This is a genomic window from Ruoffia halotolerans (genome assembly GCF_014049385.1).
In the GTDB taxonomy this organism is placed as follows: Bacteria; Bacillota; Bacilli; order Lactobacillales; family Aerococcaceae; genus Ruoffia; species Ruoffia halotolerans.
In genome coordinates, this window is record NZ_JACAOA010000017.1 from 1 (window position 1) to 51,696 (window position 51,696).

Annotated in this window: 50 protein-coding genes and 1 pseudogene; 5 read left to right on the plus strand and 46 right to left on the minus strand. The window is 36.7% G+C overall.

The window, feature by feature from the left end; translation table 11 throughout:
• Nucleotides 1-157 precede the first annotated feature (157 nt).
• From uvrA to HW423_RS07130, 26 genes are all read right to left on the minus strand, one after another.
• Nucleotides 158-2,986 carry an excinuclease ABC subunit UvrA gene (uvrA, locus tag HW423_RS07015; protein WP_218931226.1) on the minus strand — a complete coding sequence of 943 codons (2,829 nt, stop codon included), beginning with the start codon at nucleotides 2,984-2,986 and terminating at the stop codon, nucleotides 158-160.
• A gap of 148 nt (nucleotides 2,987-3,134) precedes the next feature.
• A complete protein-coding gene (locus tag HW423_RS07020) occupies nucleotides 3,135-4,226 on the minus strand; it encodes a substrate-binding domain-containing protein (protein ID WP_218931227.1) in 1,092 nt (363 codons plus the stop codon).
• A 225-nt stretch (nucleotides 4,227-4,451) separates the two neighbouring features.
• Entirely contained in the window at nucleotides 4,452-5,108 is a 657-nt protein-coding gene (phoU, locus tag HW423_RS07025) for a phosphate signaling complex protein PhoU (RefSeq protein ID WP_218931228.1), read from the minus strand.
• Nucleotides 5,109-5,150: 42 nt separating this feature from the next.
• Nucleotides 5,151-5,909 carry a phosphate ABC transporter ATP-binding protein PstB gene (gene pstB / locus HW423_RS07030; protein ID WP_218931229.1) on the minus strand — a complete coding sequence of 253 codons (759 nt, stop codon included), beginning with the start codon at nucleotides 5,907-5,909 and terminating at the stop codon, nucleotides 5,151-5,153.
• Between the two features lie 5 nt (nucleotides 5,910-5,914).
• Nucleotides 5,915-6,736 (minus strand): phosphate ABC transporter permease PstA, encoded by an 822-nt coding sequence (gene pstA, locus HW423_RS07035; RefSeq protein WP_218931230.1) that lies wholly within the window; start codon nucleotides 6,734-6,736, stop codon nucleotides 5,915-5,917.
• On the minus strand, nucleotides 6,736-7,599 hold the full coding sequence (gene pstC, locus HW423_RS07040) for a phosphate ABC transporter permease subunit PstC (protein ID WP_218931231.1): 864 nt from the start codon (nucleotides 7,597-7,599) through the stop codon (nucleotides 6,736-6,738). Before pstC ends, pstA begins: the two co-directional genes overlap by 1 nt.
• Nucleotides 7,600-7,960: 361 nt before the next feature.
• Entirely contained in the window at nucleotides 7,961-9,691 is a 1,731-nt protein-coding gene (pnpS, locus tag HW423_RS07045) for a two-component system histidine kinase PnpS (RefSeq protein WP_218931232.1), read from the minus strand.
• On the minus strand, nucleotides 9,688-10,488 hold the full coding sequence (locus HW423_RS07050; RefSeq protein ID WP_235956377.1) for a response regulator transcription factor: 801 nt from the start codon (nucleotides 10,486-10,488) through the stop codon (nucleotides 9,688-9,690). The genes pnpS and HW423_RS07050 overlap by 4 nt, the downstream gene beginning before the upstream one ends.
• Nucleotides 10,489-10,706: 218 nt before the next feature.
• Nucleotides 10,707-11,597, minus strand: coding sequence for a permease-like cell division protein FtsX (gene ftsX / locus HW423_RS07055; RefSeq protein WP_218931233.1), 891 nt, complete (start codon nucleotides 11,595-11,597; stop codon nucleotides 10,707-10,709).
• A complete protein-coding gene (gene ftsE / locus HW423_RS07060) occupies nucleotides 11,584-12,270 on the minus strand; it encodes a cell division ATP-binding protein FtsE (protein WP_218931234.1) in 687 nt (228 codons plus the stop codon). Before ftsE ends, ftsX begins: the two co-directional genes overlap by 14 nt.
• Nucleotides 12,271-12,353: 83 nt before the next feature.
• Nucleotides 12,354-13,455, minus strand: a protein-coding gene (gene prfB, locus HW423_RS07065; RefSeq protein WP_235956379.1) for a peptide chain release factor 2 whose coding sequence is annotated in 2 segments (ribosomal slippage) — nucleotides 12,354-13,382 and nucleotides 13,384-13,455 — 1,101 coding nt in all. Because the reading frame shifts where the segments join, the coding sequence is not laid out codon by codon here.
• 112 nt (nucleotides 13,456-13,567) lie between these two features.
• Complete coding sequence (secA, locus tag HW423_RS07070; protein ID WP_218931235.1) at nucleotides 13,568-15,967, minus strand: preprotein translocase subunit SecA; 2,400 nt, start codon at nucleotides 15,965-15,967, stop codon at nucleotides 13,568-13,570.
• A 272-nt stretch (nucleotides 15,968-16,239) separates the two neighbouring features.
• Nucleotides 16,240-16,794, minus strand: coding sequence for a ribosome hibernation-promoting factor, HPF/YfiA family (hpf, locus tag HW423_RS07075; RefSeq protein ID WP_218931236.1), 555 nt, complete (start codon nucleotides 16,792-16,794; stop codon nucleotides 16,240-16,242).
• A 225-nt stretch (nucleotides 16,795-17,019) separates the two neighbouring features.
• Nucleotides 17,020-17,679 carry a potassium channel family protein gene (locus tag HW423_RS07080; RefSeq protein WP_218931237.1) on the minus strand — a complete coding sequence of 220 codons (660 nt, stop codon included), beginning with the start codon at nucleotides 17,677-17,679 and terminating at the stop codon, nucleotides 17,020-17,022.
• An 11-nt stretch (nucleotides 17,680-17,690) separates the two neighbouring features.
• A complete protein-coding gene (locus tag HW423_RS07085) occupies nucleotides 17,691-19,028 on the minus strand; it encodes a TrkH family potassium uptake protein (RefSeq protein WP_218931238.1) in 1,338 nt (445 codons plus the stop codon).
• A gap of 13 nt (nucleotides 19,029-19,041) precedes the next feature.
• Nucleotides 19,042-19,257: a hypothetical protein gene (locus tag HW423_RS07090; protein ID WP_218931239.1), complete on the minus strand. Its 216-nt coding sequence runs from the start codon at nucleotides 19,255-19,257 to the stop codon at nucleotides 19,042-19,044.
• 201 nt (nucleotides 19,258-19,458) lie between these two features.
• Nucleotides 19,459-20,238: a hypothetical protein gene (locus HW423_RS07095; RefSeq protein WP_218931240.1), complete on the minus strand. Its 780-nt coding sequence runs from the start codon at nucleotides 20,236-20,238 to the stop codon at nucleotides 19,459-19,461.
• Nucleotides 20,219-21,598, minus strand: a complete 1,380-nt coding sequence (locus HW423_RS07100) for a DEAD/DEAH box helicase (RefSeq protein WP_218931241.1) — start codon at nucleotides 21,596-21,598, stop codon at nucleotides 20,219-20,221. The genes HW423_RS07095 and HW423_RS07100 overlap by 20 nt, the downstream gene beginning before the upstream one ends.
• A gap of 380 nt (nucleotides 21,599-21,978) precedes the next feature.
• On the minus strand, nucleotides 21,979-22,125 hold the full coding sequence (locus HW423_RS07105) for a hypothetical protein (RefSeq protein WP_218931242.1): 147 nt from the start codon (nucleotides 22,123-22,125) through the stop codon (nucleotides 21,979-21,981).
• 196 nt (nucleotides 22,126-22,321) lie between these two features.
• Nucleotides 22,322-22,627 carry a hypothetical protein gene (locus HW423_RS07110; protein ID WP_218931243.1) on the minus strand — a complete coding sequence of 102 codons (306 nt, stop codon included), beginning with the start codon at nucleotides 22,625-22,627 and terminating at the stop codon, nucleotides 22,322-22,324.
• Entirely contained in the window at nucleotides 22,617-23,186 is a 570-nt protein-coding gene (locus tag HW423_RS07115) for an NADPH-dependent FMN reductase (protein ID WP_218931244.1), read from the minus strand. The genes HW423_RS07110 and HW423_RS07115 overlap by 11 nt, the downstream gene beginning before the upstream one ends.
• Nucleotides 23,187-23,200: 14 nt before the next feature.
• Nucleotides 23,201-24,277, minus strand: a complete 1,077-nt coding sequence (locus HW423_RS07120; RefSeq protein WP_218931245.1) for an LLM class flavin-dependent oxidoreductase — start codon at nucleotides 24,275-24,277, stop codon at nucleotides 23,201-23,203.
• A 13-nt stretch (nucleotides 24,278-24,290) separates the two neighbouring features.
• Nucleotides 24,291-24,434 carry a hypothetical protein gene (locus HW423_RS11410; RefSeq protein WP_328803142.1) on the minus strand — a complete coding sequence of 48 codons (144 nt, stop codon included), beginning with the start codon at nucleotides 24,432-24,434 and terminating at the stop codon, nucleotides 24,291-24,293.
• Between the two features lie 98 nt (nucleotides 24,435-24,532).
• Nucleotides 24,533-24,763, minus strand: coding sequence for a hypothetical protein (locus HW423_RS11415; protein ID WP_328803143.1), 231 nt, complete (start codon nucleotides 24,761-24,763; stop codon nucleotides 24,533-24,535).
• A 9-nt stretch (nucleotides 24,764-24,772) separates the two neighbouring features.
• Nucleotides 24,773-25,366: an LLM class flavin-dependent oxidoreductase gene (locus HW423_RS11420; protein WP_328803144.1), complete on the minus strand. Its 594-nt coding sequence runs from the start codon at nucleotides 25,364-25,366 to the stop codon at nucleotides 24,773-24,775.
• Nucleotides 25,367-25,512: 146 nt separating this feature from the next.
• Entirely contained in the window at nucleotides 25,513-26,379 is an 867-nt protein-coding gene (locus HW423_RS07130) for a DegV family protein (protein WP_218931246.1), read from the minus strand.
• Between the two features lie 231 nt (nucleotides 26,380-26,610).
• Here HW423_RS07130 and HW423_RS07135 point away from each other — a divergent pair, with 231 nt between their 5' ends.
• Entirely contained in the window at nucleotides 26,611-27,264 is a 654-nt protein-coding gene (locus HW423_RS07135; protein WP_218931247.1) for a YigZ family protein, read from the plus strand.
• A gap of 43 nt (nucleotides 27,265-27,307) precedes the next feature.
• Here HW423_RS07135 and HW423_RS07140 read toward each other — a convergent pair whose 3' ends face one another.
• The 6 genes and pseudogenes from HW423_RS07140 to HW423_RS11315 all read right to left on the minus strand — a co-directional run bounded on the left by HW423_RS07140 (nucleotide 27,308) and on the right by HW423_RS11315 (nucleotide 32,818).
• Nucleotides 27,308-28,174 carry a DegV family protein gene (locus tag HW423_RS07140; protein WP_218931248.1) on the minus strand — a complete coding sequence of 289 codons (867 nt, stop codon included), beginning with the start codon at nucleotides 28,172-28,174 and terminating at the stop codon, nucleotides 27,308-27,310.
• A 127-nt stretch (nucleotides 28,175-28,301) separates the two neighbouring features.
• The gene (locus tag HW423_RS07145; protein ID WP_218931249.1) at nucleotides 28,302-29,300 is read right to left on the minus strand and encodes an MraY family glycosyltransferase; all 999 of its coding nucleotides are present in this window, start codon (nucleotides 29,298-29,300) and stop codon (nucleotides 28,302-28,304) included.
• Nucleotides 29,301-29,334: 34 nt separating this feature from the next.
• Nucleotides 29,335-30,162 carry an ammonia-dependent NAD(+) synthetase gene (gene nadE / locus HW423_RS07150; RefSeq protein WP_218931250.1) on the minus strand — a complete coding sequence of 276 codons (828 nt, stop codon included), beginning with the start codon at nucleotides 30,160-30,162 and terminating at the stop codon, nucleotides 29,335-29,337.
• A 3-nt stretch (nucleotides 30,163-30,165) separates the two neighbouring features.
• Nucleotides 30,166-31,665 (minus strand): nicotinate phosphoribosyltransferase, encoded by a 1,500-nt coding sequence (locus tag HW423_RS07155; protein ID WP_218931251.1) that lies wholly within the window; start codon nucleotides 31,663-31,665, stop codon nucleotides 30,166-30,168.
• Nucleotides 31,666-31,881: 216 nt separating this feature from the next.
• A pseudogene (locus tag HW423_RS11550) lies at nucleotides 31,882-32,639 on the minus strand (2-keto-3-deoxygluconate permease).
• A gap of 47 nt (nucleotides 32,640-32,686) precedes the next feature.
• Nucleotides 32,687-32,818 carry a 2-keto-3-deoxygluconate permease gene (locus HW423_RS11315; RefSeq protein WP_218931252.1) on the minus strand — a complete coding sequence of 44 codons (132 nt, stop codon included), beginning with the start codon at nucleotides 32,816-32,818 and terminating at the stop codon, nucleotides 32,687-32,689.
• 149 nt (nucleotides 32,819-32,967) lie between these two features.
• Between HW423_RS11315 and HW423_RS07175 the strand changes: the two genes are divergently transcribed.
• A complete protein-coding gene (locus HW423_RS07175; protein WP_218931253.1) occupies nucleotides 32,968-33,837 on the plus strand; it encodes a YdhK family protein in 870 nt (289 codons plus the stop codon).
• Nucleotides 33,838-33,959: 122 nt separating this feature from the next.
• Here HW423_RS07175 and HW423_RS07180 read toward each other — a convergent pair whose 3' ends face one another.
• The 5 genes from HW423_RS07180 to purR all read right to left on the minus strand — a co-directional run bounded on the left by HW423_RS07180 (nucleotide 33,960) and on the right by purR (nucleotide 40,308).
• Nucleotides 33,960-35,099: a hypothetical protein gene (locus tag HW423_RS07180; RefSeq protein ID WP_218931254.1), complete on the minus strand. Its 1,140-nt coding sequence runs from the start codon at nucleotides 35,097-35,099 to the stop codon at nucleotides 33,960-33,962.
• A gap of 255 nt (nucleotides 35,100-35,354) precedes the next feature.
• Nucleotides 35,355-36,755 carry a sugar transferase gene (locus HW423_RS07185; protein ID WP_218931255.1) on the minus strand — a complete coding sequence of 467 codons (1,401 nt, stop codon included), beginning with the start codon at nucleotides 36,753-36,755 and terminating at the stop codon, nucleotides 35,355-35,357.
• A gap of 218 nt (nucleotides 36,756-36,973) precedes the next feature.
• On the minus strand, nucleotides 36,974-37,957 hold the full coding sequence (locus HW423_RS07190; protein WP_218931256.1) for a ribose-phosphate diphosphokinase: 984 nt from the start codon (nucleotides 37,955-37,957) through the stop codon (nucleotides 36,974-36,976).
• 2 nt (nucleotides 37,958-37,959) lie between these two features.
• Nucleotides 37,960-39,345 carry a bifunctional UDP-N-acetylglucosamine diphosphorylase/glucosamine-1-phosphate N-acetyltransferase GlmU gene (gene glmU / locus HW423_RS07195; RefSeq protein ID WP_218931257.1) on the minus strand — a complete coding sequence of 462 codons (1,386 nt, stop codon included), beginning with the start codon at nucleotides 39,343-39,345 and terminating at the stop codon, nucleotides 37,960-37,962.
• 108 nt (nucleotides 39,346-39,453) lie between these two features.
• A complete protein-coding gene (gene purR, locus HW423_RS07200) occupies nucleotides 39,454-40,308 on the minus strand; it encodes a pur operon repressor (protein WP_218931258.1) in 855 nt (284 codons plus the stop codon).
• A gap of 188 nt (nucleotides 40,309-40,496) precedes the next feature.
• On the opposite strand from purR, the gene HW423_RS07205 reads away from it, so the two are divergent.
• The gene (locus HW423_RS07205) at nucleotides 40,497-40,664 is read left to right on the plus strand and encodes a hypothetical protein (RefSeq protein WP_218931259.1); all 168 of its coding nucleotides are present in this window, start codon (nucleotides 40,497-40,499) and stop codon (nucleotides 40,662-40,664) included.
• 394 nt (nucleotides 40,665-41,058) lie between these two features.
• On the opposite strand, the gene HW423_RS07210 is transcribed toward HW423_RS07205, so the two are convergent.
• Genes HW423_RS07210 through HW423_RS07220 form a run of 3 tightly spaced genes read right to left on the minus strand, consistent with a single transcriptional unit; the run spans nucleotide 41,059 to nucleotide 43,544 of the window.
• Nucleotides 41,059-41,892: a metal ABC transporter permease gene (locus HW423_RS07210; RefSeq protein WP_218931260.1), complete on the minus strand. Its 834-nt coding sequence runs from the start codon at nucleotides 41,890-41,892 to the stop codon at nucleotides 41,059-41,061.
• Nucleotides 41,853-42,545, minus strand: a complete 693-nt coding sequence (locus HW423_RS07215) for a metal ABC transporter ATP-binding protein (protein WP_218931261.1) — start codon at nucleotides 42,543-42,545, stop codon at nucleotides 41,853-41,855. Before HW423_RS07215 ends, HW423_RS07210 begins: the two co-directional genes overlap by 40 nt.
• A gap of 27 nt (nucleotides 42,546-42,572) precedes the next feature.
• Nucleotides 42,573-43,544, minus strand: coding sequence for a metal ABC transporter solute-binding protein, Zn/Mn family (locus HW423_RS07220; protein ID WP_218931262.1), 972 nt, complete (start codon nucleotides 43,542-43,544; stop codon nucleotides 42,573-42,575).
• A 304-nt stretch (nucleotides 43,545-43,848) separates the two neighbouring features.
• On the opposite strand from HW423_RS07220, the gene HW423_RS07225 reads away from it, so the two are divergent.
• Both HW423_RS07225 and HW423_RS07230 read left to right on the plus strand, forming a co-directional pair.
• On the plus strand, nucleotides 43,849-44,787 hold the full coding sequence (locus HW423_RS07225; RefSeq protein WP_218931263.1) for an ABC transporter ATP-binding protein: 939 nt from the start codon (nucleotides 43,849-43,851) through the stop codon (nucleotides 44,785-44,787).
• Nucleotides 44,771-45,532, plus strand: coding sequence for a hypothetical protein (locus tag HW423_RS07230; RefSeq protein ID WP_218931264.1), 762 nt, complete (start codon nucleotides 44,771-44,773; stop codon nucleotides 45,530-45,532). The genes HW423_RS07225 and HW423_RS07230 overlap by 17 nt, the downstream gene beginning before the upstream one ends.
• Before the next feature lie 20 nt (nucleotides 45,533-45,552).
• Here the strand turns inward: HW423_RS07230 and HW423_RS07235 are convergent, their stop codons facing one another.
• The 6 genes from HW423_RS07235 to HW423_RS07260 form a co-directional block, all read right to left on the minus strand.
• Nucleotides 45,553-45,960, minus strand: a complete 408-nt coding sequence (locus tag HW423_RS07235; RefSeq protein WP_218931273.1) for a YbaN family protein — start codon at nucleotides 45,958-45,960, stop codon at nucleotides 45,553-45,555.
• 142 nt (nucleotides 45,961-46,102) lie between these two features.
• The gene (locus tag HW423_RS07240) at nucleotides 46,103-47,305 is read right to left on the minus strand and encodes a YcjF family protein (protein ID WP_218931265.1); all 1,203 of its coding nucleotides are present in this window, start codon (nucleotides 47,303-47,305) and stop codon (nucleotides 46,103-46,105) included.
• A 26-nt stretch (nucleotides 47,306-47,331) separates the two neighbouring features.
• Entirely contained in the window at nucleotides 47,332-48,012 is a 681-nt protein-coding gene (locus HW423_RS07245; protein ID WP_218931266.1) for a zinc metallopeptidase, read from the minus strand.
• A gap of 208 nt (nucleotides 48,013-48,220) precedes the next feature.
• Entirely contained in the window at nucleotides 48,221-49,501 is a 1,281-nt protein-coding gene (locus HW423_RS07250) for a uracil-xanthine permease family protein (protein WP_218931267.1), read from the minus strand.
• Nucleotides 49,502-49,951: 450 nt separating this feature from the next.
• Nucleotides 49,952-50,767 (minus strand): ABC transporter ATP-binding protein, encoded by an 816-nt coding sequence (locus HW423_RS07255; RefSeq protein ID WP_218931268.1) that lies wholly within the window; start codon nucleotides 50,765-50,767, stop codon nucleotides 49,952-49,954.
• Nucleotides 50,767-51,684 (minus strand): ABC transporter permease, encoded by a 918-nt coding sequence (locus HW423_RS07260; protein ID WP_218931269.1) that lies wholly within the window; start codon nucleotides 51,682-51,684, stop codon nucleotides 50,767-50,769. Before HW423_RS07260 ends, HW423_RS07255 begins: the two co-directional genes overlap by 1 nt.
• Between the last annotated feature and the right edge of the window lie 12 nt (nucleotides 51,685-51,696).

A 51,696-nucleotide genomic window follows, 5' to 3' on the forward strand; every position in this document is an offset into this window, starting at 1 on the left:
ATTGTTCAAAGAAGATTAAGTGAATTCAGCTAGTCATAAAAATGGAAGCCTTCTAAAAGTTCGAATCTCCGCATAAAAAAGCCCAACCAAGTGGTAGTGCCATCACTTGGTTGGGTTCTTGATATGAGGACATTGTTGAACGCCTCAATCATTTCGATTATTTATCTTTATCCATGACGTATTTTAAATATTGTCCTGTAAAGCTGCCTTCAACTTCAGCCACTTCTTCAGGAGTTCCGGTAGCGATGACTTCTCCACCACGGACCCCCCCTTCAGGACCCATATCGATAATGTAGTCAGCTGTCTTAATAACATCTAAGTTATGCTCAATCACAACGACGGTATTACCTGCATCTACTAAGCGATTCAATACTGTAAGTAATTTCTTAATATCATGTGCGTGTAAACCAGTCGTTGGCTCATCTAAGATGTAGAATGTATCTCCTGTTGAAACACGTTGTAGTTCAGAAGCAAGCTTCATTCTTTGTGCTTCACCACCAGATAAAGTTGTCGCTGATTGTCCTAATCGCACGTAACCTAAACCAACATCGACTAAGGTTTGGATTTTGCGTTTGATTTTCGGAATCGCATCAAAGTATACTAAAGCTTCATCAATCGTCATATCTAACACATCTGAAATTGATTTCCCTTTATATTTGATTTCAAGTGTTTCTGAATTATAGCGCGTTCCATGACATACTTCACATGGAACATACACATCTGGAAGGAAATGCATTTCGATTTGCTTAATTCCGCCACCTTTACACGCTTCACATCGTCCACCCTTAACGTTAAAACTAAAGCGGCCTTTGTCATAACCACGTATCTTCGCTTCATTTGTTTGAGCAAATAACCCGCGAATATCATCGAATACACTAGTATATGTTGCGGGGTTACTTCTTGGTGTACGTCCAATTGGACTTTGATCAATATCAATAACTTTTTCAAGCCCTTCAAAGCCCTCTATGGATTCGAATTTACCTGGTCGTTCTTTTGTGCTTGTTAAGCGTTTTGTTAAAGCAATTTTTAAAATGCTGTTCACTAAACTACTTTTACCTGAACCAGACACTCCAGTAACACAAGTGAATCGCCCGATGGGGAAAGACGCTTCAACATTTTGCAGATTATTTTCTTCTGCTCCTTTGACAGTTACCCATCCTTTATCATCATTGCGTCGAGTTTTAGGCACTTCAATTTTTTCTTTTCCAGATAGGTATTTACCTGTCAAAGAGTTCTCATCAGCTTGAACTTCTTCAGGCGTTCCAATAGAAACAATTTCTCCGCCTAATTCACCGGCACCTGGGCCAATATCAATTAAGTAATCTGCAGCCATCATTGTTTCTTCATCATGTTCAACAACAACGAGCGTATTACCTAAATCACGCATTCTTTGTAATGATTTAATTAAACGAGCATTATCTCTCTGATGTAAACCAATCGAAGGTTCATCCAGGATATATAATACCCCACTTAAGTTCGAACCAATTTGTGTCGCTAGACGGATCCGTTGCGACTCTCCACCTGAGAGTGAACCTGCTACTCGACTCATTGTTAAATAATCCAGTCCCACTTCATTTAAGAAAGTCAATCGATCATCGATTTCCTTAATGATTGGATCGGCAATCATCGTATCAGTCACTGAGAAGTCAATAGTTTCAAAGTGTTTTTTAGCATCACCAATAGACATTGCTGTTACTTCGGCGATGTTTTTGTCTGATACACGAACGGATAAGGCTTCTTCATTTAAGCGAGTACCTTTACATGTTGGACACGTTAATTCATGCATATATTCTCGCATAACATCACGCGTGTAGTCAGAATTTGTGTCATTATAACGTCTTTGAACATTATTAAAGACACCTTCAAACGTATTCTCCGTCGTCTTCGTTTCGCCTCGCATTGTTTTGAATGTGAACGAAAATGTTGCGTCCGGATCTCCGTATTTTAACACTTCTTGTTGTTCACTGGTTAAATCTTTATATGGAACATCCGTTGGAATATTATTTTGTTTTGAAAATTGATCGATCATTGATGGATAATAATTTGAACTAATTGGATTCCAAGGTGCAAAAACACCTTCTTCGATGCTTAAGCTATCATCCGGAATAATCAATTCTTCATCGACTGTTAAACGTGAGCCTAAACCATCACAACTTGGACAAGCACCAAATGGTGCGTTGAAAGAAAAAAGTCTAGGTTCTAATTCATCGATGGAGAAATCACAAAACGGACAAGCAAAATGTTCATTAAAGTACATTTCTTCTTCCCCGATAACATCAATAACCACGTAACCTTCAGAGAATAAAAGTGCTTGTTCAACTGAATCAAATAAACGTGATCTCACGCCATCTTTAATAGCTATACGGTCAACAACCACTTCAATCGTATGTTTTTTATTCTTTTCTAATTCGGGAACTTCTGATACATCATAGATTTCCCCATCAACACGCACACGGATATAGCCATCCTTGCTTATTCTTTCTAATAATTTCTTGTGTTGTCCACGTTTGTCACGCACAGCAGGTGATAATATTTGGATACGTGTTCTGTCTGGTAATTCTAAGATTCGATCTACCATTTGCTCTGGACTTTGTCGTTCGATTGGAATATCGTGATTTGGACAATAAGGTGTCCCCACTCGAGCATATAGAAGTCTTAAGTAGTCGTTAATTTCTGTTGCTGTTCCGACAGTAGAACGTGGATTTTGACTGGTTGTTTTTTGGTCAATTGAGATTGCTGGGCTCAAACCTTCAATAGAATCTACATCTGGTTTATCCATTTGTCCTAAAAACTGTCTAGCATATGCAGATAAACTTTCTACATATCGTCTCTGTCCTTCGGCATATAAGGTATCAAAAGCTAACGAGCTTTTTCCTGAACCAGATAAACCAGTCATAACCACTAATTTATCTCTAGGAATTTCTACATCGAGATTTTTTAAGTTATGTGTTCTTGCGCCTTTTACGATTATATTTTTTTGAGCCATATATAACTTTCTCTCCTCAATAATGTTGTATTTACCTTTTGTAAGTATAACACAAAACTCAAACATTTGTTCGCAAAAAGATTGCAAATAGAAATGAAAAACACACCTCCGAAGAGGTGTGTTACAAATCTCTATGATGGTTTAAAAATTATTGAGCTGCTTCTTCCCACTCAGTAACTTCACCTAAGAAGATTGAACGAATTGTTTCTAATGATAAATCTTCTACTGTACTTTCTGGGTGAACTACAACAGCAATTCCATCAAGAGCGATGTTTGCTTGGTTTAATGCTGCAGCTTCATCTTCTGTTAATTCACGAGAAGACATACCTAAGTCAGCAGCTCCACCAGTTGCAGCTTCGATACCAGCAGAAGAACCGTTTGAAGTAATGTTAATAGTTACGTCTGGGTTTAATGCCATGTATTCTTCAGCTAAAACCTCCATAACTGGAGTTACTGATGTAGATCCAACAACTTCAATAGTTCCTTCTAAGCCAGCAGCTTCGTATGAAGGTAATGAAGCAACAACTGATCCTGATTCTTCTTCAGTTGACTCTTCTTCTGTTGCTGATTCTTCTTCAGTTGTTTCTTCTGATGAAGCTTCTTCTTCTGTAGTTTCTTCTTCAGATGCAGCTTCTTCAGCTCCAGCAGACTCTTCGCCTTCAGCTGGCTCTTCAGTTGTTTCTTCTGATGAAGCTTCTTCAGTTGTTTCTTCTGATGAAGCTTCTTCAGATGACTCTTCATCTTCAGCAGATGCAGAAGCATCTACAGCGATGTATCCTTCTTCTTCAACGATTGTTTGCCCTTCTTGAGAGTGGATGAATGTTAAGAAGTCAGCTGATACGTCAGATTGATCTTCTCCCCATGCCACTACGAATGGACGAGCGATTGGGTATTCTCCAGCGTTAATTGCTTCTGGAGTAGCTTCTGCTCCATCAACAGTAACAGCTTTAACTGTATCATCTAATGAACCTAATGAGATATATCCGATTGCATTTGGATCTCCAGCAACAGTTTGCATAACTCCGTTAGTACCGTTTTGGATTGCAGCTGATGTAGTAGTCATGTCATCATCATTTTCGTCAACAACGCCAACGATTTCTACGAATGCTCCACGAGTTCCTGATCCATCTTCACGAGAAACAACGTTAATTGTTCCCTCTTGTGCGAATGCTGGAACAACAGATGATAATACTAATCCTGCTGTTGCTAATAATGGTAAAGCTTTTAATGTTTTTTTCATTAATGTACATCTCCTTTTGATTTTTAATGTTTCAACGACATCTAATCATTCGTCTGATAGTCAAACCATCAGCACACCACTATTATAACAAGCGATTGTAAATTTAATGTAAATCTATTGTAAATTTTATGTTAAGACTCTCTGTTTTCCTTAACGATTTCTTTAATAAAATAAAATCCCCTCTTCATTAAGCCTTAACTTAATGAAGAGGGGATGGGTATGCCATTAGTTTAATTCTACGATGTCTCCTGAGTGTAAGTACACAATTCTTTCGCAAATATTAGTCACATAATCTCCGATACGTTCTAAGTTATTTGCAACACCAATATAGTTAATACCTCCGACAATTACTTCAGTATCAAATTCCATTGTTTTTGCAGCAATTCCATAAATTTGTTGTTGTAGAACATCTAACTCATTGTCACGGTCAGCAATCTTACGTGCTGCTCTAACATCACCATTAACAAATGCTTGAATGACATCAGTAATCATCCCTTGAGCAAGCTCACCCATTTGTTTAACAATATCATCTAGGCGCTCGATTTTTTCTTCGTCAGGATTACGACGAATGACAGTCTTAGCAACAGATGTTGCGTGATCAGCGATACGTTCTACATCTGAATTTGCAGAAAATACTGTAAAGATTTTTCTTAAATCTCCAGTCACTGGTTGTTGTAATGCTATTAGACGGTATGCATCTCTTTCGATTTCAACACTTAAAGCATTAATTCTTAGGTCATCAGCAATTACTTCGTGCGCTAATTCATTATCATTTTCGTCAAACGCTTTAATCGCTTTATGTAATGACTCATTAGCGAAGTTACTTAACATAATTAATTTATCCAAAAATTTTTCTAATTCTTCTTGAAATGCTTCTCTCACTGTTTTTCCTCCTAGAAAATATACGTATTAGATTAAATAAAATTAACCGAAGCGACCTGAAATATAATCATCTGTACGTTGGTCTGTGGGGTTACTGAAGATTTTCTCAGTGTCATCAAATTCAATGACTTCCCCAGTTAAGAAGAATGCTGTTTTATCAGAAATACGTGCGGCTTGTTGCATATTATGAGTAACAATAACAACCGTATATTTCTCTTTTAATTCAGAAATAAGTTCTTCAATTTTCCCAGTAGAAATTGGGTCAAGTGCAGAAGTTGGCTCATCCATAAGTAATACTTCTGGATCGTTAGCAATCGCACGTGCAATACAAATTCTTTGTTGTTGTCCACCAGAAATTGCTGTTGCATTTTTATCTAATTTATCTTTTACTTCATCCCAAATTGCTGCTGCTTGTAAACTTTCTTCAACAATTTGGTCAAGTTGAGTTTTATCTTTAATCCCGTGAGTTCTAGGTCCATAAGCAATGTTGTCATAAATACTTTTTGGGAATGGGTTTGGATGTTGGAACACCATACCAACTTTTTTGCGTAATAAATTTGCGTCATAGCCTTTTTCGTAGATATTTTGACCATCTAAAGAAATTAATCCGTCCACACGAGCATATGATACTAAATCTTGCATACGATTTAATGTTTTGATAAATGTTGATTTACCACAACCTGAAGGTCCGATAAATGCTGTAACTACTTTCTCTTCAATATCCATATTAATATTTTTTAACGCTTGAAAATCACCGTAATAAAAGTCTAAGTCTTTAATTTTAAATTTTGTGTTAGCCATATTTTTTATTTCCCTCCAGAGCCTAGTCGATTACCAATTAAATTTGATAAGCCGTTAATGAATAGAACAATTAATATTAGAATCGATGCAACAGCATATGACTCATCTACGTGAAGTCCTTCTTGAGATAACATATACATGTGAACCGCAAGAGTACGACCTGAATCTCCTAGTGATGATATCATACTTGATGATGATCCTAAAGTATAGATAAATGCTGCTGACTCACCAACAATACGTCCAATTGCTAAGATAACTCCGGAAAGAATACCTGGCATCGCAACTGGCAGAACGACAGTAAAGATTGTTCTTAATCTTCCTGCTCCTAAACCATAACTACCCATACGTAAAGAATCATTGACCGAACGCAATGCTTCTTCAGTAGATGAGATGATGATTGGTAAAATCATAATTGTTACCGTTAAAATACCCGCAAAGTGAGAATATCCCCACTCAAACTGATATACGAATAAAAGCATACCAAACAGTCCGTAAACAATTGATGGAACTGCCGCTAATGTATCAGTTGCTAAACGAATAATTGGTAAGAATTTACTTTTTTGATCAGCGTATTCAACTAAGTAGAACCCAGTAAAGATTCCTACTGGACCTGCAATGAGTAATGATGCACCAATAATAATTAATGTTGAAATAATTGACGGCATCATAGACACATTACCAGTCGAATAATCCCATTCAAACATTGATGCAGATAAATGAGGTATTCCATTATAGAAGATATAACCTACAATGAAAAGTAACATACCTAATGTAAATAAACCTGCTGCCCATACTAATATTTTAATAAAGCTGAATTTTTTAGTCATTAGTCGTTACCTCCTCTGTTTTTAACGAACAGGAAAGTAGTATTTAGGATGATAATAAAGATAAATAATACAACTGCTGTAGCAATTAACGCTTCTCTATGGCGACCACTTGCATAACCCATCTCCAGAACAATATTCGTCGTTAACGTACGAACTCCTTGGTTTAAATCATTAGGGATTGCTGGTTGGTTACCAGTTACAAGAATAACAGCCATTGTCTCACCAATCGCACGACCAATACCTAAGATAATCGCAGATAAGATACCTGATTTTGCAGCAGGTAACATAACGCGCATAACTGAACGGTCATGATCAGCACCTAAACCAACACTCGCTGAGTAGTATTCTTTAGGAACAGCACGTAAAGATGCCTCAGACAAACCAATAATAGTAGGTAAAATCATAATACCTAACAATGTAGAAGCCGTTACAATATTCATCCCTGTTCCACCCATTAAATCACGGAAGAATGGCACAAATAATCTTAATGCAAAATAACCGTATACAATAGATGGAATTGATGCCATTAAGTTAATTGCAGGCTTTGCAAATTTGTATAACCAGTCAGGACAGTAGAATGCCATAAAGATAGACGAAAGAACACCGATTGGAACCCCAATAATAATTGCTCCAGCTGTAACAACAAGTGACCCAACAACCATTGGTAAGATACCAAATGAAGGGTTAGAAGCAGTTGGACGCCATACCTCGTTAAAAATAAAGTTTCCTATTCCTTCTTCAAGTATAAAAGGTACTCCACCTTCAAAAATGAAGTAGAATATTAAAATAATCGAAAGAATCGATAATGACGCACACACTATGAAAACATATTTCATGAATGTTTCAGTAAAATTAGACTGCATACAGAATCTCCTTTAAAAAAATAAGTTACATTACAATTAAGTACCGTAATAGAATACTTGCGTCTTCATTTTACAACTCAATTGTAAATTTTGTGTAAATTTTATGTAAATATTTATAAAGCGGTTTATTATAGTCATTGTAAAGACGGGAACTCGGGAAAAATTGCAACAATTAAAAAACATTTTATATCATCAAGTATTGTTACAACCGAATTACACAAAAAAATCTATATATATTTTTCTGCATATAATTTCTATGATTAAAAAAATATATATAGGTTGCATAAGAGATAATCATACTTTTTCGCTTTATTAAATGCTTTTTTAATATAACTTTTAGCTTGACTCAATGGGAAATAAATTATTCTAAAGGGAGTTTGATATGGAATGTGGTACCAATTCCCACCTCGCTTTCAACATGAATGGTTCCGTTCATGTTCATAATTAAGTTACGTACAATTGATAAACCAAGCCCGGTTCCACCTGAATTTCGACTTCGCCCTTTATCTACTCGATAGAAGCGTTCAAAAATTCGTTCTTGGTCTGCTTTTGGAATTCCAATTCCTTTATCTGAAACAGAAAAATGTACAGAATTATTAACTTGTTCAATATTAATTTTTACTTCACTATCGACATCTGAATAATTAATGGCATTATCGATAAGATTTGTAAAAATTTGCTCAATACGATGTTGATCTGCCTTCATCATCACAGGTCTCTCAGCATCAACTGAAATACTAATATGTTTCTTATCAGCCTGTTTGTAGAAGAATTGAATTAAATTATTCACGGTCTCTACAACTTCAAACGGCTTAACAACCATAGGTTCACTTTTCTTCTCAACACGAGACAATTCTAAAATATCACTAATAATCGTCTCTAACCGATTACTTTCATTTGCAATGATTGTAATAAATTTCTCCGCTAACTCTGGTTGCTTTAAAGCACCATCTAAAAGTGTCTCAGCAAAACCTTTGATTGCTGTCACTGGTGTCCTTAACTCATGTGAAGCATTCGCAACAAACTCTGTTCGAACTGTTTCTAAGCGTCTTACTTGTGTAATGTCATACAATAAGACAAGAATCGATTCAATCTCATCAGGTGATTTCCCGAAAGGAATTATATTCACATCTATAAATTTAGACGTCGGAATATATAGTTCGATGTGATTGCTTAATGGCTGATGCGTCTTAAGTGCTTCATTAATCATATCTACCAGTACATAACTCTTAATTACTGCCTGGAAAGATCTTTGCGTTGTATGTATATCTATATTTAATAATTGCATCGCTTCAGAATTAATTAATTCGATTTTTCCAGAATTACTTATTAAAACTACGCCTAAATTTAAATGTCCCATTAATAAGGATAGCCGTTGCTCACTAGCATTTAAATCACCACGTTTGGTTTTTAACTCTTGTTTTAATGTCGAAATATTTGTACCTAAATTATCGATAACGGGTAAATTACCTCGTATATATTCAAATTGGTACTGATCATCCTCTATATGTTCGACCGCTAAATTGATGGCTTCGATTGGTTTTGTAACAAAGTTAATCATATATCTATACACCAGGTATATTAGAAGTAAGATTAGGAAAATAATGACTGCCATCCACAAATAAAAGTCATCTAACTGATCTTGAAACAACGACTTTTTATAGTACTTTACTAACTGATACGTCCCATCATTTGCTTCAATTGGCGTGTAAACAACATAACCATTTAGATATACCTTGCTCGACACTTTATCTTTTGGAAAGTCTTTTAACTGTTGCCGAACCGTTTGTAATCGGGTTCTTTCAGCAAAATCATCCCAAATAACTTCGCCATCTTTCAGTACAACTGATTCTGCGCTATCTGGACGCTTGAATGGTTCAATATTTAACTCGACTTCTGAAAAGTTCTTAGCATTCATTCCTACATCTTCAAGAAATTCTGCTTGAATCTCAGCTCGTGTCTCCAAGGGTTGTAATATTGAACGATGAATGAGCTGTCTGACAAAATACCCAGAGATACTGATTCCAATTACTATGCACACAATTAAAATAATTCGGGAATTGCGTTGATGTGATCTCTGGTTAAAAATCATTCTTTTGGCACCACGAATTTATACCCAAACCCTCGCACGGTTTTAATATATTCAGGATTTTTCGTATCTTTTTCGATTTTTTCTCGTAAATGACTAATATGAACATCGACAATTCGTGTCTCACCCGCATAATCAAAGCGCCAAATACTATTTAATAATTGTTCACGACTTAAGATACGACCTTTACGAACAGCCATATAAACCAATAACTCAAATTCTTTAGGTGTCACTTCGATTTTATCGCCGTGAACGACAACTTCATATCGATCAGCATAAATTTTAATATCACCTAATTTAATCACTGAATCTGATTCATCTTGTAATAAGTAACGATCTTCTTCGTAGTCATTATAATTATCTTCTAATTCACGTAACTCAGCATCAACTGCTTCTTGATGAGCTTGTTCACTGTCTTTTTCTGACATGTGTTTTGCTTCAGTTCTTCTCAAGATTGCTTTTATTCTTGCTGTTACTTCTCTAGGACTAAATGGCTTAGTCATATAATCATCTGCACCAAGCTCTAAGCCGATGACCTTATCGTACTCGTCATCTTTAGCAGTTAACATCAGAATCGGTGTATCTATATCCTCTTGTCTTACCCGACGGCAAATATCCATACCATCCATTCCTGGTAACATCACATCTAATATAATAAAGTCGTATTCATTCGTCTTTATCATCTTATATCCACTTTCACCATTATTGGCGGTGTCAACGGTATATCCGGCTTCTTTTAAGTTGTATTCTAATAATGTTAAGATTGCAATCTCATCATCAACAACTAGAATATGTTTCATAATTATCCTCCAGTTCATACCTATATACTATAATAATGATCGTGTCTCCTATCTTATCAAAGTATCAAACCATTTTATACAGGAAACTCTACATCAATTTTTATTATAACATTCTTTTAATATTCATTCTGTGTATATATTGTACCTTATCCATTAAAAAAAACTCAAAGGTTACGTAAGCTCTTGCTTTAATAATCTTTGAGTTTTCATATGACTATTTAAAATTTTAAAAATCGTTTAATCGACCGTCTTGCTCCGATAACACCTAATAAAATTCCAATAATCACTAAACCACCCGCAACATAATAAATAAATGGTGTGGTTGGTGTAAAGGCAATGACTTCCACACCTGTAATCTCAACGGTGGCACTTTGCATCCCTTCATAAGCTCCATAAAGTAAGACACTGGCAAAGATCGAACTAATTAAACCTATAAAGGCTCCTTCATAAGCAAATGGTGCGCGGATATAGCTATTTTGTGCCCCAACTAAGCGCATAATTTCAATTTCAGTTTGCCGTGCGTATATGGTTAACTTGATTGTATTCGATATTAGCGCTACTGCAATTACAACGAGAACGGCTGCAATTAATGCAAACACAACTCTGACAATTTCAAGGGTGTTCAATAAGTTTTGCGTATCAATTTCACCATAAGTGACATCCACAGCGTAAGGTAATTCACTAATTTGCTCTGTGACAGCGTCTAAATATTCTGTATCTTCAACAGATACAACAAACACGTTAAATAATGGGTTCGCATCATCACTAAATAGAGCAAACTCTTCCCCGACCCGGTCGATTAAGTCCTCTAGTTCTTCTTCTCTTGTTCGATACGTTATATCAGACACATACTCTATCTCTTCGATGGCTTGGCGTAAGTCCGCTTCATCTTGTTCATCAGCAGCTAAGTCGATGTGAGCTCGAATTTGAACGCCTTCTTCGATATCTTGAGTTATATTATCAACGTTACTCAAGAGCATAATTAATCCACCCACCATTAAGAGTGTGACTGTCATTGTTAAGATAGAGGCAGCAGTCATCCAACCATTACGAAATAAATTACGGAAACCATTACGGAGTTGTCTGAAGAAATTTCTAATGCTTTTCATTATATTCCCCCTCATACTCATCACGAACGAGATTGCCTTTTTCTAAACGAATTAAGCGATGCTTAAATTCATTAACCAAGTGGTCATTATGTGTTCCCATCAGAACAGTGGTTCCATTCTGGTTAATGCGTTCGAGTAATCTAAATATCTCAATTGCATTCTCAGGGTCCAAGTTTCCGGTAGGCTCATCGGCAACGAGAATACGTGGGTGATTAACAATCGCACGTGCAATCGATACACGTTGTTGCTCCCCACCTGATAACTCTTTTGGAAATTGGTTTACTTTTGTTCTTAACCCAACGAGTTCCATAACTTCTTTAACTCGCTTTTTAATTTCTTTACGACTTTTCCCTGTTACTTCCATCGCATAGGCGACATTTTCATACGCCGTTAGGGATGGAAGTAGTTTAAAGTCTTGGAAGATGACCCCTACTTGTCTTCTTAACATAGGGACATCTTTTGGTTTTAATCTATTTAAGTGATATTTTCCTACGACGACTTTTCCTTGCGTTTGTATTTCTTCTCGGTAAAGAATTTTCATTAACGTCGATTTACCGGACCCACTCGGTCCAACGAGGTAGGCAAATTCGCCTTGTTCGATTCGTAGATTAATGTCGTTCAATGCAACAACACCATTCTCATATCGTTTCGATACGTTTGTTAATTGAATCATGTCCTTATCCTCACTTTCAAAATATTCTGTCCAATTGTATATGAAATATGTATCACGGTGATAACAAACTGCTAACTATTAGATTATTCAATGGACCGTTTTAGATAGGCATCAATAAAATCATCTAAATCCCCGTCCATGACTTTATCGGTATTTCCAACTTCATAATTTGTACGGTGGTCTTTAACCATTGAGTAGGGATGGAAGACGTATGATCTAATTTGTGAGCCCCAGCCAATCTCTTTTTGGTCCCCTTTAATTTCAGCTAGTTCTTTTGCTTTTTGTTCAACTTCAAGTTGGTGCAGTTTCGACTTTAATAGTTTCATCGCTTGTTCACGGTTTTGAAGTTGTGATCTTTGAGCCTGACTTTGAGTCACCACTCCAGTTGGAATATGAGTAATACGTACAGCAGAATCCGTCTTGTTAACATGTTGTCCACCGGCACCACTTGCACGATATGTATCAATTCGAATATCATCTGGATTGATATCAATGTCAACTGATTGGTCAATCAAAGGCGTTACCTCTATAGAAGCAAAAGAAGTATGACGACGTGCATTTGAATCAAAAGGCGAGATACGAACTAAACGGTGGACTCCTTTTTCTGATTTAAGTAAGCCATAAGCATTATGTCCTTTAATCTCTAAGATGACACTTTTTATACCCGCTTCGTCTCCAGCTTGATAATCTAAGACTTCAACGCTGAAACCTTTATGATCCGCATATCTTTGGTACATACGAAGGAGCATACTTCCCCAATCCTGGGACTCAGTTCCTCCAGCACCGGGATGAATTTCAAGAATAGCGTCATTTTTATCATATTCACCAGAGAGTAGTAGCATTGTTTCATAACTATCTATGGCTTTAGAAAGAGCTTCAGTTAATTCCTCAGCTTCTTGATACATCTCTTCATCTTTCGTTTCATTATATAATTCAAGTGCCATCGTCAACTCTTCAACTTGGTCTTCAAGTGAGCTAATGGTTTGGTATGTTTCTTTACTACTGTTTAACTCTTGGATGACTTCTTGAGCTGCCTCATTATCATCCCAAAAATCTGGTTGACTCATTTGATATTCATAATCTGCAATATCCGCTTCTAATGCGTCTAAGTCAAAGAGACCCCCTAAAGCTATCCATCTTTTCTTGAGCATTTTCGACAAATTGTGTCATTTCATAAAGTTCCATCGTCCTATTCACTCCATCTAATTAAATTCCTTTGTAGTATAGCACCATAATAATCTTTCGTAAAAGAAAAACCGGCAGTGATAATTCCCCTGCCGGCTAACTTATTCAAAAATTAGTTTGTTCCACCTGGTTTATTCACTTGCTCACGTTCAACATTTTGTCTTACTTGAGCTTTCATAATAAAGCGAGTGACATCATATTCAATCGCAGCAACCATTTCTTCAAAGCGGTCAAATCCTTCTGTTTGGTATTCAGTTAATGGATTCGTTTGAGCATAAGCCCTTAGTCCTACACCTTGACGTAAATGGTCCATCATATCAATATGATCTGTCCATTTAGAGTCGACAACACGTAAGATAATTACTTTCTCAAACTCAGCTATTTGTTCTGGTCCATTAAGTTGAGAAATTTTTTCACTATATACTTCTTCAGCTTTTTTATATAAGAAGTTTACTAATTCCTTTTTATTTTTACCTTGTAAGTCTGATAACTCTAAAGTTTCTGGATTTACAATCGCTGAATGTGCGAAGTCTAGTAAAGATTCTAATTTCCAATCTTTTTTCTCACCTTCGGTTGCATAAGCAACTTGGCGTTCTATGGTACGTTTGATCATTGCTTTAACATAATCTGTTAATGGTTCACCTGCATCAATCACTTCGTGACGTTGTCCATAGATAACTTCACGTTGTTCACGCATAACTTCGTCATATTCAAGAACATTTTTACGTGTATCATAGTTATTACCTTCTACACGTTTTTGAGCTGATTCAACTTGACGAGTTAACATGCGGCTTTGAATTGCTACATCGTTCTCATCTTCGTCTTCGTTTAATTTCTCCCAGAGTCCTTTAATACGGTCTGAACCGAAACGACGCATTAAATCATCTTCTAATGATAAGTAGAATTGTGATGCACCTGGGTCACCTTGACGACCCGAACGCCCACGTAATTGATCATCTATACGACGTGACTCATGACGTTCTGTACCGATTACACATAAACCACCTAGCTCTTTCACTCCGCTACCTAGTTTAATATCGGTACCACGACCAGCCATGTTCGTTGCAATCGTAACTGCACCGCGTTGACCAGCTTGCATAATAATTTCTGCTTCTTTAAAGTGGTTTTTCGCATTTAATACTTCATGCGGTACTCCTTTTCTAGTTAAAAGTTGTGATAAGTATTCTGATGTTTCTACCGCAACCGTACCAACTAGAATTGGTTGGCCTTTTTCGTGACGGCGAATAATTTCATCCGCTACTGCGTTAAATTTCGAGCGTAGGTTCGGGAATAGTAAATCCGCTGCGTCATCACGGATCACTGGACGGTTTGTTGGGATTTGAATAACATTCATCGCATAAATTTCACGGAACTCATCTTCTTCCGTCTTAGCTGTACCAGTCATCCCAGCTAATTTGTTGTACATACGGAAGTAGTTTTGGAACGTTACTGTCGCCATAGTCTTAGACTCATCTTCAATGTCTACGCCTTCTTTCGCTTCAATCGCTTGGTGTAGTCCATCTGAGTAACGACGTCCTTCCATGATACGTCCGGTAAAGCCGTCAACGATTTTTACTTTTCCTTCGTCAACTACATAGTCAATATCGACTAACATAATGTAGTTGGCACGTAAGGCTTGGTCAATATGGTGAACAAGTGCAGTATTATCTACGTTATATAAGTTTTCTAAACGGAATACTTTCTCTGCTTTATCCACTCCGCCGTCTGTTAAGTTGATTGATTTTGATGTTAGATCAATTGTATAATCTTCATCTTCTTTTAACCCTTTAACAAAGTAATCGGCACGCGTATATAAAGCTGTTGATTTACCGGCTTGCCCAGAGATAATTAAAGGAGTTCTTGCCTCATCAATTAAGATTGAGTCAACCTCATCGACAATCGCGTAATAAAGTGGTCTTTGAACCATTTGGTGTTTGTAAACAACCATATTATCACGTAAGTAGTCAAAGCCTAGTTCGTTATTTGTACTATAAGTAATATCTGAGTTATAAGCTTCACGTTTTTCGCTTGGGTTCATTGAGTTTAAGTTCAAGCCAACTGTTAGGCCTAAGAAGCGGTACACTTCTCCCATTTCTTTCGAGTCACGAGTTGCTAAGTAATCGTTCACTGTTACAACGTGAACACCTTTACCAGCTAACGCGTTTAAGTAAACTGGCATTGTTTCTGTTAACGTCTTACCTTCACCAGTCTTCATCTCAGCAATATTACCTTCATGGAGAATAATTCCACCTTGGATTTGAACTTTATATGGGAATAATCCAAGTACACGACGAGCTGCTTCTCTTACAACAGCGAATGCTTCAGGTAAAATGTCCTCTAATGTCTCTTTATTAGCGAGACGGTTTTTAAATTCAGTAGTCATGTTACGGAGTTGTTCATCAGTCATTTCACGGTAAGTAGGCTCCATAGCCATAACTTCGTCAGCGATTTTACTTGTTCTGCGTAATTCGCCTTTATCATTTTCAATTAAATTTTTAAGAAAATTAGCCATCAATACTGCTCCTTTTATTCATTATCTATGTCATGTAAGACCTTGATTCAGTCTGAATCGGCCAATAGTTAAACACACTTCCCTATTCTAACATGAATATCAAAAAATGAAAATATCAAATAGCATTCATAAGCACTCTTATCAAGAATTTCAGGGGTTTTTCTCATTGTCTTTAAAGTAAATTTTAATTCTTTGTAATTTCTTAAAAAATATTAGCAAAAAGGCAAAGGACACATTGTCCCTTGCCTTTTAATATCTTTATAATGCTGTCATTAGAGTGATGAGGTTTCTAGTAAGCCGTAACGACCATCTTTACGACGGTAAACAATTGAAATTTCCATTGTTTCAGCATCTGTATAAATAAAGAAGTCATGACCTAGCATGTTCATTTGTAGAACTGCTTCTTCGCTGTCCATTGGTTTTAAATCTACTCGTTTAGAACGAACGATTTCTAATTCTGGATCTTCAGAAACTGGCTCCTCTGGAGCAGATGTATCTGGGTTTAGGCCTTCGAAACCGCGTTCTCTTGACTTACGGTTAATTTTTGTTTTATATTTTCTTACTTGTCGTTCTAATTTATCCACGACAAAATCAATACTTTTATATAAATCTTCACTTGTCTCTTCTGCACGAAGAACTAAGAATGGTAATGGAATTGTTACTTCAGCTTTTGCAGTTTTATCAGAGTATACTTTTAAATTCACATAAGCAGTTGCGTCTGGAACGTCTGTAAAGAAACGTTCTAATTTTTGAACTTTTTTCTCTGCATAATCGCGAATTGCTTGTGTAACCTCGATATTTTCTCCACGTACATTATAGTTAAACATACTAATCCCTCTTTTCCAATATTTTCTAATACTATGAATTAATTAAACTCAAAGTTAATATGGAATGAATGCAAGTCTCTATTATTAACTCAACTTTACCTCTCACTTAACATTTGATTCTAAAGAATAAATAGTGATTAGGAAAAAAAGTAGTTATCTACCACTTTTATTTATTATATCATAGATCCAGTATATTGAAAACGCAAACACCCTCTAGATTTCGTATTAATTTCGAAACTGTTGTCTTAAAGTATCACCGGTTGAAATGCCAAGAAATTCATCGTCTTCTTGAATGATATAATCCCCAGTGAACTCCACATGAAACTGTTCCGTATTCTCTTTACGAATAGCGATAATATTCGTACCATATTTTTTTCGGAAATCCATTTGATTTATTGACTTACCAACCCATTCGTCTTTTACTGGGAAGATACTGATATTGTTACGGTGATCAAGTCCAATTAATTCATGAACCGTTGGGTTACTTAATTCACGCGCAATTCGAACACCCATCTCTACTTCTGGTAATATGACACGGTCCGCGCCAACTTTTAGTAAGACATCTCGGTAATCCGCATTTTTAGATTTGACGATAATTTTTTCGATGCCTAATTTTTGTAGATGGAGAATAGCTAGGATAGTGTCTTCTAATCTTTGTGATGTTGCGACAACTGCGATATCACAGTCACCAACGCCGGCATCTTTCAGTTGATCAATCTTCGTAAAATCACCCTGAAGACTTTGAGCCACTTCATCAATAATCTCTTCAACATGATCCATATTCTTGTCCATCCCGATAACATCCACATTTTCTTTAGTTAAAGTACGTGCTAGTGATGTTCCAAATAAACCTAAGCCTAAAACGGCAATTGTTTTTCTTCTCATAATTTCTCCTTTTATCCTACCATGATATTCATTTCTGGATAATGCACTTTAGATTCTTTCTTTGGTCCGCCTAATGACCAAAAGAATGTCATTAATCCTACACGTCCAACAAACATTAATAACATCAAGACAAATTTCCCTATAACTGTTAACTCTGGTGTCAAACCAAGTGACAAACCAACCGTTCCAAAACACGATAAGACTTCCATTAAGATATACTCCATTCCAAAACCATGCGGAATCTCTTCGGTTACAAAGAGAATCATTGAACTCGATATTAGCATAATGATACCCACGAAGATAATGAAGAACGCGCGTTTAACATTGTCATAAGAAATATGTCTTGAGAAGACGTTAATTTCTTCTCCTTTAAACATTCGATACATAAACATAACAACGAGCCCGATTGTTGACACTTTCACTCCCCCAGCGGTTGAGCCAGAAGATCCACCGATAAACATTAATATGAAGGTCATAAATAAACCTGCATGAGAAACGTCAATGTAATCAACATTCGCGAACCCTGCTGTTCTTGGAGTGACCGCCATGAAGATAATATTGGCTAATTGATCGCCAAGAGAAAGGTGATTGAATGTCCCATAGCGCCATTCTGATAAACCAATAAATAATATACTGATTGTCAGAACAATCCCCGTCAAAATTAGGGTGAATTTTGAATAACGAGTCAGTTTTTTAGTTTTCGGAAAAGAGATAATGTCCATCCAAACAATAAAACCTAAACCACCCGAAAATATTAAACTCGCGATTATTAAGAGTATATAAGAGTTATCCTGAAAGCCAATTAAACTATCTCCAAATAAATCAAAACCTGCATTATTAAAGGCCGAAATACTATGAAAGATTGAATAAAAAAAGCCGGTACTTAACCCGAGTCTTGGGATTAAAACAAAACTTAACGCTAAAGCCCCCAGTGCTTGAATAGTTAAAGACACTTTAACGATACTTTTTACGATATCTTGCATCCCATAACTTGAAGATAAATTCAGTGTTTCTAGAACTAGATTTCGTTGTTTAAGATTAACTTTTGCACCGCGTATAGTGAAAAACAGCATCCAAATCGTTAAGAAACCAAGCCCTCCAATTTGAATTAAGGTAATAATAATGGTTTGGCCAAAGGCACTCCAATGTTCTGCTGTATTCAAAGTGACTTGACCGGTCACACAAATAGCAGATGTCGCTGTGAATATCGCATCAACGAAATTCGTCCATGTACCTGCTTGTGAAGACACTGGTAATATGAGTAAAAATCCGCCAATTAGGATGAGTGACAAATATATACTCACAACAATTTGTGGAATGGTTAATTTATCTATGATTCGATTTTTCATTTTTTCTTACAACTTACTCCTTTCTGCTTTGACTCATACTTTTGATTATCCAAAGAATGTAGTCAATGATGTAGGCTACAAGGACTGAAACCGGGTGGATCCATTCTTTCATTTGAATCGCAAGATAAATTGTTCCAATAACAATCGCAAAAGACACGACAGTATAGAGTACATATAGTCCTATATTGAACGTTTTTTTATCAGATACATAATTTAAATACTTATACATGAATGTTCTTCGTATGAAAATAAAGAACCAACCATATAACCAACCTAGACCATATGACCATTCAAATATGCATAATATTGCCGTGATTATTATAACACAAACAACAAGCGTCCGCCTATTCAATCTGTATTCACCATTTTCTTTTTATAATGAGCCTATGCTAGCACACCCCTATTTAAAACACAATTAAAAGCCTTGTTATTACTTGCTTAATTGGTCTCTAGCAACACTTACGCTTACTAACCGGATTATTCTATCACGTTCTTTAAAAAATTGATACAAGATTTTTTTAGCATGAATAAGCGTGGCTCCAGTCGTATAAATATCATCAAAAATTAACCAGTTTTCTTTTGACAAGTCTAGTGCCTCTTCTTTAATTTTAAAGGTGTTATTTAGATTTAATCTTTCTTTTTTTGATTTTTTTGCTTGCTTTACGCCGTCACCGATATAATCAAAAGGAACTTGATAGGGTATGTCTGCTACATCAAGTAAATAAGCAGTAGGGTGGAATTGTCGGGTCATTAAACTTGTCGGGGAACTTGGTAATACTACCCATTGGTAATCTTTGTATTCTACATAAACCTCTTTTAAATATGGGGCTAGAATGGCAGCCATACGAACGTCACCATGGTATTTGTAATTTACAATCCACTCTTGCAGCGCTTCATTATAGTCAAACAAGGCTTGGTGACTGATTAGTTGACTCGGTGTATTTTTATGCCAATTCGCACAATCGAAACAATACGCCTGCTGAGATATGACTATAGGTTTTAAAAAAACATCTTTGGAGCTATCCTCTAAAGGCCGCCCACAACCTTTGCAATCATCAACTTGTGTGACTAATAATTTAAATTTACTTTGACATGTTTGACAAAGAATTGGAAAAGTTAACGGTCTAAAAATAAATAATTGCTTAATAGATAAATAATGATTGAGGTGTTCACTACAAATTACGCAGATATCACTTTGAGCTATAGCCATCGATTAATCCCCTTTCACTAGCCAATTGATTCATTTCCTTAATTTGCTTACGTGCTTCTAGCATTGCCAGATTCTTACCTCCATGGGCATAAATTAATTCTCCGGTGGGAAAATTAGGTTTACGACCGACACGCCCGCTCATTTGAACTAAAGCTGATGTTGAATATAATTGACTCTCTGACCCAACAATGCATACGTGACAATTAGTGAAAGTAACTCCTCTTTCAAGGATGGTCGTTGATATCAGCGCATCATAAGTACCGTCACGCAATGCTTGCACTTTCTCTTTTCTCTGGGAATCTTTCGCATGAACTACTGCGATCTTCAATCCTGGCCAAGTATTACTCAACCATGCAAACAGATTTTCCGCCAAGCGAACATTTGGCATAAAGACTAATTTCACTCCCTCTAGATTTAGAAACCACTTGAGCAATGAGTACAGTCGTCTTTTTCTCCGTTTTTCAATTTGTTGGCGCCAATCACCTACCCAATAAAATTGCGGCTCGGGGAGTGGATTCCGGTGATACCTTGCGGGAAGAATCGTGGATGTCATACTTTTATTAGCTACTTCTTGCGTTAAATGTCGATCAGGCGTTGCAGTTAAATAAACCAATTTCCCACTGGGCTTTTTCACTGCTCTTTGCGTCGCATAATGTAAACTGGCATCATTGACGTAGGGAAAAGCATCGACTTCATCAACAATTAATAAATCAAAAGCGTCTTGAAATCTTAATAACTGGTGAGTCGTTGACACTACCATCGGAGAATATCGATACCCTTCCTCACTTCCACCATAAAGGAGAGTGACATCAACACTTTCAAATGCTGCTTGAAGTCGAGGTTTCAATTCGATACAAACATCGATACGAGGCGACGCAATACAGACTCGTCCGTTGCGTCGTATAATGTGATCAATCACTGGAAAAATCATCTCTGTCTTGCCTGCTCCTGTCACCGCATGCACCATATGGGTCCGGCTACTGTCCTCTAAACTTTTAATTAAATCTTTTGAGGCGCGTGCTTGTTCAGGTGATAAAGTTCCCTGCCAAGTGAGTTTACTTTGTGTTGGCGTTGATAGATAACTTGGTTGGTCTTGTATGTAATAAAGTGAATCGCCTAGAAGAATCCGCCCCATCTGTAGACAATTTAAACAGTACACGCGCTCATCTGTTAAACTGAAGAGAGCTTGAGTGGGTAAGGCGATGAATAATTTAGATTGTTGATTTTGACAACGCAAACAACAATAACCATCTTGTGTCATTTCAATTGCTGGTCGTTGTTCCATTTGGTCTAATACTTCATTGAGTTGTGGTGCTTCATCTAAGTCAATTAATTGTAGTTCTACTTCTGCTCTAGTCAAAAGTCGTCCCCGCAGATTTTTTAGGTAATCTTCTTGTTGGATTGGAATCACTATTTCTTCCAGCCTTTCGTATTTTTTGAACGCTTACCGTTCTATATATAAATACGTATTTTTAGGGTGTTTCCATTATTAAGTTTTTGTAAAAATTTGCTTTTGATGATACTAATGACGTTCCGCATTCCCATTTGGCTTGAGTTGAAGCAATTAAGGACAAACCGTCGAACCATTTGACTTGAGTTCACGCAACTTAAGTCAAACCGCCAAACTATTTGACATGAGTTGGAGTAATTAAAGACGAACCACAATCTCATTTGGCCTAAGATGCCGTAGTGTGAATCCAGACAACAAAAAACCGTTCCTCAGTTTTCACTGAAAAACGATCATTGCTGATGATTGGCGAATATTATTAAGTTTTTCATGAACCAGTTGTGGGCGATGGGTTCCTTGATGACTGTTTCTCCAATCACCACTAAGGCAGGAATATAATCGATGTCAAAAGAATCTGAGCGGTTAATATCGTGGCTCATCTCCTCATCTAAAGATGCATCTTAGAATGCTTCTCGCCATGTCTCACGGTCGATATCGAAAGATTGAATAATCGACTCTAATACATTGATGTCCGAAATATCTAGTAGATTTTCAAAGGAAGCTTTTTGAATCGCGTCTGATAATGTCTATAAGGTACGCTCATTACTTACTTTGCTAGCAACTTTCAACGCTTTTTCAGCCAGACAAGAAGTCGGCTTTACAAATTTTGAGCCACTTTCTAAAGGCTTCTACGTAAAAGCTTTTCCCTTCGTCCCCTCGGTTCGCTCGTTTCCACATAGCTACAACGTCTTCGCGTTCTTGTGTGTTCGCACTACTCTTTGGTTCTTCACTGTGCAGGTTCAAAGGAAATGACCGGTGTTTTACTGTCGCTTCTGGAAATTCCTTTAAAATCTCTTGCAAACGTCTGGATTGAATATAACAATACGATCCGACAGAATTGAGAAAAATTCGATTTCCATAGTCGCCTCCTCTAAAAACCAAACATGTCGTCTTGTTTATTCCAAACTTCCTTGTAAGTTTCTGAGATTGAAATCGTATCATCCAGTAAAGTTTGTAATCTCAATTCGATTTCATCATTGACTGTGCCATCCGTATTAAAGTCCGTATCAATAGCATAGACATATTTTGGAATAATAACTCCATGCATATAATGGATAATTGGTTTAATTTGAGTTTCTGGAACTAAGTAATGGCGTAGTGATCCTCCAGTAATAATCAGTCCGATTACCTTTCGGTCAAAGGCACGAAGGGGTAATAAATCAAACAGATTTTTTAAAGCAGCTGGAATCGATGCTTGGAAGATTGGCGCGCCAAACATAATGACATCACTTTCCATAATTGCTGACGCTACTTCTAATGTATCACCCGAATAATCTAAATAATTGCGTCCATCACTGAATTGAATTTCCTTGTCTTGAATGTTTAAATAGCGAATATCATGTTCAGTTTCGTAGGACTCTTTCATCAAATTATAAAAAGTCGTCGTTATTTTCTTAGTTTTAGTTCCACCGGTTGAAGCGGATAATATTAAAATTTTCAATCGATTACTCCTAGCTATTTCTTAGTATGTTTTTTAACTTCTGGAATGACTTTTGTTGCTAATAAATCAATCGTACGTTTGATGTCATCCGTTGAAACACCACCTAAATCGATTTGCCCTACATAGCGATCCATCCCAAAGACTTCGTGTTGATATAGTAACTTTTCAATAACTAAACTTGGATCTCCAACATTAATGATGCTTCTTGAATCTAGTCCTTGAGCAAACTGCTGTTTAGGGAATGACTGTCCATTCGAGTGAACCATTCCTGAGTTTACATGTGGGTAATACTCTTGGAATGCTTTTTGAGCGTCTTCACGAACATATAAATAACTCGCTGTTGCGACTGGCAAAGTGTTTACGTCATAACCTTCGCGAACCGCAGTTTCACGGTAAGCATCCGTTAAATGTCTAAAGGCTTCAGCTGGGCCACCTAAGTAAGCTAAGTAAAGCGGAATACCTGCAATCGCAGCGTTTCTAGCAGAATTTAAAGAACCACCAACCGCACGCCAAATTGGCAAGCTACCTGATTCATTATCCGGTCTTGGAAGAACTTGCGCATCATTTAGAGGTGCACGGAATTCCCCTTCCCATGTGACACGTTTGTTTCGGTTAATTTTAAGTAATAAATCTAGCTTTTCTTCAAATAAAGCTTCATAGTCATCTAATTTGTAACCTAATAAATCAAAGATTCCGACACGAGAAGCACGCCCTGCGACTATTTCGAATCTTCCGTCTGAAATTAAGTCAATGGTTGCCGCATCTTCATAAACGCGGACTGGATCAGATGTACTGATAATGGTTGCACCAGAAGTTAGTTTGATATCTTTGGTTGCTTGAGCGATCGCAGATAGAATAATCATGTGTGCTTGTGACACAAAATGTTCTTGATGTGATTCCCCTACTTGGAACACATCCATTCCTGCTTGTTCAGCAAGTAAAGCCATCTCAATGATTTGATCAATACGCTCTTTCTCAGACATTCTAATACCTGTATGTGGATTGGTTACAATATCTCCTAATGTGTAAAGACCAAATTCAATTCCGTTTGACGTATCAATTTGTGGTAATTTATTTTTTTGAGATTTCATAGTAATTTCCTTTCTATGACTTCGTATATTTTTTTACAGTGGGCATAACTTTATCAGCTAATAAGTAGAGTGTCTTTTTCACTTCGTCAAACTCCATCCCAGCAAAGTCAATTTCAGCACTAAATCGCTGTTGTTTAAACGCTTCGTATTGGTACAAAATCTTCTCAATGATGAGTGATGGTTCTCCAATAGTTACAACGCTTTTAATACTTTGTCCTTGAGCTAATGCACGTTTGGGAAAAGACTCTCCATTCGTTAATTTAAAACCTTCATTGATATGTGGATAAACTTGACGGTAGGCTTCTTTCGTACTTTCACGAATAAAGACCCACCCGTTCCGACAGGAATATTATCAATATCATGCCCTGCTTCTTTGGCAGCGCTTCTAAAATTATTAATGCGGTTTGCGTAGGTCATGACCGCTCCTGCTAATGTCGCTTGAAACACAGGCACGCCTAATTCACCTGCACGAATTGCTGAAGTCATTGTATTCCCTCAGCCTCGCCAAATAGGTAGATGATTCTTTAAAGGACGCGGCAATATTAACGCATTATTTAAAGGTGCTCTAAACTCACCTTCCCAAGTGACTCTTTCACCTTCATTTAGTTTCAATAATAACTCAAATTTTTCTTCAAATAATTCTTTATAAGCAACACTATTATAACCTAATAACTCAAAGGAACCAAACCTTGATGCACGTCCTGCAATTAATTCCATTCGGCCATTCGATATTAAATCTAAGGTCGCTGCATCTTCATAAACTCGAACTGGGTCTAATACGCCGATCGTTGTAACTGCCGATGACAATCGGATATTTTTCGTCGCCTTCGAAATTGCTGTCAGAATAAGTAAGTGTGATTGTGATATGAAATATTCCTGATGAGACTCGCCTAATTGAAAAATGTCGAAACCAGCATCTTCAGCAAGCTTTGCTAATTCAATAATTTCTTGAATCCGTTCCTTGGCTGAAATACGCTTTTTAGTATGTGGATTTGGTAAATGATCTCCTAATGAGTAAAGTCCAAATTCGATTCCATTCGATGTATCGATCTTAGGATTAGGACTGTGAATCAAACTCGATTTAGACATGTCATCCTCACTTTCGTCATATTTATATATTCATTTTACTACGTTTCTCTTATAGTATAAACCATCTTTGACCATTCTTGATAAAATTCGCTCAAAAAAAACAAGCCAAGAACGGCTTGTTAATATTTAATATATTATAATTGCAATTAATTTATTAGAGGGAGGATTAACATCCCTTTTGCTCTTTGACCAGTATGGGTTGAAATAACCGTTCCTAAACCATTTATACGTATGTTTATATTTGGGAATTTTGCTTGCATGTCTTGAGCGATTGTCTCAACTTCTTCTTGGTCTAAAGCATGTGCAAATCGCACTTCAATCCCATCAGGGTATTCTTCGGTTGCTTTTTGAACAAGTTCATGCCATCTTTGATACACTCTACGGTTTGTACGTAATTTCTCAAATAATACGATTTTACCTTCTTCGTTAAAGTATAATAGTGGACGAATTTTTAATAAATTTCCCAAGACGGCACTTTGCGTACTTAAACGACCGCCTTTAGCTAAATTGTCTAAGTTCTCGACCATTAAATATATATCCAAATGCGTTGCTTGCCAAGTGGCACGTCGATAAATCTCTTCAGCCTCAACACCTTCTTGACACCAAGTAATGATATTCTCGATGATGGCCTCCATCGCAACAGACGCTGCTAAAGAGTCAATACAGTAGCTGTCAATCAGATGTTTATATTCATCTAAAACCATTTTCCCGCTTTGGAATGTACCACTAATCCCACTAGATAGATGAATAGCAAAGATAGTATCGTAACCATCTTCAATAATTTGATTTACTGTGTCATAATAATGTCCAACAGACGGTTGTGACGTTGTTGGTAGTGAGGATTGAGTTTCTAACTGTTTGAAGAATGCTTCTTGCTCTTTTGGATCATTGGTGTCATGGGCAATCGAACCATCTTCAAAAATAACATTTAAGTTTACTTGGTAAACATTTGGAAGTTGTCTTAATTCTTCTGATAAATATGCTGTACTATCAGTAATAATTGCTGGTTTCATTTAGGTCTCCTTTCTATAAGATTCGAAGATGATTTTATTCATCTCGATTAAACTATATTATGGAATTCATAGGTTTATGTCAACTAGTGATACTGGCATTGATTAATTAAGGTGGATCGTAGTGCCACTCTCCTTATACTAAAGCTTCAATGTTCTTTTTACTTATTTGAGCTAGTACTTTAAGCATGATAATATATTCATAAGACAATTACATAGACAAGGAGCATCACTTTGGTTAATTATTATAGTATCAAAGAACCGATTATTCATGAGATTGATATTAAGAAATCTCGCTTTATTACGTATCTAATTCCCATTCAAACAGAAGAAGAATTCAATGAACAACTTGCTACGATCCGCAAAAAACATTATAAAGCGACGCATCATTGCCAAGCCTTTATCTTAAACGAAGATTCATCGATTCAACGTATGAGTGATGATGGTGAACCGAGTGGAACCGCAGGTGTTCCGATGTTAGAAGTTTTAAAGCGAAACAATCTAACCTATATCATGGCCGTAACCGTAAGATACTTTGGCGGAACAAAACTGGGTGCGGGTGGTTTAATTCGCGCTTATAGTACGTCGGTCAGCGAAACGCTAAACCACGCTAAATTGATTGCGAATGCAACTCAAATGGTGATTGAATTAACAATAGAGTATAATCAAGTGGATAACTTTAACTACTACTTGGAACAAACGAGTACGCCTATTACAGTTCTTGACACTCAGTATACAGATAAAGTGTCTCAAACCTTAGCTTTGTATCTAGGTGACATTGAGCCGGTCCATAAAGAATTAATCGACCTATTCAGTGGGCAAATTGAATGGACTGAAATCGGTGAACAAACCGTTGATGTTCCAGTAACATCTACACAACCTGACTAAAGCAAGTAGAGGCTAGCATTAATTCACTTAATGCTAGTCTTTTTTATTTTGGTAACTTTGGTAAAATTCCGATTCCTAATGAGTTTTTACCCCCATGCGTTCCAAGAACGGGGGTTAAGTAGCCTACTCTAAAAGACATCTCCGGATATTTTTCCAATATTAACTCTTTCACTTCTAAAGCACTGTCTTCACAGTCCCCATGTGCTAAGGCCAAATCAATACCATCTGGATATTTAGCCACAGCTTCATCCACTAGAGTTAGGTACCTTTGATAAACTTTTTTAGTTGTTCTAACTTTTTCAAACACTTCGACTTTCCCCTCATCATCAAAATGTAAAATCGGACGGATTTTTAAGGTGCTTCCTAGAAAGGCACCGAAAGAACTTAATCGACCACCTTTAACAATCGCATTCAAGTCTTCAATGACAACATAAATCTTTGCTTGTTCAGAGAACCATATTAATTTTTCTTCGATCGTATCCAAATCAAAACCAGCTTCATTTAATTCAATCGCATATTCTAACAGTCGCTCTTCAACATATGACGTTCCCTTGGAATCAATCATTCGAATATCTAAAGACTTTTGATAATGCTCACTAATCATACGGAAAGTATTATACGTCCCACTAATTGCTGACGCTAGTGTAATGATAATTACTGAATCGAACCCTTTTTGAACAATATCTTCAAAGGATTCACTTAATTTCCCTTGTCTAGGTTGCGAAGTCTTCGGTAACTCTTCCGTTGATTCTAAGCGTTGATAAAATTCTTTCATCAAACTTAAATCCGTTGTATCCGTATATGCAGCGTCTCCCCAAGTGACTTCAAGATTTTGTACATAAACATCAGAACGGTTTCTTAGAGTTTCATTAATACTCGATGAACTATCTATTATATACGCAGTTTTCATATCTATCTCCTTCAAATGACTTGGTTGTATTTTAATCATTACGAATTGTAACAAAGAAACATTAACTATATATGTATTAAATGGCCGAAAAATGCAAAAAACATCGCAAAAGCGATGCTTTCAGTTACTATTTATTATCAAGGCGCGACATAAAGACCGTCAGTAGTACGATGAGCCCTCCAGATAGAAAAATAAAGACCCAACGAAATTGATGATAAAGTTGCGAAAATATCGCAAATACTGAAAAAACAAGCGTAATCCCAATCATCAATATCACAATTTGCGGCACGGTAAAGCCTTGACGAAGTAAACGGTGATGCAAATGATCCTCATCTCGCTCAACCATCGATTGTCCATTTAAAAAACGTCGCACAATTGCGTAAGAAGTATCAAATAATGGTACTGCATAAAATAAAATCGGCACAATCAGTGAAAATATACTGATGTTTTTTAAATTATACACTGTTAAGGTCGCGAACATGAACCCAATAAATAATGCTCCTGTGTCACCTAAATAGATTTTGGCGGGAAACCAGTTAAATGGTAAAAAACCGAGAATCGATGCCGCTAATAAAACGAGCATCATAATGAGAGTGAGTCGAATTGATAGACTTGAAATGTAAATCATGACTGTCAGTGTCACTAAACTTGTTGTCGCAACACTACTGACTAAACCATCTAACCCATCTAATAAATTCATCGCATTCGTTACAAAATAGATCCAAGCAATTGTTAATACGTAAGCTAATGAGTCAAACAACCAAGCCGGCACTTCAGCGATTAATACAGATGAAAAAGCCACATCCGTATAAAAATAAATGACATTCGCCGCGATTAATATCCCTAAAGTCTTCTGCCAAGGTTTTAAATCAAAGGTATCATCGATAATTCCAGTGATTAATACAATGGCAGAAGCTAAGAAGATATTCCATTGCGGACTGTTAAAAAGCAAGACTGGAAACATCGTGAAAAAGCCAAGCCAAAAGCTAGCAAACACCGCAATACCACCATAATTAGGCGGTTTCCTGTCTTTGTTAGGAAGTAGCTTTTGCAATATAAAAGTAAAACAAAAAGAAGCGATGAATGTCAGCAATATATTCCATCCGCCTACAGTTATGACTGCCAACATCCTCCCTCCTTTAACTCACAAATATTTTAGTTCATTTCCAAAAATCATCATAAACCGTAATTGGTAAATGACGTTTATGACGTGATCTGATAAACCAATCTTCAATAACTTTGGCCTCTTTTTCAGCCACATCTTCCCCACGTAAGTAAGCATCAATCGCTTTATAACTCACACCAAGTGCATCTTCATCAGCTAGTTGTGGACGATTTTCTTCTAAATCGGCTGTCGGAACTTTTTCATAAAGTTCTTTGACAGCACCAAGTTCTTTCAACATTTCTGCTCCTTGACTCTTGTTTAAGCGCCAGAGCGGCAGAATATCTGCAGCCCCGTCTCCGAATTTTGTGAAGAAGCCTGTCACACTTTCAGCCGCATGGTCTGTACCAATCACGGCTCCTGCTAGTTGACCTGCAATGGTGAATTGTGCAATCATACGCTGACGTGCTTTGACATTCCCCTTATGATAATCATTCACTTCAATATTATTGACTTCAACAGCTTCAATCATTGCATTTGTGGCTGCTTCAATGTTAACCGTCATTATTTGGTCGGCTTGAATAAATTCAAGTGCTAGTTGAGCGTCGCTTTCATCTGCTTGAACTCCATAAGGTAAACGAACCGCGATAAATTGATAGCGTTCCTCACCGGTTTCCTCACGCAATTCAGAAATAGCCATTTGAGCAAGTCTTCCTGCTAAAGTCGAGTCTTGTCCGCCACTAATTCCAAGAACATAAGTAGAGAGTCCTTGATTCTTTAATAAATAGTTTTTTAAAAAATCAACCGAGCGACGAATTTCTTTTTGGACATCAATCTCAGGTAAGACTTTTAATTCTTCGATAATTTCTTTTTGTAATGGGCGCATAGCTTACTCACCTTCCTTTAAAAGCTCTTCTTCTATCTCAAGGACATGATTGTCAATTTTATCACGAATATCTTTAATGCTACGCATCTTTTCATCGTATAAGTTTTGAGACAGATCGACTGGATATTGTTCTGGATTCAAGATACGTTTGTACTCATCCCATAAAGCAGAGATATTATGAGCCGCATAGTCACGTATTTCGTCGACTGATGGTAAATCATACACACATTTACCGTCTTTCCAAACTTCGGTAAGTAGTGGACGTGCTGTAAAATCAACGACAGTCTTATTAATATAAGTATGAACCGGGTGGAACATAAAGAGTGACTCTTCTAAGTCTGGACGCTCTTCAATAAGTGCCACGTAATCTCCTTCTGATTTACCATCACGGTTACGTGTTATACGCCACACTTGTTTTATTCCTGGTGTAGAAATTTTGGCTGCATTACTTGAGATTTTCATTGTTGGCACTAATTCGCCTTTAGAGTTTTCGATACTTACTAATTTGTATACGGCACCTAAAGCTGGTTGGTCGTAAGCTGTAATCAGTTTTGTACCAACACCCCAGTCATTAATTTTAGCCCCTTGCATACGCAAGTTCAAAATAGTCTTCTCGTCTAAATCGTTAGATGCAATGATGCGCGCATCAGGGAACCCTGCTTCATCTAATTGTTCACGAATACGTTTTGATTGATAAGCCATATCGCCTGAATCAATTCGAACACCGATAAAGTTAATCTTATCACCTTGTTCCTTCGCTACTTTAATTGCGGTAGGTATACCTGAACGTAAAGTATCGTATGTATCTACTAAGAACACCACGTTCTTATGCGTTTTAGCATAAGCAGTAAAAGCTTCATATTCATCACGGTACGCTTGAACTAATGAGTGAGCATGTGTTCCAGAAACGGGAATACCAAATAATTTCCCAGCACGCACATTACTTGTCGAATCAAACCCGCCGATATAAGCCGCTCTTGATCCCCAAATCGCCGCCGCTGTTTCTTGAGCACGACGTGATCCGAATTCTGCTAAAGAATCGTCTTCGTCAACGACTGACTTTAAGCGCGCTGCTTTCGTCGCAATTAAAGTCTGGTAATTCAGCATATTTAGAATGGCCGTCTCAACTAGTTGACATTGACCTAACGGACCTTCAACTTGAATCAATGGCTCATCTGCGAAACATAATTCACCTTCTCGCATTGAACGAATGGTTAAATTGAATTCCATATTCTCTAAATAAGTCAAAAATTCTTCCGGATATATTTCTAAGCTTCTTAAGTAGTCCAAATCGCTCTGAGTAAATTTCAAATTATTGATATAATTTAAAATCCGCTCTAACCCTGCAAAAAGAGCAAAACCATTCTCGAAAGGTATTGATCTAAAATAAGATTCAAAGACTGCTTTGCGTTGATCCATTCCATTCTGCCAATATGTTTGTAACATATTAATCTGATACAGATCTGTATGTAACATTAAACTATCATCTTCAAATTTATACATAAGCATCCTCCAATAAACTGTTTACTTCATTTCTTGTATATTATATCACATAACTAATAGTGTATTTTAAACTCACCACTAATTATTCGAGCATCACTTAAATTATTTTAAATATAGCATAAATGGACCAGATTTCATATATATTACACTTTAAAGGGCTTTTTTGAAGCAATAAAAAGACAAGAAACTTCCGTAAAAGTCTCTTGCCTCATAAATTCATAATGATAATTTATTCTCACGTGACGATAATTTAGCAACCATTGAAGGTGTAATCACGCTGGTGATGACAACTGCCATTAATGTTTCAGATGCAGCGGCAGTTATGTATTCTCCAAGAACCTCTGGATAAATACTTCCTAAAATTCCTGCTGTTGAAACTGATAATCCAGCAACTGTCATAAATGTCGCACCAACGGACCCATCATTGCCTAAGACATTACGGTCAATAACAATAAAGATGACACTTACAATATAGAAGACAATTGTTACAATAATTCCTGCTCCTCCTGCCTGGAACGCTTCAATTAAGTTCATTCCGTAACCTAAGTTCCAACCCATTAACATCGTTAAACCTGGTAAAGCTGGTATGAATAAACTTCTAAAATTCGGATCAATATTACCAAAGGCAATCCTGCTGCCATCGGGATAAGTGTACTTAAAACAGGCGTCCAGTCCATGCCGCCCCCACTTGATATACCAAAAACAATCATTGGAACTGCAGCGATACTGAATAAACCTGTGATACCGTAAACTGCTGTATCTTGTTCTGTTCCGTATTGTTGCATTAATGATAAATACACAGCTGGGTTAATTGAACAAATAACAATTGTAAATGCTAAGGTATTGATTCCAAAAACCCCTGGTAAGCCAAAGATTGAAATATACAATAAACTTAATCCAACTCCAACAGCAAATTTAACTAACAACAGAACACCTTGATGTTTTAAAGCATAACCGATTTTCTTTAAGTCAATCCCAGTTCCCGAGCAAAAACAATCGCACCAACGATTCCGTTCGTTCCTTAACCTCCAAAAATATGTTCAGTTAAACCACCTACTTGGAACAAGTTTGGCCAAAAAGTATACAAAATTGAACTAATCAACATTGGGACTAGAAAAGTTCCTGCAGGAACTTTTTTAATCGCATTTAACACTAAATTTTAACTCCTCTTATTTATTGAAATTCCTATCATAGTATACTTCCTAGCTGTAACTATCTAATATTTTGTGTAAACGTACTAATCATATTTTTTGAAATTGATTAAATTTTGTTTTATAGTAATTAACAAAGGAGATGTTATAAATGAAAAAATACATTAGTAAAAGTGCAATGGTGCTCTCAGCAGTGTTATTATTCGGAGCATCCTCCGTAACAAGTTTAAATGGCGTATTCGCACAAGATTCAGTAGATGAAATTTCTGAATCAGTTGGTGATACAGTTGATAATGCAGCAAGTGATATTAGCGATGCTGTGACAGATGAAGAAAGTGAATCAACAACTCAAGAACATGGTGAAATGGTGCACGATGACGAAGGTCGCTTACCGGGTAATATTAAGATTGAACGCGAACCAACATATAAAGTAGGTGACGATGTTCAAATTAATGCAACACATATGCCTGGTATGGAAGGCGCTGAAGGGACAGTCATTGCTGCCTTTGATACAACCGCATACGAAATCTCTTATACACCAACAGACGACAGTGAACCCATAGAAAATCACCGTTGGATAGTACAAGAAGAAATTGCTGAAGCAGCTGATCAAGAAGACGCAGACGCACCATTTGAAGTCGGTGATGAAGTGACAGTTGAAGCTTATCATATGCCTGGTATGGAAGGTGCAACGGCTACAATCGATGCCGTAAATGAAACAACTGTTTACTTAGTTGATTACATCGATACTGAAAGTGGCGAAGAAGTCATTAACCACAAATGGGTAACAGAAGATGAGTTAGCAACTTTAGATGGAGCAGAAGAAACTGCCCCAGCTACATCTGAGTCTACTACTGAATCATCAGAAGATGAAAGTGAAAGCGAAGAATCATCGTCAGATGAAGAATCTGGATCAGAGTCTGACTCTACTCCTGAAGAAAATTCAGATGAAGAATCAAGTGAAGAAAGTACACCTGAAGAATCTAGTTCGCAAGACTCTAGCAGTGAAGAAACTGAATAATTACTAATAACCCTATCCTCCCGTTTCGGGAGGATATTTTTTTACTTACTTTTACCCTAAAATTCACTGCAACAAAAAAATACCGCAAAGGCGATCCTTTGCGGTATTAAATCAATCATAAATTATTCTGCAGCTTCTGAGCTTTCTTCAGTCGTTTCTTCTACTGACGATTCTTCAGCTGGCACTTCAGTTGTTTCTTCTGATGTTTCTTCAGCAGGAACTGATTCTTCAGTTGTACTTTCTTCTAATGATTCAGTACCTTCTGTTGCTGACTCTTCAGTGGAGCTAGCTTCATCAAAAGTTGGTGCACCTTCTGGAACTACGATATCAAAGACTTCACCATGGTTAGCAAAGTTGAATTCCATAGAGAATGCTACACTAAAGTCTTCTGGAATTCCTTCAGTTGTTTCTCCCATATCAGCAGCGATTTCTTCCATGTTTGCTCTATCCAAACTAAAGTCCATTAACATATGAGTTAAGTAGTAAGTTTCTTTAGAGTAACGGAATTCCATCGTATCAACTAATTGGAACATTACACTCTTAGTTGCTTCCATTGAAAGATCCATTTGTTCTTCTAATGTTTGACGATCTTCTTCAGTAACTTCTTGTCCATTTGCTTCTGCTTGTTGAATCGTTTGGTCAATAGTTTCTTGTTTGATTTGTTCCATGTCTACGCGACTTTCAACATCTGTCCAGAATTCATCTGGATTAATATCTTGTTTTAAAGTCATGACGTATTCAGAATCCGTCTCACTTAAATCAAAGTATTTTTGAGTCAATTCAGGGTTACTCATTGTATCTGATTGTTCTTGTATTTGGGCCATCATACTATCAAATTCGGCAGCAATTTGCTCTTCTTGAGCTGATACATCTTCAACAGTCCAGCTTGAACCATCGAATAAGTAAGCAATACCATCAATAATGGATGCTTGTCCTGCGAAATCCAAAGGCATTGTAGATGGGTTACCTTCTGCATCTGTTGTAACTAACTCACCCGTAACGTCCCCAGCTAATTCAAATGCAAAAGCCTCTTCTACGTTATAACGAAAATCAAAGTTTAATGCCGCATCGATAAATTGGTCGGCAGAAACATTAATTGTTCCGTCACCTTCCATAGATACTACCTCTTGGTTTACCTCACTAATTTGAGTTAGGACCTCGTCCCAGTTAGTATCTTGAGCTGAAACAGTGGGTGTTACGACACCAAATGTCATTATTACAGTTGTCAATAAACTAAAAAATATTTTAATAGGTTTTTTCATTTTTTCACTATCCTTTCTTTACAGCTGATTATACTATATTTATAGAAAGTAAGCCAAATGATATCCCTTTCCAGTGATTAAAACTAAAAAAACACAGTATAAATTTATCGATAACTCGATCTATATTTAAAAAATTTATTACTACTTTATCACTAAAATTTCATCTATAATTCTTTATTCTATAGCATCTGCCTAAAGAAAAAACAAGCATGGACTCATTCGAGCACCATGCTTGTTCATATAGATTCATATTTTTTATTTAACGATAATAATCGTCTTCGCAAAATCAGACCATTCATCTTGTGCGGAAACTTCTTCCTCATCATCAACACCACGTGAACTTACTTTATCAAATAAGATTTTTACCGTTTGGAATAGTAGTTTGAAATCAAAGGCTATGGAAAAGTTCTTAATATATAACAGATCAAAGTTCAGTTTGCTATTAAAGTCGGTACTATACTTTCCATAAACTTGCGCATAGCCGGTAATTCCTGCTCTTACGTGATGTCTTAAAGTATAATACGGGTTCTGCTCTTTAAACTGTTCAACGAAGAACGGACGCTCTGGACGGGGTCCCACAAGCGACATATCCCCCTTAAGCACATTTAACAATTGCGGTAGTTCATCAATTCGTGTACTTCGAATAAATTTACCGACCTTTGTCACACGTGTATCGTTTTTCGCTGCCAATACAGGTCCAGAATCGGATTCTGCTGTCACTGACATTGAGCGGAATTTTAAGATATTGAAGTGTTTTTCACCTTTAGTAATACGCTCCTGCTTATAAAAGATAGGTCCTGGAGAATCAATCTTAATCGCAATAGCTGTTCCTAACATAATCGGTAAGGTTAAAATAGTTAAAACTAAAGAAACTAAGATATCAATGATACGCTTTAACATATTATCTTCAGATGGAATTTCAAAACTAGAAACTTCAATAATACTTTCATCTTCAAAGTTCATAATATTTGGATTAACCATCATTAAATTCTCAAATTGAGTACTTATAAATAACTTTTTATTCCGGCGCATTAAATATTCATAGATATCTAAACGTTGTTCTTCCGGTATATACCCTGTTAAATAAACAATATCCACATAATCCGCTAATTCCTCAACATGTTTTAAATAATCTGATAAGACAACATGTGTCACTTTATGACGTTTGTTTTTCATTAATGAAAAGTTCCGAACTGCTTCAAGTGCCCGGTCCGATTCTCCAACAACTAAGATTTTCTTTTGACCCCGAAGTTGCTGGTACAGTAAGTAAACCAATACATTAAAGATAAATAACACAAAGGTTCCAACAAATAAGTTCACTAGTAACACTGATCTTGGAAATGTTAGCCAGCTTCCCGCAAAAGTCAGAGCCATAATATAAACATTCAGTACTAACTGACTTAACATCGTAAAGTAAAAAATATCTAACACACTCTTGTTATAGAAAACGTAAGTACCAAATAGAAAGTTAATAATAATGTAACCGATAAATATCCATATATAACTATCTTCAAAAGCACTAAAGTTTCTAGCCGGTATATCGCCTAAAAATTTGATGTAAAATGATAAATAAATACACCCAATCGCCACTATGGAGCTCAGTATAACAGCACCAAAGCGTAACAAGTTATTCCATTCATAGCGATGCTTATTCACGCAATAACTTCCTTTCTTCCATTATTCTATTTTAAAATAAATCTTATATATAATGTTCTTTTTCTACCCTGTTTAATTCTATACAATTTAAATAGGAATATCAAAGAATTATTGCATATCTAAGCTAAACTATCAATAGTAAACTGATTAGAGTATGCATTAAGAGTAAAAAAGTACCAACAAGATTCCTCCTGTCGGCACTTTTCTATCATACATAATTAGTCAATTAATTTGAATTGTTCTTCAAATAATGGACTCACTGAACGGTTTTCGTGGATACGTTTAATCGCTTCTCCCACAAGTTGTGAAACCGTCACTGTTTCAATTTTATCTAAATATTTTTCTTCTGGTAAAGAGATTGAGTCTGTAATAATCACTTTTTTGATTGGTGATTTTTCTAAACGACTGATTGCTGGTCCAGATAATACTGGGTGCGTACAACAAACATAAATATCTTTAGCTCCTTTTTCCATTAAAGCATCTGCTGCTAATGTAATAGTTCCAGCTGTATCAATCATATCATCAATGATGACACAAGTTTTCCCTTGTACTTCCCCAACGATATTCATGATTTCAGCGACGTTTGCTTTTGGACGACGTTTATCGATAATCGCAATCGGTGATTTTAAGAATTCGGCTAATTTACGGGCACGAGTCACTCCACCGTGGTCAGGTGATACAACAACAACATCATCACCTTCAAGATGGTTATCGATAAAGTAATTTGCTAATAATGGCGCACCTAATAAGTGGTCCATTGGAATATCAAAGAAGCCTTGAATTTGAGCCGCGTGTAAGTCTAGCGTTACTAAACGATCTACCCCAGCTTGAACTAACATATTCGCAACTAACTTCGCTGTAATTGGTTCACGAGGTTGTGCTTTACGATCTTGACGTGCATATCCATAATAAGGGATAACAACGTTAATTGTTTTAGCACTTGCACGACGCAATGCGTCAATGGCAATTAATAACTCCATTAAGTGGTCATTTACCGGATACGATGTTGATTGTACTAAGTAAACATGGTCCCCACGAATACTTTCATCAATATTAACTTTAATCTCACCATCAGCGAACTGAGATATATTAATATCTCCTAATTCTACACCTACTTCATCCGCAATCTTCTCTGCTAACGGGCGGTTAGAACTCAGTGCGAAAATTTTTAGTTTTGAATCAGAATATGGTTTCTCTATCATTATTAATCCTCCAGATTTTGTTTGTCTTTGAAGCGTTTCCAGTATTTGTCTTTGTTCTCTTGTCGTGACCGAGCAATTGCAAGTGCTTCTTCTGGAACATCACTATTAACCGTAGAACCTGCTGCAATGATTGCTCGGTCTCCCACTGTTACAGGTGCAACAATATTTGATCCTGAACCGATAAATACGTCATTGCCAATTGTTGAACGGAATTTATTCTTTCCGTCATAATTTACAAATACAGTTCCACAACCTACGTTGACATCCGTACCAATATCCGCGTCCCCGATATAAGTTAAGTGCCCTGCTTTAGAGTTCTTTCCAACAACACTATTTTTGACTTCTACGAAATTTCCGATATGTGCCCCTTCTTTTAAGACACTCTTAGCTCTTAAGTGTGCGAATGGTCCCACAGTTACATTTTCTTCGACATTTGCAAATTCTAGCACAGATTGACGAATTTCAACATGGTCAGCAATTGTTGATGAAATAATTTCTGAATTTGAACCAATCGTTGAGTGTGAACCAATCTTTGTATTTCCTTTAAGAGATACCCCAGATTCGATTAATGTATCTTGACCAATTTCAACATCTGCTTCGATATATGTTGCTGTTGGGTTAATAAACGTAACACCGTTACGCATATGTTTTTCATTGATGCGTTTAGTCATCAAGCGTGTTGCTTCTGCTAACGCGATACGGTCGTTAACTCCAATAGCTTCATCAAAGTTATCCATCGTAAAGGCTTTAACAGTATCGCCAGCTTCTTTCATAATACTAATCACATCTGGTAAGTAATACTCACCTTGTGCATTTTCGTTGCCGACTTTATCCAAAGCTTCAAATAACGCTTTATTATTGAAGACATATGTCCCCGTATTAATTTCTGTAATGGCTTGCTCTTCTTCGTTTGCATCTTTTTGCTCAACAATTCGTGAAACCTCTTTATCACTTTGTCTAACTACACGACCGTATCCTGTTGGGTCTTCGGCGATTGCTGTTAAAATTGTTCCTTTAGCATTAGATTCTTCATGGAATTTGAACAATTGATTTAATGTTTCTGCTGAAAACAAAGGTGTGTCTCCACATATTACAAGAGTACTTCCTTCTTCATCTTTTAATAGATCTTTAGCTTGTAGTACAGCATGACCTGTTCCTAATTGCTCTTCTTGTAATGCAAATTCAGATTGATCAGCTAATACATCACGCACTGTTTCTGCACCGTGTCCTACAATTGTTACAATTCGCTCAACATTACTTTGTTGAACTGCTCGTAATACATGTTCTACCATTGAGATGCCGTTTATCGTATGTAGCACTTTATATAACTCTGATTTCATACGTGTTCCTTTACCCGCTGCCAGTACAACGGCTAATCGCTTCTCCATATAAACACTCCTTATTTTAAACATTTTTCTCTTAATAATTATAGCGATTATAGGCGAAGATATCTACCGTTTAATTTGACAATCCTGAATGAAACGACAAAAAAACGTTTACTCTGTTAATTGATTAAATAAACTTCCGGGTTGAACATCCAATTCATAACGTCTCTCTTCATCGTTATAAACTAATTGAACACTAATGAGTGAATCGATTGGTAAAGTTAATTGGTTCGTTTCGTGTGAACGATTCTCACCAAGGACACAAACTCCGACCGCTGTCGAATCAAATTCTTCAAGTAGTGAAATCATCCCTTGAGCCGTTCCACCATTACGAAGGAAGTCATCAACGATTAAGACACGTTGATTTGTTTTCAGGCTATTTTTTTCTAATTCCATTTTCTTAACTGTTTGGTGTGACCCAGATACATAATTAACAGAAATCGTTGGGCCGATGCCATCTGTTGAATCACGTCTCGCGATTACATAAGGAACATTTAAATAGCGTGCAACAATCGTTGCTAGACCAATTCCTTTTGATTCCACAGTCATGACTGCATCAATATTATTATGGATATAATGAGAAGCAATTAATCTACCGACTTTACTTAACATATATGAATCTTGCAAAATATCACTCATATGGATGTAATTACCTTGTAAAATTCGCTTTCCATGCGTAAATTTATCAATCAAAGTATTCAATAACTCTTTTTGTTCAATTAAAGGTACTTTTGGATAGAAGATAATTCCACCTGCTGCGCCCGGAACTGTCTTAACTTCTCCGAGTTCATTAATTTCAAAGACTTCTCGAACAAAATCAATATCTTCACTAATCGAAGATTTAGCGGCATTCAAAAACTCAACAAAATAAGACAAGTTAATTAACTGTCCTGGTCTATCGACTAAGTAATGGGAAATATACAACATACGTTGATTACGTTTTGGTTTATAATTTTTATCAGTCATAACGAAAGTCACCTCTTAGCCATATTCTACCAAAACACAAACAATAAGTATATATAAATTAATTTTGTTCGTGTCTATACCTGTGTTTGTGTCTTTGTCATTCTCATAGGGAACCGGGCAATATTATCTTAAAATATATACAATATTTAAGTTCACATGATTAAAGTAAAAGAAGGTAGGTTAAGAAAATGGCAATCAAAATCACTCGCAGAACGGGTTGGTTATTCAATATGGGGGCGAAATTAAACATAAAAATTAATGAAGAGGTCGTTGGAAAACTGTCGGATAATAGCTCGATTAACATTGACATTTCACCACCCGAAGTACAATTACAAGTCTCTCAGTTCGGTGGTTAACGTAGTAATAAACTCCGAATCTCAGATGGCAATATTGTCACAATCACTGCCTCACCTTTTAGTTGTTTTAGTTTTCTTGCGATCATCTTGTTAATGTTAATTTATCGCCCCTTGGCAGAGACACATTGGACACGTTATGTCGCGATTATTGCACTGATAGGTTACGGAATTAGTCACCTTGTGATTCCAGGTTATCATTACCGATTAAGTAAACGACAATCGTGAGATTTCTTACTGATATTTTTTAAGCGAAACTTGAGCAAAATCGCTAATCCATTTGGCCGGAGTTGGCGCTACTCAAGACAAACAACTAGTCCATTTGGCCGGAGTTCACTCATTTACAATAACAGCACAAAAAAAGAAGTCAAACTCTCACGAGTTAGACTTCTATAGTTTAAGATGGATTATTATGTTTACGTTTGCGTAAAGTCACAAAGTAAGTAGCCAACGATACAATGACAAAAATCACGATAAAGGCTAATGTAATCGACGCTCCTGGTGGTGTATCGTATTCGTAACTCGCAAATATACCTGCAAATATCCCAATTAAATTAATGATAATACCTATAACAATGGTCTTCCCAAAGCTATCTGATATTTTAATAGCAGTTGCAGATGGGATAACGACTAATGCTGAAACAAGTAATGCACCAACAATTGGCATCATAATACTAATCGCAACCCCTGTAAATACCGAAAAAATAATTGAAATGAATCGAACTGGCAGTCCACTAGTATAAGCAGTCGCCTCATCATAACTCATCACATATAGTGTTCTTCTAAAGATTAGATAGAAGATAACAATAGTGACTGAGAGCCCAACTAGAATTTTCACTTCACTTGGTGAGATCAATAAGATTGAACCAAATAAGTATTGATCAATTTGGAAATTACCTGAGTTTGAGTTCAAACTCACCAATACTAAGGCTATCGCCATTCCAGCTGACATCATAATTGCAACGGAAATCTCTGAGAAGGTATTGTAAATTGTTCTCAAGTACTCAATGATAATTGATGCACCTACAACAAATAATAAAGTAGAAAGTGTTGGATCTACTTGAAGGAACATCCCTAAGGCTACTCCTGCTAAGGAAATATGTGATAAAGTATCGGCTAATAATGACTGTCTGCGTAAAATTAATAATAAGCCAATAATCGGTGTAATAAAGGAAATCGCAACACCCGCAACTAATGCGCGTTGGATGAAGTCATACTGAAGCAACTCCATGGTGTTCCCCCCTCTCTGACAAGTCGAATCTCACGGTCAAAAAAGCCATCCAGTTCATTATCCGCATGTGTTACCATTAGGATTGCTTTCCCATGAACTTTAGATGTATGACGTAATAATTTATAAAAAGATTTTCTTGAAGCAACATCCATCCCAGTTGTTGGCTCATCGAGTACAAAAAAGTCTGGATCCATCGCAAATGTACGAGCCAAATTAATTCGTTGCTTTTGACCGCCAGATAATTCCCCAACTTTACGACCTCTTAAATGATCCATCCCGACGGATTTCAACGCTTTGTCTACATATTCATAATCTGTGGCATCGAGTTTTTTGAACCAACGTCCTTTAGGGTAACGACCTGATTCAACTAATTTTTGCACGGTACTGGGGAAACCAGCATTGAAGGACGTCACATTTTGTGGGACATATCCTATAGATAACTTCTCTCCAAATTGGTTTAGTTTTGAATAGATGACTCGACCAGTGGCTGGGTTTAACAAGCCGAGTATATTTTTAATTAAAGTAGATTTTGCTGCACCATTTTCCCCAGTTAAGATAACAAATTCTCCGGGTTCAATTGTAAAGTTAATACTGTCTAGCACTTTTTCGTCATCATAGTAAAATGATAAGTCATGCACTTCTAATAGAGACATAATGTTACACCTTTCTAGTTGTACGTTTCATTTCGTTAATTGAGCTAAGTTCTCTCTCATTATACTGAAATAATCCTCACCTTGCTCAATTTCTTCTTCTGTAATGAATTCCAATGTTCTTAATGGTCGTAACTCTGCACCGGTTGCTTGGCTCACTGTTTCTGAAATAGTCGTTGATGTCGTCGGGTCAACATAAATAACTTGAACGTTTCTTTCGTTCACTACTTTGGTCATTTCAGTTAACTTTTTAGCACTCGGTTCGGCATTATTTGCTAAGCCACTAATGGCTAATTGTTCTAAATCATAAGCGTGAGCTAAGTATCCGAAAGCCTCATGTTGAACGACAATTGTTCTGTTCTCCAAATCAGCTAAACCAGTTTCAAATGCTTCATTCAATGCTGTTAATTCTTCAGATAGTTTTTCGGCATTCTCAGTATAAGTTGCTTTATTCGCTGGATCGAGTTCAATTAAGGCATTTTTGACATTTTCTGCCTGTTGAGAATAAAAGTTTGGATCTAACCACGTATGTGGATCAAACTCATGCGAGTGACCTTCTTCGTGGTCATGTTCATCGCCGTGATTGTGTTCCTCTTCATGACCTTCCTCATGCTCATAATCATGTTCCTCTTCTTCATGATTATGATCACCTGATAATAGGTCAATGCCTTCCGTTGATTCAAGCACTTGAGTTGCCGCTTGATCAACAATACTTAATAAATCACTGACAAAAAACTCCATCTCATCATCTTGATAGATGAATAAATCCGCCTCTTGAACTGCCACAGCATCTTTTGCCGTAGATTCATACGAATGCGCATCTTGTCCACTTTCTAAAAGCATCTCAACATTAATAGCGTCTCCACCTATTCGGCTCGCTAAGTAATACATTGGATAAAATGTAGTCATGACCGTCTTTTTGTCTTGGGCATGAATGTTGGCTCCAGGTATAATTAAAGCGAAAGCAATAACAAATAAAACAAACTTCTTAAATAATTTCATAATGATCAACCTCTCTTAAATGTAATGGTTACTATTTAGGCTTTCACTATATTACTCCCGAAGTTTACTAAAGTCAAGACCATTAAACATGACAATTTAATCATATGAAAAATGTATAATTCTATGTATTTCTCTTCGTATTTATTATTTGACGGTGTTATTATATATGAAAGGATAAAAAATAGTTTGAATAATTCACAGATATTTCAATATACAACTAGAGTCCTATGAAAAGCGTACTCAATTCGCGTATATTTAAAGAGAAATGATCGCATAACCCAAATGCGAATGAGAGGATAAGAAAATGAAAAATTCGCTAGTTTTAGAAGTAAACAATGTATCTAAACAATACGGTAAACAACAAGCGTTAGAACACTTTAATTTAAATGTGAACAAAGGTGAAATTGTAGGTGTCGCTGGTCCAAATGGCGCTGGAAAAACAACTTTATTTCGAATTATTACCGGAATGACTCCCATTTATGATGGGGACTTAAAATTATTTGGTTCCTTAGATGCGGCAGGTTTAAGAGAAAACCGCAAATATTTAGGTACTATTATAGAAGACCCTGCCTTCTTTCCGGAAATGTCTGCCAAACAAAATTTAGAATTCTATCGGATTCAACGAGGCGTTAAAGATAAGAACCGCATCGATAAATTATTAACACTTGTCGGGTTAGCAGATGTTGGAAACAAGAAATTTAAAGGTTTTTCTTTAGGTATGAAGCAACGTTTAGCCATTGCCTTAGCTCTCATTCATGAACCGGAACTGCTTGTATTTGATGAGCCAACAAATGGTCTCGACCCTGCAGGTATTATTCAAGTGAGAAAGTTATTACAAAAATTAGCTAAAGAAACAAACTTAACGATTCTAGTCTCTTCACATATTCTTTCGGAGTTAGAAAACTTGGCGACCCGCTTTGTAATCGTAAACCATGGTAAGAAAATCGATGAGTTCACCAAAGAAGAATTACAAGAACGTCTGCAAAGTTACTTTAAGTTTAAAGTAGATGACACTGACCGAGCTAGCCAACTGCTTGAAACAGAGTTAAATACAACTGAATTTGAAGTGACAGCTGAAGGGATGATCCATGTATTTGACCCAAATATTGAAGCCAGCGACATTGCTGATACCTTTGTAAAGAACAATCTGAAACTTTCTCATTTATCGCGTAACTCTCATAATCTTGAAGAGATGTTTATTAATTTAACTGAGGAGGCGCATTTTAATGATGAGATTATTTAAAGCTGAATTATACCAACTTTCAAACCGCCTTGCACCTAAAATTTGGTTATTTGTTGGTTTATTACTGGGTGCAGCTATTCCAATAATTTTCTATCTCGGAACTTGGGTAGAAGAAGGCATTCGCCCAATTATTCAAGTCCTTCCGGCAGAGACTTTAATTTACTTTGCCTTTATCCCATTAATGACAAGTACCGCAATTTTCCTATTAATCGGTCTAGGCAATACGGCTTTTCATGACGAAACGCGAAACCGCACTTTAATTAACACTGTGAGTACAGGGCACTCTCGAATGAAGATTTACTTAACTAAATACTTGAGTAGTCTATTTTTAGCTGTTTGCTTTTTATTTATTACTATCACCGGGTTTGCTATTGCGGGTTCTATGATTTTCAATGGTGGCATTTCGATTTATTATGAGATTTTATTTATGGAGACTGTTTTAAGTTACTTACCCATTTGGTTAATGTACTTGGCACTTTTTCAAATCATATATTTCTTCTCAACGAGCAATGCTTTGATGAATTTAACGATCCTTGGTATCGTTGCCTTACCATTAATCTTACAGCTTTTGGCATTGCGTTTTGATTTTATCGAAATGATTGAACCTTACATCTTCACCCAATTAAGTCCGGATAATCCAATCATGATTCAAGAGATTGATTTCACGCCATGGTTAGCCTTGATTTATTTCGCTATCTTTATGTTTATTGGAATCAGTCTATTCAAACGACGTGAAATAAAATAGAAAACACGACCCACTTCGGATTACTTTCCGGTGTGGCTCGTGTTTTTTTCATTACACTGATATGATTCTTCTCTATCTGGTACGACTAAGAACAAGACAGATAGAATGCCTAACATTAATAAAGCGAGTATAATTTTTACAAATATGATTGGTGCGAAATAAATTGATACGCCCATTAGAATCACGATATTGACAAGCATTTTGTATTTCTTTTTACGTGGAATAGATTTAGTTTCAACGTAATCTGAAACGTAAAACTGATACATTTTAGTTTGCTGCAACCAGTTTGTAAAGCGTTCGGAGCTTCGTGCAAAAAAGAAACCGGCTAATAATAAAAAGGGAGTCGTCGGCAATACAGGTAAGATAGTCCCAATAAAACCTATCGCAAACGTAATAAACCCACATATGATGTAAATATATTTTTTAATCAATTTATATCCCTCCTTTTTTATTATTTTAAGATGGTATCATTGTACACTTAATCACAAACTATTTCAAAGATTCTTTTGAATTTTTACAAAAAAAGTGATAGTATCCAACATATTGGAAACAATCACTTTATTCTAGCGTCTATTGATTTAAAAATGTACTTAAACATTCAGGTAAATATTTTTCTTTAATGTCTTTAGGAAGATTTTCGTAAACAACATCAAGTTGTTCAGATAAATTTTTGTTCATTATTTGTTGAATTTCTTTAATCTTCATATCGCGTCCAATAATTTCAGCGATCGCAATTTGACGAAGTACTTCAATATAACTGAAAGCTAAAGCTACAGTCAACACACTTGCAGTTGTCCCAGAGATCATCCCACCAGCAACTGTTCCGATACCTGGTATGATTTTAAAAGCTGATGAGACGAGGATTTTACCGAAGTAAGTCGCCCCACCAGTCCCGCCAATCCCTGCAATAATTGACACAATTTGTGATTTGTCCAATGACAAACCAAATATAGATGTAATGTGCGCTAACATTGTAATTTGCATCGGCACAAGGAGCGTGGCATCGGAAATCGGAATCGGTGAAAAACCAACGCCAAAAGCTGAAGCTACATACTTATTTGCCCAACGCCTAGCGTGTTCCACTTTAATGTTCAAATCTATTTGTTGGGCGTTGATAAAAGCCTTGTGAACCTCTGTTGGTACCACTTCAAGTGTTGTATCAATTAATTCTTGCAATCCATAAGCAGGTATTCTTTGTTCACCACGAATCAAATACGTTTTCGCTAACAATGGAATAATTGACTGAACTGGCATATTAAGCTCGTTTAAATATTTCTCAAAGTCACTATTCTTCTCACCAATCGCTTGCGTCAAGATTAGCAACACAGGCACATGCTCAGCCATTGCTTCAATTAACTCCATCTCAAATGGCTCAATCCGCGCCATTGTACTGTTAATACAGTAATAAACTATATCAATGGCTTCATGAGGACCTTTTTCTTTTTGTGATTTAATTAAATCTGAAAGTGACAGTAAGACTTCATGCTGCGCTTCAGGATTAAGCTCTAAACCTTTTGTGTCATACAAAGTCAGTGGGACACCCTCTTTAGTAATTTTCTCAACATGTTGAGTGATCGGTTGTCCAACACCGGTTTCTGCTAATTTTTCCCGGAAGACAGCATTAATTAAAGTACTTTTACCACTTCCTGTTTTTCCAGCAACTAAAATATTAATGGGTTCAATGCGGTCCACTTCTTGCTGAGTCTTCTCCATTAAATTATTCGCGATATCTCGATTCGCTTTTCTTTGTGTGATTTTATTCCATAAGCTCACAATCTACCATCCCTTTCAATTCATTCTTATCTTCTGCGGTTCGATATTAGAATGAGTCGTATTAACTGGAGCGCCGTACTTAACGTGGCTGCAATATATGTGAAAGCTGCTGCATCTAACACTTTTTTCGCTGCGGGCACTTCTTCCTGCACAAATACTCCTGTTTCCCCTAGAATCGCTAGGGCTCTTTTACTTGCATCAAACTCTACGGGTAAAGTGACTAATTGGAAAACGACAACTAAACCAAAAGCAAGAATCCCTATATTAACTAAACCAGTTAATTGAAATAATAAACCAATTAAAATTAAAGGCATCGCGATAGATGACCCAATTTGAACGACTGGTGCAATCGCACTTCTTACTTTTAAGAATGCGTAATCTTTTTGATCTTGAATCGCATGTCCAACCTCATGGGCTGCTACGGCTACTGCAGCTACTGAAGTTTGATCATAAGTTGCTTCTGATAAGCGCAACACTTTATTTCTAGGGTCATAATGGTCAGTTAAACGCCCTCTTACTTGTTCCACTTTTACATTAGATATTCCTGCTGTTTGCAAGATATGCTCTGCTGCTTGCTTCCCTGTAATTCTTTTTTCTGTATCTAATTGATCGTATTTATTGAATGTCGATTGCACACGATTTTGTGCGAACATAACAATTCCCATTCCGATAAGGACTAAAATGTAAGTCCAATCCATATAAAACATATGTATTCCTCCTTAGTTGAAATCACTATAATTATACCACATATACCATTTTTCTTTGCATCCGACAACTTGTAATGATTATATAATACTGACATTAATTTAAGATGAATAAAAAATAACCGAAACGCTCTGAACGTTTCGGTTTGTAGATTAGCGTATATTTATTATCGCATAATTTGATAAATTGACATCCAACTTAAGGCGGATATTATTTTTCTTCAGCAGGTAAAACTAAGTTTAAGATAATTCCAACAACCGCACTTAAAGCCGTCCCTGAAATAACTAAGGCTGAACCTACTTCAAAAACTGCCCCGCCTAAACCAATAACTAGCATCGCACTTGCGATAATTAAGTTACGGGATTGGTTAAAGTCTGTTCGATCACTGATTAATACTTTTAATCCATTACTTGCGATAACCCCGTAAAGTAAGATAGACATTCCACCTAAAACTGATTGAGGAATTGTTGAAATTAGAGCCGTGAATTTCCCTAAGAAACTGATGATAATTGCAATAATAGAAGCATTACGAATGACTGATATACTCGCTACTTTTGTCATACCAATAACTCCTGTATTTTCCCCGTAGGTTGTATTGGCTGGTCCACCAATGAATGCCGAGAATAAAGAGGCAATTCCGTCACCGGCTAAAGTTCTGTCTAAACCAGGTTTTTTAATATAATCATGACCTGTAATTTCCCCAAGAACCATCACATCTCCCATATGCTCCGCGATTGTTACAAATGCAATCGGGATAATCGCTAATGCTTCAGCACCAAAGTAGAAGTTATATCGATCTGGACTGTTTCCAAATGGTAGGCGAATATCTGGTAACGCAAACCAACTTGCTTCATGAACCGGGGTTAAATCAACAATCCCTAGTAAAATCGCCACTATATAACCCACAATAATTGCAATTAAGAATGGAATCACTTTGGCAAAACCTTTCCCTTTACATGTAACAAATACAGCTACGGCAAAAGTCACAACAGCCGTAAGAATTTGGCGCCAATCTCCACCTGAAACAAAGCCAGCATTTTGAACCGCTGTCGCTGATAAACCTAATCCGATAACAACAATCATTGGTCCAATAACGATTGGTGGGAATAATTTATTAATCCAGCCGCTTCCGATTTTATGTATGATAAATGCTACAACAACATAAACAAGTCCAACTAACATAATTCCAGTTTGAGCTGCATCAATACTTCCACCCATTTGATCAATCGCAAATGACATCGCTGTAATATAAGCAAATGATGAACCTAAATATACCGGTACTTTAAACTGAGTCACAACCATATAAATCAGCGTCCCAACCCCACTTGCTAAAAGTGCTGTCGACACTGGCAAACCTAATACTAAAGGCACTAAAATTGTCGCACCGAACATCGCAAACACATGTTGGAAACTTAATAATAAACCAGGTATTAAAAATGGCTTCTCATGTACATCCAACAACATTCTTTTTTCTTTTCCTGAATTTTCCATATAAACAGCTCCTTTTTGTTTAGGTTCACTTTGGACAAAATAAATAGCCCTTAGCAAAAACAGGGCTTTAAAGAAGTTCATATGTAAATTGATGGCTCGCTCAACGCAATACCCTCTATAAAATGAAGTCTTTAGTAACCTCTCTGGATTACTTTAAAAGTCCCTTTAACCTGTCAAAATTTTACCATGTATAAGGAATATTGCAATAGAAAATGTAAGATTTATTGAATATTTGTTTAGAAAAGTTTGTTGATGGGGGATGTTGGGTGGTGACAAGGGAATTAATCGGTTAATAGGACGGGGCAGACGTTAACAGTGGTAATTAAACACTTAACAGGACACGTCACCGCATGACAAGGGAAATTAAACACTTAACCAAAACTAACACAAAAACAGACCAGCAGTCGCTTTTAGCTGGCTGCTGGCCGGTATATTGGAATATGTTTCTAATTAAGATAATAACATCGCATCAGATGCTAATGTTTCACCTGATTCTTGACGGAAGAGCTCCATTAAACGATCAATCGTTAAGTTTTTCTTCTCTTCGCCACTCACATCAAAGATTATTCTTCCTTGGTGGAGCATAATCAGACGGTTACCATATTTCACCGCATCATTCATATTATGGGTAATCATTAATGCAGTTAATTGTTGTTCGCTCACAATTCTATCTGTTAATCTGAGAACCATTTCACTTGTTTTAGGGTCTAGCGCTGCCGTATGCTCATCCAGTAGCAATACTTGTGGCTTACGTAATGTTGCCATTAAGAGTGTTAACGCTTGGCGTTGTCCACCTGACAAGTAAGCAACATCTGTAGTTAAACGGTCTTCCAATCCTAAATCTAATATTTTCAAGCGTTCGATCATTTGTTGACGATCCGCTTCTTTAACACCTTTACGAAGGCCACGTTTTAAACCACGTCGGTTAGCTAACGCCATATTTTCCTGAATTGTTAAACGCGCCGCTGTCCCCATCTTCGTGTCTTGAAACACGTACCCAATTGAGTCCGCACGTTTGTTCATTGGAAGGCGTGTCACGTCTTTGTAATTAATTTCAATTGAGCCTTCATCAGGTGTCTGTGAACCATTAATTGTATTGAGTAAAGTTGATTTACCAGCACCGTTCCCACCAATAACAGTTACGAAGTCTCCATCATAAAGTGTTAAATCAATGCCTTTTAGAACGTGATTCTCATTAACTGTTCCACGTTCGAATGATTTTTGAATACCTGATAGTTCTAATTTAATTTTTCTTTCTTGAGTCATTATTTCGCACCTCCACTCACTGCGCTCTTCTTCCGACTACCAAATTGTCTTTGAATTTGAGGGAAATACAATACTAATCCAAGTAAGATAGCAGAGAATAGACGTAAGTCAGTTGGACGAATATCTATCCATGGTTGGTTTAAAATAAAGTCAATAATTAAGCGGTAAATGAAACTACCTAAAATGATCGAAGTTAAACGGAAACCAATTGATTGGTTAGGAATTACCACTTCAGCAATAATGACTGAGGCAAGTCCAATAACAATGGTACCTATACCCATACTTAGATCGGCGAAGCCGTCTTTTTGTGCTACCATTGCTCCACTTAAGGCAATCAACCCGTTACCAATAATATAGCCTAAAGTCTTCATAAGGTTTGTATTAATCCCGTTTGCTTCACTCATTCGTGGGTTATCCCCAGTTGCTCGAAGCGATAGCCCCATTTCAGTATGCAGAAACAGAACTAATAAAGTAATGATAATCGCTAGGATAATCAAGCCAAGAACTGTTACAGACATATTTTTACTGAAACCAAACATATCTTCCATAGGTGTGAAAATCGTTTCTTGACCCAGTAAAGCTAAGTTTGAACGTCCACCCATGACTTGGAAGTTAACCGAATATAAACCTGTTTGAAGTAAAATACCCGTTAAAAGTGGTGGGATATGAAGTTTTGTGTGTATCCAACCTGCGAGTAAACCACCGGCTGCCCCACCTGCGAAAGCTGCTGCAGTTGCGAGAAATGGATTAAGACCATTTGTAATTATAATGGCTGCGATGGCGCCCCCTAAGGGGAACACTCCTTCGGCTGATAAATCTGCGATATCAAGTAATCTGAAGGTAATGTATACCCCAATAGCCATGACTGCCCATACAACTCCTTGGCTAAAACTTGATGAAATAACATCTAGAATCATAAGTTAAACATA

What these genes read in the sequence shown, in the direction of transcription:
- uvrA (WP_218931226.1), bottom strand. Translation starts at nt 2,986, where the DNA reads ATGGCTCAAAAAAATATAATCGTAAAAGGCGCAAGAACACATAACTTA.
- HW423_RS07020 (WP_218931227.1), bottom strand. Translation starts at nt 4,226, where the DNA reads ATGAAAAAAACATTAAAAGCTTTACCATTATTAGCAACAGCAGGATTA.
- pstB (WP_218931229.1), bottom strand. Translation starts at nt 5,909, where the DNA reads ATGGCTAACACAAAATTTAAAATTAAAGACTTAGACTTTTATTACGGT.
- pstA (WP_218931230.1), bottom strand. Translation starts at nt 6,736, where the DNA reads ATGACTAAAAAATTCAGCTTTATTAAAATATTAGTATGGGCAGCAGGT.
- pstC (WP_218931231.1), bottom strand. Translation starts at nt 7,599, where the DNA reads ATGCAGTCTAATTTTACTGAAACATTCATGAAATATGTTTTCATAGTG.
- pnpS (WP_218931232.1), bottom strand. Translation starts at nt 9,691, where the DNA reads ATGATTTTTAACCAGAGATCACATCAACGCAATTCCCGAATTATTTTA.
- HW423_RS07050 (WP_235956377.1), bottom strand. Translation starts at nt 10,488, where the DNA reads ATGAAACATATTCTAGTTGTTGATGATGAGATTGCAATCTTAACATTA.
- ftsX (WP_218931233.1), bottom strand. Translation starts at nt 11,597, where the DNA reads ATGAAAAGCATTAGAAATTTCTTCAGACAACTCCGTAATGGTTTCCGT.
- ftsE (WP_218931234.1), bottom strand. Translation starts at nt 12,270, where the DNA reads ATGATTCAATTAACAAACGTATCGAAACGATATGAGAATGGTGTTGTT.
- secA (WP_218931235.1), bottom strand. Translation starts at nt 15,967, where the DNA reads ATGGCTAATTTTCTTAAAAATTTAATTGAAAATGATAAAGGCGAATTA.
- hpf (WP_218931236.1), bottom strand. Translation starts at nt 16,794, where the DNA reads ATGTTTAACTATAATGTACGTGGAGAAAATATCGAGGTTACACAAGCA.
- HW423_RS07080 (WP_218931237.1), bottom strand. Translation starts at nt 17,679, where the DNA reads ATGAGAAGAAAAACAATTGCCGTTTTAGGCTTAGGTTTATTTGGAACA.
- HW423_RS07085 (WP_218931238.1), bottom strand. Translation starts at nt 19,028, where the DNA reads ATGAAAAATCGAATCATAGATAAATTAACCATTCCACAAATTGTTGTG.
- HW423_RS07090 (WP_218931239.1), bottom strand. Translation starts at nt 19,257, where the DNA reads ATGTATAAGTATTTAAATTATGTATCTGATAAAAAAACGTTCAATATA.
- HW423_RS07095 (WP_218931240.1), bottom strand. Translation starts at nt 20,238, where the DNA reads ATGGCTATAGCTCAAAGTGATATCTGCGTAATTTGTAGTGAACACCTC.
- HW423_RS07105 (WP_218931242.1), bottom strand. Translation starts at nt 22,125, where the DNA reads ATGAGCCACGATATTAACCGCTCAGATTCTTTTGACATCGATTATATT.
- HW423_RS07120 (WP_218931245.1), bottom strand. Translation starts at nt 24,277, where the DNA reads ATGAAATCTCAAAAAAATAAATTACCACAAATTGATACGTCAAACGGA.
- HW423_RS11415 (WP_328803143.1), bottom strand. Translation starts at nt 24,763, where the DNA reads ATGACTTCAGCAATTCGTGCAGGTGAATTAGGCGTGCCTGTGTTTCAA.
- HW423_RS11420 (WP_328803144.1), bottom strand. Translation starts at nt 25,366, where the DNA reads ATGTCTAAATCGAGTTTGATTCACAGTCCTAATCCTAAGATCGATACA.
- HW423_RS07130 (WP_218931246.1), bottom strand. Translation starts at nt 26,379, where the DNA reads ATGAAACCAGCAATTATTACTGATAGTACAGCATATTTATCAGAAGAA.
- HW423_RS07140 (WP_218931248.1), bottom strand. Translation starts at nt 28,174, where the DNA reads ATGAAAACTGCGTATATAATAGATAGTTCATCGAGTATTAATGAAACT.
- nadE (WP_218931250.1), bottom strand. Translation starts at nt 30,162, where the DNA reads ATGCGCCCATTACAAAAAGAAATTATCGAAGAATTAAAAGTCTTACCT.
- HW423_RS07155 (WP_218931251.1), bottom strand. Translation starts at nt 31,665, where the DNA reads ATGTATAAATTTGAAGATGATAGTTTAATGTTACATACAGATCTGTAT.
- HW423_RS07175 (WP_218931253.1), top strand. Translation starts at nt 32,968, where the DNA reads ATGAAAAAATACATTAGTAAAAGTGCAATGGTGCTCTCAGCAGTGTTA.
- HW423_RS07180 (WP_218931254.1), bottom strand. Translation starts at nt 35,099, where the DNA reads ATGAAAAAACCTATTAAAATATTTTTTAGTTTATTGACAACTGTAATA.
- HW423_RS07190 (WP_218931256.1), bottom strand. Translation starts at nt 37,957, where the DNA reads ATGATAGAGAAACCATATTCTGATTCAAAACTAAAAATTTTCGCACTG.
- glmU (WP_218931257.1), bottom strand. Translation starts at nt 39,345, where the DNA reads ATGGAGAAGCGATTAGCCGTTGTACTGGCAGCGGGTAAAGGAACACGT.
- purR (WP_218931258.1), bottom strand. Translation starts at nt 40,308, where the DNA reads ATGACTGATAAAAATTATAAACCAAAACGTAATCAACGTATGTTGTAT.
- HW423_RS07205 (WP_218931259.1), top strand. Translation starts at nt 40,497, where the DNA reads ATGGCAATCAAAATCACTCGCAGAACGGGTTGGTTATTCAATATGGGG.
- HW423_RS07210 (WP_218931260.1), bottom strand. Translation starts at nt 41,892, where the DNA reads ATGGAGTTGCTTCAGTATGACTTCATCCAACGCGCATTAGTTGCGGGT.
- HW423_RS07215 (WP_218931261.1), bottom strand. Translation starts at nt 42,545, where the DNA reads ATGTCTCTATTAGAAGTGCATGACTTATCATTTTACTATGATGACGAA.
- HW423_RS07220 (WP_218931262.1), bottom strand. Translation starts at nt 43,544, where the DNA reads ATGAAATTATTTAAGAAGTTTGTTTTATTTGTTATTGCTTTCGCTTTA.
- HW423_RS07225 (WP_218931263.1), top strand. Translation starts at nt 43,849, where the DNA reads ATGAAAAATTCGCTAGTTTTAGAAGTAAACAATGTATCTAAACAATAC.
- HW423_RS07230 (WP_218931264.1), top strand. Translation starts at nt 44,771, where the DNA reads ATGATGAGATTATTTAAAGCTGAATTATACCAACTTTCAAACCGCCTT.
- HW423_RS07245 (WP_218931266.1), bottom strand. Translation starts at nt 48,012, where the DNA reads ATGTTTTATATGGATTGGACTTACATTTTAGTCCTTATCGGAATGGGA.
- HW423_RS07250 (WP_218931267.1), bottom strand. Translation starts at nt 49,501, where the DNA reads ATGGAAAATTCAGGAAAAGAAAAAAGAATGTTGTTGGATGTACATGAG.
- HW423_RS07255 (WP_218931268.1), bottom strand. Translation starts at nt 50,767, where the DNA reads ATGACTCAAGAAAGAAAAATTAAATTAGAACTATCAGGTATTCAAAAA.
- HW423_RS07260 (WP_218931269.1), bottom strand. Translation starts at nt 51,684, where the DNA reads ATGATTCTAGATGTTATTTCATCAAGTTTTAGCCAAGGAGTTGTATGG.